Here is a 48,407-nt window from a genome sequence, read left to right as displayed (position 1 = left end):
ACTCGCTCGAACACCTTCGCTTCGTCACCACCGAACTCAACGAACGCCCCAGGGCGGCGCTAGGCTACCGCCCACCAGTCGAAAAGTTCGCTGAGCTCATCGGTGCATCCACCACTTGAAACCGCCTGGATCGAACGTGTGTGACATTGGTCGTTTCAGGCGGTTCAGTCCAGCGTCACCTTCACGTGGACGTTGTCGCCGTCGCGATGCGCCACGGCGGTGCCGGTGCGCTCGACTCCGTCGAGCCGGACGAGGATCGGCCCGCCGTCGGGATGGAAATTTCGCCACCAGCCCTTCTTGTCCGGCATCGCGACACCGATGGTGAGCTCGTTCCCGCGCCTCTTGTATGCCACGACCAGCGTGAAGCGTCGGCCGGACTTGCGGCCGATGTACGAAACCTCGGCCATCGAACGGGACAGAAATCTGCCGACTACCGGCGCGTCGATGATGCGTCGCATCACCACGTTGAACGCGGCCGCGCCCTGCTGAAATCGGTTCACAGTGAGACCTTCCGAGCGTATGGACGACGATGGCGACCTCGCCCACTGTAGCTGCAGTTCGCCCCCTCGCCTCCGACGAATGTCACACCGGTTCTACTCATGTGAACCGGTGTGACATTGGTCAGGGCAGGTCAGGTGCCCTGAGAGGCCAGCCACTCGTTGATACGGCGTTCCGCCTCTTCCGGGGCTACGTCCTCGACCCGCGTCATGATCGCCCAGCGGTGACCGAAGGGATCGAGGATCGAGCAGAAGCGATCGCCCGTGAAGAACGTCGCGGGTTCCTCGTAGGCATGCGCGCCGCCGACAGTCGCCCGCTCGAACGTCGAGTCGACGTCATCGCAATACAGGACATACGAATGGTTGACGTTGTTCGTCCCGTCCGGCGCTAGGAGGCCTTTGTCCGGCATCGGGTCGCTCAGTTGGATGCGGCCGTTTCCGAGATCCAACTCGGCGTGCGCCACGCGGCCGTCCGGCGCGTTGTTTCGTCCGGCAATGGTGGCGCCGAAAACGGTGCCGTACCACTCGATCGCCTTGGCCGCCCCCTCTACGACGAGATATGGGGTGACGCTCGTATAGCCGTCCGGGATGGGATTGGTATCGGTCATGCATCCAGTGTGGAGAGCGCAGCGGCGCGATTCTTGTACGTTTCCGACACTGCCGACCCTGACCGATGTCACACCGGTTCGCGTGAGCTGAACGTGTGTGACATTCGTCGGGGGAGGGGGAAGGTCACCGTTCGATGACCTTTTCGGCCGGATAGTCCCATCTGTCACATCCGTCACTTAAGATTTTCTCAGAAACATGCATCACTCGTCGTCGGGGATCCTCGAAAGGCACAAAAGTATGCGGACATTGACACGCGGCATGGCAGGCGCGGCAGTTGCTGCCCTCGCAACGACAGGTATTGCGATGGCCGCTCCGGCCACGGCGTCGGCGGCAGAAGGAACTCAGGCCCCGGGCGTGGTCGTCAAAGCTGACGAGAACGTTCTGAACCTGACGGTCGCGAACCCGAATACCGGCATCCTCGACCCGTCGTGTGGCGCTTACGTATTCGATGCGCTCAAGATTCCAGCCGTTCTTCAGGATCCGCTGGCTATTCTGGCGCCGGGCTTCGCGGCGTGGGGCACGATCAATCCGCTCGACCGCGTCCCGGCCAACCTCGAAGGCACCTCCAGCCGGGAATACACGACCCCTGAACTGGCAGACGGCGTCTACGCCGTGGTCGGCGAATGCACCAGCCTGCTTGCGCCCACCGAACCGGCCACTACCTTCCCCCCGCAGATCATCTTCGTGGGCGGACCGCTCGGTGGCATCGGTACCGGCAGCGCCGGCTGACCGAAATCACCCGCCCCACCTAAACGAATGTCACACACGTTCGCGTGAGCTGAACGTGTGTGACATTCGTCGGTAAGGGGGGTGGGGTTATCCGGTGTATCCGGGCGGCATCAGGACCGACTTGGTCTCGCAGAACGCCTCGAGACCCTCGGGCCCGTTCTCCCGTCCGATACCGGAGTTCTTGTAGCCACCGAACGGTGATCCCGGATCGAATGCGTACCAGTTGATCGCGTATGTGCCGGTCCGAATCTTCTTCGCGACCTCGAGGCCGCGTTCGGCGTCCGTCGTGTACACCGATCCTGCGAGTCCGTATTCGGAATCGTTGGCGATCTTGATCGCCTCGTCCTCGGAGTCGTACGGAATGACGGAGAGCACTGGCCCGAAGATCTCTTCTCGGGCGATCGTCATCGAATTGTCGACGTCGGCGAAGATCGTGGGCTCGACGTACCAGCCCTTGTCGAAGCCCGAGGGTCGTCCGCCGCCGAGTACGACACGGGCGCCCTCTTCCTTGCCCTTGGCGATGTATCCCTCGACGCGCTCGCGCTGACGCTCGGAGATGAGCGGGCCGAGCTGAGCGGCGGGATCGCTGGGGTCACCGACAGCCATCATGCCCGCACCGGCGACCATCGCTTCGATGACCTCGTCGTAACGCGCACGGGGAGCGAGGATTCGAGTCTGCGCGACGCATGCCTGGCCGGTGTTCATCAGGCCGGACATGACGAGCATCGGCATGGTCGACGCCAAGTCCGCGTCGTCCAGAATGATGGCTGCAGACTTTCCGCCCAGCTCGAGCGAGCATCGCTTGAGGTTCTGAGCGGCAATCGCACCGATCTTGCGGCCCACGGGGCTCGATCCGGTGAAGGTGATCTTGTCGATGTCGCTGTGCGACACCAGGTACTCGCCGGTCTCGGCGCCACCGGGCAGTACGGAGATGACACCCTCGGGAACGCCGGCTTCCGTGAAGATCTCGGCGATCATGTTGGTGGCGAGAGGAGATTCGGGTGCGGGCTTGAGCAAGACCGTACATCCGGCCAAGAGGGCCGGTGCGAGCTTGTTGATCGCGAGGAACAGAGGGACGTTCCACGCGAGCACGGCAGCGACGACGCCGACGGGCTCACGTAGTACGCGGCTCTGTCCGAAGATTCCGGTGCGCACCTGCTCCCACTCGAACTCGTTCGCGAGTCCTGCGTAGAAATTGAGAGTGGCGAGCGCCGGCGTCTGCTGCATCATGCCGACGGTGGCCGGAGGCTGACCCATCTCGGAGGAGATCACCGAGGTGAGCTCTGCGCTGCGTTCCTCGATCAGCTTCGCTGCCTTGGCGAGGATCTCACCGCGCTCTGCGGGAGTGGTTCGGGGCCAAGGGCCTTCGTCGAAAGCCTGGCGAGCCACTGCCACCGCGTTGTCGATATCGGCCGGTGCCGCGACGGGGACGACGCCCACCCTCTCCTCGGATGCCGGCGAGAACACCTCGAGTACCTGGTCCGTTTTCGGCGCGACCCATTGCCCGCCGATGTAGAGCTTGTCGTAGTCGGTCATTGCTGTTTTCATTCCTCCCGGTTGCCCTCCCTGTTCAGGAGGCGGTGTCCGTGAACTCGGTGAATCCGTACTTTTCGTGTGGTCCTATAGCGGCGACTTCGAACAGGCCGGTGCCTGTCGGATGGTTCGGGTCGGTGCTGTGGAATCGCGCCAGATTGTCGACGGGGCAGAACATCAGGAGCCCGGGGTCGATCTCCGAGGCTCGCCTGCGCAGCCCCTGCACGACGAGGTCGCCCTGCCACATCCCGTGCCGCCAGTCCTGTTCGAGGCCGTAGCCCGTCCCGATCCCGATGTAGTTGGGGACCAGAAACTCGCATTCGATGGTGAGCGTCTCCGAGGAAGGTCTGTGGAAGGTGAGTGTCGCGCCGGTGACGGTGCGCGTGCCCGGCTCGAATCGGAGTTCGTGTTCGGGCCTTCCGAGCCATTCGGGTTCGCGATCGTTGTCGGGCCAGATCCGTACCGCTTCTTCGACGATTCGCTTGCCTTGTTCGTCTTCCTGGACGACGACGGAGATCGTGTAGGCGTCGAACTGCATCACCGAATAGATCCAGAAGAAGTTCTGGATGCCGTCGACGGCCCGGCGTCCCTGCGGTTCGCCCTCGCCCACCGGCCGGATTCCCCACGACCGGTCGCGATTACCCTTCCAGCCTTCGGGCGTCACCGGACGGGAGTCGCCGTCCACGGTGAGTTCACCTGTCCAGCTGCCGGTTTGGACGAATCTGACGGAGTCGAAGGTGGTGCGTTCCAGCTGTCGCCGAAAGTGTCTCGGCTCGAGTGTCGCGGGAATGTCGGCAACGAACTCGAGGTCGAAGGACAGGTCGTACTCGCCTGGCTCGAGGACGACCCGCAGCACGCGGAGTCCTTCGCGAACTTCCACGCGAAACGGTCCGAGGGTGGTGTCGCTGCGGTCGGATCCCAGGGCGCCGGAGGCGCGAGCGACGATGTGGTCGTCAACGCGCCGCAGTACCGCGAAAGCATCCGTGACACCGAGATTCGGGTACTGGCCGAACCCGACGACGAGGAACAGGTCCAGGTCCTCCACTGGGTAGCAGTTGAAGTAGTAGCGGTCGTAGAAGTTTCGGTCGGACGTGGCAACTCTCCGGACGGGCTCCGCGACCTGATGGATGAGGAGGTCGTCCATGGGGGAGAGGGTGGCCCGAGTGTGGTCGAGGGTCATGTCAGGCCCTCCCAGTACGAACCGTTCAGCATCGCCTCGAGCGACGCGCGGTGCATGATCAGGTCGTCGGGGTCGTCAGGACTGGCTACCTGACCGAAATGAATTGCGCGCGTTTGTATACGAAGCATGATGGTTGCCTGGCGCAGCGCGGCATAGGTGATGAAGTACTCGAGGTCGCGCGGGGTGTGGCCCGTCGCAGCCTCGTACTCGGCGGCGACATCGTCGGGACGCAACATGGACGGCAGTCCGTCCAACCCGGCGAGTTGTGCAAGGTCCTCGAAGAATCGGTGTAGGTAGACGATCCAGCCCAAGTCGAGTTCGCGTGGGCCGAGTGTGGCCATCTCCCAATCGAGAACCGCGGAGGGGCGGAAGTCGCGGTACATCACGTTGCCGATTCTCGAGTCGCCCCAGCAGAACACGGCGGGGCCGTCGTCGGCAGGAAGGTTCTCGCCCAGCCAGTCGAATGCACGCTCGATGAGTGGCGAACGTGGCCCGGTGTGGGTGGTCCACTCGTAGTACTCGCGTTCGTGCCGAAGGTGTGCGGTCAGGGACTCCGTGACCGATTCGCCGAAGCCGGGAAGTCGCAGGAAGGGAAATTTGTCTGCAGGACGATCGATCCCGTGCAGTTCGGCGAGAACTCCGATCGTGCTGCGCTGAAGTTCGCGGCGCTCGGCTTCGGCGGCCTGGGTGACCCACGAGTCGAAGTTGTAGGGCATGACGTCCGGCGGCACGAGACCGTCGGCCCGCTGCATGACGAAGAACGGTGCGCCCAGGGGTGTGGGGTCGGGCTCGGACCAATGGACGGCAGGTACGGGAACCGACGTGCACTCGCGCACGGTCTGCATGACACGGAACTGGGCGTCGAAGTCGTAGGTGGGGAAGACGGGCATCGCTGCCTCGGCCGGGGCGACGCGGGCGACCAGCCGGTGTTGCTCCTCGGACCAGGTCGCGTCGAACAGGATGGTGTCGCTGGACATGCCGTTGGTGTCCGGCATCTCGACGTGCGTGATCGTCGGTGCATCGGGGACGCGGGCGGCGAGCCAGGCGCCGAGTCGGGCGCCGGTCTCCTCGAGGTTTCCTCTCGACTCCGCTGGTCGGGCCACCTGGGAGAGGTGATCGGAGTCGTCGGCGGGGATGGTGCTCACGGTCGCCTCCTCTCCTGAACGTGGTGTGACCCTGAACACTAGAACACGTTACAGAAGATTGGAACAGGTGGCAGACGACTACCGGTCTTCGTCGGTGAGGACGGCTGCGCCGGCGAGGGTGCCGGTCGGTCCGAGTTCGGCCGGCACCACTGTCAAACCCGAGAGAAACGACAGTCGGCCGCGGCGGTCCACCTCGCTGTGGAGTGCGTCCCACATCGGTGGCCCGGCCTGAGCGAAACCGCCACCGACCACGATGGTCTCCAGGTCGAGCAGTGCGGCGGCCGAGGCGAACGCTTCACCGAGCGCCGTTCCTGCCCGCTGTAGGGCCGCCACGGCGATCGGATCGCCGGTTTGCGCGGATCTGGCGAGCGCACGGCCGTCGGAGCCCGTCCAGCCCTGGTCGCGAGCCCACCGGACAGCTGACGGCCCGCTCGCGACGGTCTCGAGGCAGCCGACGCCGCCGCAGGCGCAGCGCGCGTCCCCTGCGGAGACCGCCATGTGGCCGACGTGCCCGGCGTTGCCGGTTCGACCGGTCACGAGACGCCCGCCCAGCACCAGGCCGCCCCCGATCCCGGTGGACACGACGAGACCCAGCATGTTGTCGGAGCCGCGACCGGCCCCGAGTCGATGCTCGGCAAGCGCGGCCGCCGCGCCGTCCATCACGAGTCCGACGTCGGCCTTCGGCCAGATCTCTCGTGCCGCGGCCACGAGGGCGAAGCCGCCCGCCCATTCGGGAATGTTGATGGGTGCGACGACGCCCGCGTTCAGGTCGACGGGGCCCGCGCACGCGATACCGAGGGCCGTCACCTCGCCGCCGCCGGCCACGGAGCGCAGAAGGGCCTCGCATGCAGCCCACACCCCGGATTCGGGTGTCGCGATCGTCATCGGGTGCGGCACGGACAGCTGAGCATCGACGGATCCGGCCACCATCTTGGTGCCGCCGACGTCCAGTGCGATCCGCATGAGCCGTCCCTACTTCTTTCGCATCACGAGGACCAGGTTGCTCACCAGGAACTCACGGATTCCAGGTATGCGCACCATCCACCAGGCCCACCTCGGGTGATAGCGCGGGAAAGCGGCCAGCAGCTCGGCGCCCTCTGCGGCTCGGCCCCAGCGCAATCCGTCGGTGGCGCCCACCTTGAACAACGAGACGCCGTAACGATTCTTCGGCTCGCGGCCGTTCTTGCGCGCGTATCTCCGGGCCGCGTATTCGCCGCCCAATGCGTGCCACGGCCCCGTTTCGTGTCCGCCGAACGGGCCCCACCACAGGGTGTAGGACAGCACCATCAGCCCGCCCGGCTTCACGACCCGGAGCATCTCGTCCGCCATCGTCCAGGGCTCGGGCACGTGTTCGGCGACGTTCGACGAGAAGCAGATGTCCACGGAGGAGTCGAGGAAGGGAAGCGCCAAGCCGGAGCCACGCACCGCGCCACCGGCGACGGTCAATCCGGCGGCGTGCATCTCCGAAGGGTCGGGCTCGACCGGCACGTACCGTGCGCCGGCTTTCGTGAACACCTCGGCGAAGTAGCCGGGGCCACCGCCCACGTCCAGGACCGTCGTTCCCGTCAGGTCGGACTCGGTGAGTCCGTAGTGCAGGTCGGAGATCAATTCGAGGGAGTCCCGGGCCAGGGCGCCGTAGAACAACTCCGGCGCGCTCTGTTCGTGCCGGAAGTCGCTGAGCAGGCCGAACGAGCGTTTCAGGGTCGCTCGTCGACCGAATCGACGTGTCACGGAGCCGGATGTCACGAGAGGGAACCTTACTGAGTCTCTTCACGGGACCGACGAGCCGTTAGGGTGTTCGGGAGGATTACTGCCTGGTAAGGGTGTGTGGTCCGACCGAAGATTCGGTCCAGGCAGGTTCACGGCGACTACAGGAGTTCACGACAGTGCGAGAGGTATTGCTGCTGTGCTGGCGCGACACGGGTCACCCTCAGGGTGGCGGCAGCGAGCGGTACCTGGAACAGGTCGGTGCACAACTGGCCGCCCGCGGAATCAAGGTCACGTTTCGGACGGCCAAGTACGCCGGTGCGCCGCGCAGCGAGACGATCGACGGCATCGAGATCAGCCGAGCGGGCGGACGGTACAGCGTCTATCCGCGCGCGCTCGCCGCGATTGCGGCAGGTCGGCTCGGTTTCGGTCCGCTCAAGGGCATTCGCCCGGACGCCGTGATCGACACTCAGAACGGCATCCCCTTCTTCTCTCGTGCAGTCTCGGGCGCCCCGGTGACGCTGCTGGTGCACCACTGCCACCGCGAGCAGTGGCCGGTCGCGGGCAAGCTCGTCGGCAAGATCGGTTGGTGGGTCGAGTCGTGGTTGTCCCCTCGGGCGCACCGAGCCAACCAGTATCTGACGGTGTCGCTGCCCTCTGCCGACGAACTCGTGGACCTGGGCGTCGACCGTGAGCGGATCGCCGTGGTCCGTAACGGCGCCGACGAACTTCCCGTAGGCATCGACGCCGGCGGGTCGCACAGCCGTACCGATCATCCGAGCGTGTGCGTGCTTTCCCGCCTGGTTCCGCACAAGCAGATCGAGGACGCGCTCGAGTCCGTCGCTGCACTGCGTCCCACCGTGCCCGATCTGCACCTGGATGTGGTCGGTGGCGGTTGGTGGGAGCAGAACCTTCGCGAACGAGCCCACGAACTCGGTATCGGTGATGCCGTGACCTTCCACGGACACGTCGACGAGAAGCGCAAGCACGAGCTGCTCGGCCGGTCGTGGGTGCACGTGATGCCGTCACGCAAGGAAGGCTGGGGTCTCGCCGTCATCGAGGCCGCTCAGCACGGTGTCCCCACCGTCGGCTACCGGAGTTCCAAGGGGCTCACCGATTCGATCGTCGACGGCGTGACGGGCATTCTCGTCGGTGGCGGCGACGCCGGCCCCGGTGACGTCGCCGAACTGACCGAGGCGATCAGTGGCCTGCTGACGGACGAGGAGGCCCGCACCCTGCTCGGCGCCAAAGCGCGTGTCCGTGCCGGCGAATTCTCGTGGAAGCACACAGGGAAGGGCGTCCACGACGTGCTGCTGGAGACTGCAGCGGGACGGCACACCTCAGGCCTGGTTGCGCCGATCTTTCCGAAGCGGGATCTGGCGTTCGTCCACGCGGACAGTTAGAACCGCGCCGCCGAGGCCACCTGTCAGGAGTACCAGCCAAAGGCCGTGCGCCAGCAGGACTGCCACTCTCGCCGACGTGGCTGCGGAGTCGGCGGGTACCTCGCCGGTAACCCGATAGAGCGCGAGTTCTCCATCGTCGTAGGTGTTTTCGAGCTGTGCGAGTGTCTTCTGGGAGTCGCCCGTCTCGCCGAGAGTGCGTTGTTCCACCAACACCCAGCGAACCCCGAGCGCGGCGAGATCCTCGGCGGATCCGCCTGCCAGCAACAGGCTCTCGACGTGTTCCGCGCGGGTTCCCTCGCCCGCAACCTTGCCGCCTGCGACAGGCAGTTCACCGGTCTGCAGTACATCCTCGGGCAGCATGCGCGGCGCCGGATCGAGGACGGGCGCACCGCCGCTGTAGTCGAACTTGCGGAACATTCCGGCAGGCACGACGGCGACGTCCCCGGTGCCCTCGTCCGTGGAAAGCTCAGCCGCGACGTGCTTCCACGAGTCCGGATACTGGACCGGCTTCAGGCCGCCTCCGACTCCCCATGCGAGGTCGGGAAGGGCAAGCAGAACCGCGAGTACCGCAGCGGCGGACCAGGCCGGTGTGAACTGCTTCCGCATCACCGCTGCCGCGCCTGCCAACGCGTAGAGCGGAGCGGCGAGGGCAACCCACTTCTGTGCGTCACGCAGCAGTCCTGCTCCGGGGACGGCCTGCACCGCCCACTCGCCCAGACTCAGTCCCCACGCAGTGGCGCCGAAGGCAGGGCCGAGCACTGCCAGGGTGGCAAGGACCGCGAGTGCGCCGATCACCGGATTGCGGCGCCGCCGCCACAACGCCGGAAGGCCGGCTACGACGACAGCGATCAGGAGAACCGTTCCGGCCACGGCGAATACGCTCGTACGGGTGTTGGGGACTGCGGCCGAGTTCCAGACTCCGCCCAACCCGAGCAGACTCCCGACGGTGGCGAGGCCCGGCTCCGCGCGTGCGGCGAAAGCCGCGACCCCGGCGGGATCGGATCCCTCGCCCGCAGCCCCGGCGGACAGCGCCGTTGCCATCAGCCACGGCGCACTCGCCGCCAGGAACAGCGCAATCGACCCTGCGACCCGCGTCGCGGTCCGCGAGGCGCCTCCCGGGGCAGCCAGGAGGGTCAAAGCCGTCACGACCGTCAGCAACGCGCCGGTCGGGGTGAGACCCGCGGCGGCGGCACACGCTGCGAGCGCGAACCACCCCCACCGTCGGCCCCGCCGTATCGCGACGGCGGCGCATACGGTCCAGGGGAGGGCCGCGTAGCCGGCGAGGAGACTCCAGTGCCCCTGCAGGAGACGCTCGGCGACGTAGGGATTCCAGAGTGCGATGGTGATCGCGACCAGTTGTGGTCCGAGGGTCGCCGTCGGCAACAGTGTGCGCACCATGCGGGCGGTGCCCGTCCCGGTGAGCCACAGGCAGGCGAGCAGGATGGCCTTGACCAGAAGGCCCCCGTCCACGACGGTGCTCGCGGCAGCGAGAACCGCGTCCTGCGGGACGGCGCGTGCCGCCGCGTCGGACAGGCCGAGCGCGGCATCGGTGAGATACGACCGGGGTGTACTCACCGCATCGCGCAGTAGCAGGTAGCCGGGGCCCAGAAGTGGCCCGAGTATCAACAGAGTCAGGGCCAGGCTGTAGCCGGAGACCGCGATCGCAACCCTCCGAGGCGCGGCTCCGTTTCGAGGCGCGGTACCGAGGAGTGCTGGGGGCCGCGACTTCATGTGCGGCACGATACGTGGTGCATCATTGGGCTCATGCCTCAGCGATCGTCCACCACCTCCGCAGTCGCGGGAATGACCATGGTGACGGTGGGCTCGATGATCGCGAACATTGCGTCCTACCTGCTTCATCTCCCGGCCAGTAGGTGGTTGGGCCCAGCCGGCTACGGGGAGTTCGCGAGCCTCCTGGCGGCCCAACTGGTGCTGGCGGTGCCGGCGCTCGCCCTGCAGACCGTCGCCGCGCGTGAGGTGGTCCACGGCCGCAGCATCCGGGCCGTGCGGGTGCTCGGAACCAGGTGCACCGCAATCGTTGCGGCACTGGCATTCGCCCTCTCTCCATTTGTCTCCTGGGCGTTGGACACGGGTATGTGGTCGACCTTCGCCGCCCTCGTGACCGCCCCGATGCTGGTCCTCCTCGCTACCGAGCAGGGGCTTCTGCAGGGTGCCGGACGGTTCGGCGAACTGAGCCTCGTACTGGCGGGGGCCGGAATCGGGAAGGTACTTCCCGCCGTCGTAGTTCTCTATCTCGGTGGTGGCCCCGGCTTCGCGCTGGCCGCCAGTGCGGTCGGCACCGCCGTCGTAGCCCTGGCAGCACGCATTCTCGCGGGCCGAAGTGACGGACAGAGTGCTCCGAGCAAGATCGGCGTGGGGGCCGTCCTGGCTGCGTCGCAAGTTCAGCTCGCTCTCATCGCCTTGTCCTCGATGGACCTCGTGATCGCGCGCATGGTTCTCACCAACGACGACGCGGGGTTGTACGCACTCGGAGCCGTCGCGACGAAGGTGGCCTTCTGGCTGCCGCAAGCCGTGGGTGTCGTCCTGTACCCGAGGATGGCGAACCCGGATCACTCTGCGGGGGCGGTACGTTCGGCGCTCGCCGTTCTGGTCGGTCTCGGCGCAGTGCTCGTGCTCGGCGTCGCGATCGCGTCGCCGCTCGCCCCCATGCTCGTGGGGTCCGATTACGCACCCGTGCAGTCGTTGCTCTGGGTGTTCGCGTTGCACGGTGCCTGCCTCGCCGTGCTGCAGGGTGCGCTGCTTTCCGTCATCGCGGGCGATCGGACGCACCTCGCCGGTGTCGCCTGGATCGGACTTCTCGTGGAAATGGTGGTCATGGTGACGGTGGCGTCCACCCTGACTCAGCTGGTCGGCATCGCCGTCGGCGTGGCCTCGGTGACGGCACTGGCCGTCAGCATTCTGGCCGTCCGGACCGCGTCGCGATCAACGGTGGAAGTCTGACCGTCGCATTCTTGCCCGACCAATGTCACACCGGTTCAACTCGCGGCAACCGGTGTGACATTGGACGACGCCGATGAAACGAGTGAGGCCCCCGGATCGAAATCCGGGGGCCTCACTCGTGTGTGGTTCTACTGCTGCTGGTCGTAACCGCGGCGGGGATCCTGAATCGGAATCTCCTCCGTCTGGTCGCTGTTCCAGTCTCGAATCTGTTCGGTCTGGTCGTTGTCCCAGTCCCGAATCTCTTCGGTCTGGTCCGTGGTCCAGTCGCGCTCCGATGCCGGGGTGGCTGCATAGCCGCTACCCGAACCATCGGGGTAGTCGCCGTCTGCCGGTGCCGGCTCGTTCCCGTTTCCACGGCCGCGGAGTCCCAGCACGAGGCCGGCGATCAATGCGATGACGCCCAGGATTCCGGCGACGATCGGCAGGGTGCGCGCGTAGGTGGACAGCTTGTCCATGTTGTCGCGAGCCTGCTGAGTCTGGAACTCGATGGTCTCCTGGTCGAACGGAAGCTCGACCTTCAGGACATCGACCTCGGGCTTCGCCTTGTTGCGGGCGTAGTACTGGTGAATCTGCTCCTGGCCCTTGACGATCACGCCGGTCTCGGGCTCGACCCACAGGTCGCGCTCGTTGGTGTACCAGCGGGTCATCGTGATGGGCAGGGTGCCGCCCGGAACGCCCCAGGTCTCAGCGGGAAGCTGAAGCTTGTTGCTCGGCGACTTGGTCACCTTGGACAGGTCGACGGGCTCGACGGTCTGATTGAAGTGGTACACCTTCAGCCCGTTGATCTCCGTCTCTTCGACGAAGTTGATGTCCTGGGTGGCTCGCGCGCTCAGATCGAAGTAGGGGTAGTTCTCCTGCTTCGTATCGATCGGGAACTTGTACTGCAAGCCGTCGCGAGAAACCTCCTCGGCAGGCTTGTTCGGCTCGGTCTGGACCGTTCCGACCGGGTCGTTGGTGGGCATTGCGTCCTTGCGGTCGAGCGTGACCTTGTCGACCGTTGCGGACAGGAGCCCGGTGTCACCCTGCTTGTCGGTGCGACGAACCGTCTGGCCGGCCTGAACAGTGACATCGTCATTGTTCGACGGCTCTTCGGTGGTCACGTACCGCTGTGCGACGATCGGCACATTCGTGTCGACCTCGGCGCGACCGGCGAGAAGAGCCTGAGAGTTGAGCACGCTGCCCTTACCCTCGGCGACCGTCGTGACTTCGAGGTCCAACGGTGTCTTCGCCAGCTTCCCCACCGTGAAGGTGGGAACGAGGATGGCGACGGCCAAGAGGAAGGCACCTAGGCCCACCAGAATGCAAGCAAGAATCCGGCTCGGCCCTGAGCGCTCCGCCATGCTGTCTCTCCTAACTCAGTTCGTCGATATCGGGGTATCCCACCGGCAGTAGGGCTGCGCCGATCGCATGGAGCCCACATCGACACCACGTGAGGCAGAACACTAACAGTCTCGGACCGACATTTTCCCCATCCCCCGTCGCTTCCGCCCACATAGCGACGCAAGGCACACTGTCGAGAATGACCAGGATCGCCGCCCCGTCGACCGAATCGACGCCAGTCGTTCGAGGGTTCATCCCCGCTCTCGAAGGGCTGCGCGGCTTGGCGGCGCTGGGTGTTCTGGTTACACACGTCGCCTTTCAGACAGGCGCGACGAACATCACGGTCCTCGGGAGGGTCGTCGGCCGGTTCGATCTCGCGGTGGCGCTCTTCTTCGCGCTTTCCGGGTTTCTGTTGTGGCGATCACATGCGGCGGCGGCGCGGGGATTGGGCACACCTCAGCCGATTCTGCGGTATTGGCTTTCGCGAGCCACTCGAATACTTCCTGCGTATTGGGTGGCCGTGGCGATCGTGCTCACTTTCCTGCCGGAGGCGAATGCCAGCTTCCGGAGTTGGTGGGCGAACCTCGCGCTGGTGCAGGTATTCGTGCCACTCACGCTCACCTCCGGATTGACCCAGATGTGGAGCCTGTCGGTGGAAGTGGCCTTCTATCTGGTGCTCCCGCTGCTGGCCTTGGCGTTGGTGCGCTTGCGTGGGGAGCGCGCCAGACTGCGAATCCCGGTGATTCTTGGAACGGCGATAGTGTGCCTGGCCTGGGCTTTCATCCCGGTCCCCGCATTGGAGGGAACACACCACGACAACTGGTTGCCCGGATATCTGCCGTGGTTCGCGGCGGGAATGCTCCTGGCCGAGTTGGCGGTGAGCGCACCCGGGACCGTGCATCGGCTGGCCGCACACCGGTGGTGGATGCTGGCCGGAGCGTTGTTCGTATTTGCACTGACGGCGACCGACCTTGCCGGACCCGAGGGGCTCGTTCGCCCCGAACCCTGGCAGTTCGGCATCAAGATCGCGCTGGGTGCCGTCATGAGCTTTCTGCTGATGGCTCCGCTGGTTCTCGCCGACTCGGGAACGTCCGTACGCCACCGGCTGCTGGCCAGCCCGCTCGCGCTCGCGATCGGCCGATGGTCCTACGGAATCTTCATCTGGCACCTGCCGATACTGGCGATCATCTTCCCCGTATTCGGTGTCTCTCCGTTCTCCGGCAACTTCCGCTACGTACTTCTGTTGACCGTCGTGCTCAGCATCGCGGTGGCGTCGGCGAGCTACGCCTTGGTGGAGGAACCAGCGCGGCGGGCCGTGAAGCGTCGGCAGAATCGTCCGAGCCTGCCCGAGCGGGCGAGCGGTATCACGGCGAGGCCGACCGATACCAAGGCGACGAGCATCGGGAACTGAACCAGGAACGAATGGCCGACGTACCCACTTCTCGAGCGCCACGGCCCGGTGGACAGCATCGCGATTCCTGCCACCGACGCGGAACCGGCGAGCACCACCAGCATCCGCGCAGCGAACGCGGATCCCTTGATTCGTCCCACTGTCGCGGTGACCGCTGAGAGAAGGACGGTGGTGGCTCCGCCGACCGGACCGGCGACGACGATCGACATCGCGAAAACACCGAGCCAGGCGGCGACTGCACCGTGCCACGCGCGGGCAGGTGCGCCGTGATCGCGGGTACGTCGTCCAGGAATCAGGGCTGCGAGCAGCAGCGGCAGAAGTAATGCGAGGCCACCGAAGATGCCGAGTCGGTACCACCGGTCGGTCGGGTAGTCGAGCGTCACAGTCCCCTCGGTCCCGGCCGGTACCACCCACGCCTGCTGCCATCCGTCCACGACGACGGGCGTCAGTTCTTCTCCGTCGGGGGCGGTAGCCACCCACCCCACATTGGTGCTCTCGGGCACGACCAGCAACTGGTCCTCGTCGCGTGCCTCGACGGTGGCTTCGCGATGATTCTCCGTCCACGCGGTCGTCGATACCTCGGTGTTCACTCCGCCGCCGGGTTCGAGCATCGAGGCGGGGGTGTTCAGTCGCAAGTGGTCGACGAAGAAGGCAGAGGATGGGGACACCACGACGTCCTGACGTCCGTCCGCGAGTGCGACGGGTTCGTCGGTGCCACACGGGGTTGCCGGTACGGGCTTGCCGGACAGTATGTCTCCGACGGTGGCGGTGATGCTGGTGCGTACCTGCTGCCCGGACACCGAAACGACCGGGCCCTCTGCGCACGGAACGTTGACCGTTCGGCCACTCGCCTCCGATTCGGGGAGTACGCCGGAACCGGGAAGCGGTGTGCCGTTCGGGCCGAGCACGCCGACTTCGGCAAGCCCGGTGGGTTGGAGCTGCGGGAGACCGAGCGCGGTGAGATCGAGCTGGTCCTCCGCCGATGTCACGCTCAGGACGACCTTGTCGGTGACGGCAGGCTCGAGCTCGATCGGACCGCTGCCGTCCACCTTGCGAACCTGGGGGCCGTTCCCGAGATCGACGGCGACGCCGGTCGGTGCCGCGGGAAGCTGGCCCTTGCCGAGTGTCAGATCCAGGCCGGTGACCCGCGTCGGCTCCGGCAGGTCGATGGTGAGTGTGGGTTTCGCCCCGGCGCCTCGGGTGGTCGGCTGCGGGGCGGTCCAGGTGGTGCGGGGATCGCCGTCGGTCGCGGCGAACGCGGAGCCGCGAAGGTCGCCGACGTCGCTGCGGCCGTGAGCGGATGGACGATCGGCCGGTGTCAGCAGTTCCTCGAGCGCCTCGCCGTAGCGTGCGCGGACCCACAGTTCCGGTGTGACCGTTGTCGGTTCGGGTACCGACAGGGTGCGGTCGAAGAGCCCGGCCTCTTCCGGCGCGAGAGTGAAGGCATTCGAGCAGCGCACCCGGTTGGGAGAATCGACGCAGCTGGGTCGCCCTGGCAACTCCTGGGCGAGGTCCCAGCCGGTGACCGTGGCATCAGGGGGAGTTTCGGGCAGAACCGTTCGGAACCTGATGGGCACGGGCTGTGGATCGTCTCGGTCGGAGAAGTCCTCGACGGACACTTCGCTGATTCCGAACTGTGTTCCGCCCGAGCCGTCTTCCGTGTGAGTCGCGGTGACGCGCACCCACGGCGTCTCGCCTCCGGGAATGGAGACGACCGTCGGTTCGCCCGGCCGATCGACCTTCACCGAGGTGCTGCCGTTCGGGGTCGTGATCTCCAGCCAGCGCACGGGTGCGCCGATCGCGGCGGGGCTGGTGGTGACGCGCAGCAAGCCGCTGGTGATCGGTTTGTCGAGATCGATCTGCAGCCACTGCCCGAGCGCACGTTCGATGCCGTTGCTGAACCAACCGGTCGCGGGATCTTCGTCGACCGTTGCGGCGGGACGGCTCGCGGGGGAGGTGCCACCGAGTTGGGTCGCGTCGGAAGCGGAACTCGAGACGGTGATCTCGCCGCCTTCCCACTCACCCTGCACGAGCGGCGCGTCCTCGACGGGATAGTCGGGGACGAGGTTGTGGGTACTGCGAGACTGGTCGGGAGTGCGCAGAGCCGAACTGTGGTTGTCCACCTGGCCGAAGTCGGTCTCGCGGTTTCGGGGTGTGTCGGTGACCCGCACCGCGTCCACGGGGAGACCGGCGCGCTCGGCGTCGGAGGCGAGGAGGACGGGGCCCGCGCCGGGCCTCGAGCCACGCTCGTTCAGACGTTGAATCGTCTCGGGCCCACCTTGAATTCGGGGAGTGTCGGCGAGGTTCACGGTGTAGGGGCCGCTCGGTGCGGCCGGCCCCTCGGGCATCGACACTCGGTAGATCTGGATCGCGGGATACTGCGGGCGAAGGTCACCGTCCGAGACGAGGCCCTTCACTTTCCGCGGGCCGATGTCCTCCCCGAACTCGGCGACCTCTTCGATGCCGGGTGAGCCCTCTATTGCCTGGTGCGCCACCATCGGTCGGGTGGATCGCGAAGTCTCGGGATCGAGATCGTTGCGCATCACCAGGTAGTGGATGCCCTGCCCGAGGAGTGTCTGGGCAAGACCGTCGGAGGGCCGGCCGTCCGTGATGAGACGTTGAACCGAATCCATCGCGCGGATGGTTCCCGGCGGCGTCAACGGCACCGCATCACGAACCGCCCACGGGGTACTCGCCAACGCCTGGAGAGGTTCGTCGCGGGTGAGCCCCCAGACCTGACTGCCGAACGGTGCACCCGGAACCACGAGGGCGCGCTCCATATCCGAGCCGTCCGGGCTGTCGCCCGAGGCGTTCTCGTCGAGCCATTGCGCAGCCTGATGCCAGTATTCCGGGACCTCCGGGTACGTCCCGCGTGGCGCGAGCTTCCCGGTCCACGCGAGCGAGGTCGCCAGCGTCAGGGCGACCATCAGGAGACTGGTGACCGCCACCATCGGTTCCCGTTCGGGATGGGCGAGCGCGCTACGCCACCGCGCGAACGGAACGGAGCCGGGCAGCGGAACCTTGGCCAGCATGTGCGCGAGACCGAGGACGAGTGGGATCCGCACGAGCGGTTCGAGCTTGTGCACGTTGCGCAGCGCTGCGCCGCCGGAGTCCAGAAAATGCCGAACCTGCTCCGCGAACGGCGATCCGAGCTCGCCCACGTAGCCGGCCGACAGACCGACGACGCCGACGAACAGGATCAGGGCCAGGCGGCCCCGCGCCGGCATCGCACGCATGCAGAGCCCGGCGATACCGACTGCGGCGATGAGTCCGGTGGCGACGACTGCTGCAGGTTGCGTGACGAGTACGGCGCCCGCGATGCGTTCGGGTGAGACGAACGGGGTCCAGCTGTCGGTTCCACGAAGGATCTCGGCCAGCGAAGTCCACTGCGTAGTGACACCGGCAGATTCGATGTAGTCGAGGAACGGCGGGCTCACCCGTCCCAGCAGCAGCAACGGGATGATCCACCACAGTGTGGCGAGACCGATGAACGGAAACCACCACGCGCTGAACACGAGCCACCGACGATTCGGTCGGTGCGCCACCCACCACAGACCGGCGACGAGGCAGGCGGCACCGGTTGCGACGGCATTGACCGAGCCCATCAGGGCCACTGCCATGGCGGACTGTGCTGCGAGCCGGCGCAGTGATTTCGGACTGTCGTGATCGAGGGCGATGACGACCGGGAGCAGAACCCACGGCGCCAGCATCATCGGCAAGGTTTCCGACGAGATCGAGCCGAGGGTGGTCAGAACTCGCGGAGACAGCGCGAATGCGGCAGCCGCAATGACCCGAGAACTACGGCTACCCACCCCCAAGGCCTCGGCCAGTCGCACCACGCCCCAGAATCCGACGACCAGGAGTAGCGCCCACCACACGCGCTGGGTGATCCAGGCAGGCAGGCCGAGGACATCACCCAGTGCGAAGAACGGACCGTGCGGAAAGAAGTAGCCGTACGCCTGGTTCTGTACCTGCCCCATGGGGGCCTGCGTGCTCCACTGATGTGATGCGCGCGCGAGAAACCCCAGGGGATTTTCGGAGAGGTCGTACTTGGTATCCGCGGCCAGGCGGCCGGGCGACTGGAGAAAAGCTAGAAGAACCGCAACGACGGAAGCGCCGAACAGCCACCGCCGTGACAGTGAACGGGAACTCGGGGAGCCGGCGTCCTCAGCGGGTGCCGTACTCAACCTGGTTCAGGACCGACGAGTCAGCGTTGCCGCTGCGGTCGATCTCGGGGCGAGTGTTGTCCTGTGCTGCGAAGGTGACACCGAGGACGGCCACTACACCGACAACGGCACCGATCGCGGCGCTCGCTGCACCGGGGACAAGGAACTTCGCCATCTGTGATCTCCCACCGTCATGCCGTTGACATGCGCGACCTACGCGCATGGTCCTCGAGTCGAGTTGCTCGGGTCAAGGTATCACTTGTTCGGCTCCGAGCGGTTGTCAGCACCGGGTCCGCCGGGCGCCTATCTGCCGGGCGGCACGATCAATACGGGTCGGTGGCTGTGCCTCAGGACGTGGTCGGCGACGCTGCTCTGTAGTAGAGAGCGCAGTCCGGTGGTGCCGCGAGTGCCCGTCACGATGATGTCCACATCGAGCTCGTCGGCGGTTTCGACGAGTGCCGTCCAGATCGTGGTGGTGCACTCCGCGCAGCGGCCCTCCGCATCGATTCCCGACTGCCGGGCCAGTTCGAGGCCTTCGTCGTTGGTGACCTTGGCATCGGTGAAGGCGACGTCCTCGCCCTCGTCCTCCGGGGCCCACTCGGGTTGCATGACACCGGAGAGTCCGGACATGCGAGCCGCCTGCCGCACCATCGGTTCCCACGCCGTTACGACGACGGCTCGGGTGGACGCGAGGAAGCGTCCTGCGTACTCGACCGCGCGCTTGGAATTGTCGGAACCGTCGTACGCGATGAGCATGAGACCTGCGGACACCACTACCTCCTCGTCAGGGGCTTCGGTTCACCACCAGATTACCAAGCGAAGGTGCGATCGAGAGTGGATCGGCGCCCCGCGCGGGTGACTGGACTACCGTCGTCTCCATGCGATTCAAGTTTGCGTTCGCTCTGGCGGCCTGTGCCGGACTCGTGGCCGGCTGCTCTTCGGACAGCGGGAACACGGCGTCTCCGTCGAGTTCGCCGTCACCGGCGTCTTCGTCGGACACCGTGGCGGGAAGCCCGTCGTCCACAGCGGCGCCCGCACCCGCGTGCGGGCAGGAAGTCCTCGACTCGCTGCCGCTTCGGCGCAAGCTGGCGCAGTTGCTCGACGTCGGCGTGACCGGAACGTCCGACGCACTGCAGGTCGTGCAGAACGAACAGGTCGGCGGAATCTTCGTCGGCAGTTGGACGGAAGACTCGATGCTCGCCAACCGCGAGGTGCAGCAGGTGTCAGCTGCCTCCGAGCTTCCGCTCACCGTCAGTATCGACGAAGAGGGCGGACGCGTGTCGCGCGTGGAGGACCTGCTCGGTGCGGACCCGTCCGCCCGTGAGACGGCACAGACGATGACGGAGGAGCAGACCTATCAGATGGCGCTCGAGCGGGGCCGTGGTCTGAAGGATCTGGGGATCACCGTCAACTTCGCACCGGATGTGGACGTCAGTAGCCAGCCCGACGACTCGGTCATCGGCGACCGCTCCTACTCCGACGACCCGGAGGTGGTCACCCGTTACGCCGATGCCTACGCGCGCGGCATGCGCGATGCCGGTGTGACGCCGGTCTTCAAGCATTTCCCCGGGCACGGCTCGGGGTCCGGTGATTCGCACACGGGCGCCGTGACGACACCGCCGCTCGACCAGCTCCAGGCGAAGGACCTGATTCCGTATCGCACCCTGCTTCCCACCGGCGGTGCAGTGATGCTCGGTCACCTCGATGTTCCCGGGCTGACGCAGCCGGGAATTCCTGCTTCCATCAGTCCGGAAGCCGTGGAACTGCTGCGCAGCGGTGGTTACGGCGGCCCGCCTTACACCGGCCCGATCTACACGGACGACCTCAGTGGCATGAAGGCGATCACCGATCGTTACGACATTCCGCAGGCGGTCGAGACGGCGCTCGCGGCGGGTGTGGACGTCGCGTTGTGGCTGACGGCGGAGGACGTTCCCCGCGTGCTCGATCACCTCGAAAGCGCCGTTGCTTCAGGCAGTTTGCCCCAGGAGCGGGTCGACGAGGCGGTCGTGGCCGTCGCCCGGGCCAAGGGCATCGTCACCTGTTAGTGTGTACCCGCCGACACAGATAAGTCGGCCATGCCGAGATTCGGGGGAAATTCACGATGAATGCGCGTCGATCGATGCTGGCTGTCTGCCTCTTGGGGGCTTCGACCGCGGGGAGTATGGCTTTCGCTGCTCCGGCTTCCGCGGTGACTGCGGCCTGCCCGGAGGGGCATTCGTGCCCGGTCGAGCCCATCGAGTGTCCTGCCGGCTGGGAATTGAACTGGGGCACTCTTGCGGTCGAATGGAAGCAGGAGGCCTACTGCCTGGACCCGAGGGCCGTTGTGACCCCGGAGCGGCAGGCTCAGCGGGAACGCGGCCACGCCGACGTCTAGCGCGACCCCTCGGACATTTCTTCCGGTCTGAACTCCCCAGTACTTACCGTAGAGTAAGATAACGAGTTCTATCAGGTCTGGAGGGCATATGGCTGGCGGCACCAAGAGATTGCCGCGCGCGGTACGTGAGCAGCAGATGCTCGACGCTGCCGTCGACGTGTTCTCCGACCGGGGTTTCCACGAGACATCCATGGACGCGATCGCGGCGAAGGCCGAGATCTCCAAGCCGATGCTCTACCTGTACTACGGATCGAAAGACGAACTGTTCGCCGCCTGCATTCAGCGTGAGGCGCGCCGTTTCGTCGAAGCCCTCGGCCCCGCCGGTGACCCCACGTTGTCGCCGAGGGAGCAGCTCAGGGTCGCCTTGAGCAGTTTCCTGGGCTTCGTGGGTGCGAACCGGAAGTCGTGGATGGTGCTGTACCGCCAGGCGGTCGGGCAGCAGGCCTTCCTTGGACAGGTGCAGTCCAGTCGCGATCGATTTGTCGAGTTGACCGCTCAACTGCTGTCGTCGAGCACCAAGGATCCGGACCAGAAGGAATTCGGTCTCATGGCAACGGCGCTCGTCGGCGCCGGTGAAGCGGTTGCGGACCGGGTGGCCGGTGGTGATGTCGAGGTGGACACCGCCGTCGATCTCCTCGAGTCCCTGGCATGGCGCGGTCTGGCCGGCAAGAAGAAGCCCGAGGTTGCGTGAGGCGTACGCGCCGACCGACCGAAAAGGGGCCTGCTCTTCGAGAAATCGAAGAGCAGGCCCCTTTTTCGTGTTCGGGAGCTACTTCAGCGTCGCCGTGAGGTGCGGGTAGCCCTTCTTCGGGTGCTTGATCGCGAGATCCCACCCTTCGTCGGTGCGATCCGCGTACACGTTCAGCGTTGCAGGCAACAGAATCGGCTTGCCGAAGCGCACGCTGTACGTGACAGCCTCCGGGATGCGCCCCTCCACTGCGCCGAGCACGGTTGCAGCACTCCACATGCCGTGCGCGATGGTGCGCGGGAACCCGAAGGCCTTGGCGCCCAACGTGGACACGTGGATGGGGTTGCGGTCACCCGAGACCGCGGCGTACTTGCCGATGATCGACTGATCGACGCGCTGAGTACGCAGCGGAGGCGGCGGGACCTCTTCCGGCTTGGGCGCCGGGCCGGGCTCGCCGGACAGTGACGTCTTCTGCTGGTTGAGGAACGTGGACGTCTGCCGCCACACGAGCTCCCGTCCGACCCGAATCTCGCTGATCAGATCGACCAGCAGACCCTTGCGGTGTTCACGCAGGTTCTCCGCGTGCACGGCGATGTCGAGCGGCTCGCTGACCGAGACCGGTCGGAACTGCTCGATCACGTTCTCTGCGTGAACGGAACCGATTGCGGCGAAGGGGAAGTCCTTCGCCACCATCAGCTTCATCACGATCGGGAACGTCAACGTGAACGCGTACGTGAGCGGCAGGGTGTCGCCGAACCGCAGTCCGGTTGCCCGAGCGTACGCAGCCAGATTGTCGGGATCGACCCGAAACCCTTCGAGTACCAGGGTTTCCGAAGGCAGGTTGCGGCCACCGCCGGCACCGACGACGGGCAGCGCACTGCGCACTGCGCCCGTGTAGACGTCGAGCGTGCTCGGCTTCTCGGTGAGTTTGACGACCTTACCCACGATCATGCACCCAGCAGGCTCTGGCCGCAGACGCGGACGACCTGGCCGGTGACGGCGTTCGAGGCCGGGCTCGCGAAGTACGAGACGGTCTCGGCGACGTCCACGGTCTCGCCGCCCTGCAGGAGCGAGCTCATGCGGCGTCCGGCCTCACGGGTTGCGAACGGGATCGCAGCGGTCATGGCCGTCTCGATGAAGCCCGGTGCCACGGCGTTGATAGTAATGCTCTTGCCGGCCAGGACGGGTGCCTCGGCGTGTACGACGCCGATGACGCCGGCCTTGGAGGTGCCGTAGTTGGTCTGGCCGCGGTTGCCCGCGATGCCGGCGATGGAGGACACGTCGACGACGCGGCCGCCTTCCTTGAGAGCGCCGGTCGCAACGAGGTGCTCCGTGATCTTCTGCGGTGCGAGGAGATTCACGCCGATGACCATGTCCCAACGCGACTCGTCCATGTTGGCGAGAGTCTTGTCGCGGGTGATGCCGGCGTTGTGGACGATGATGTCCGCGCCGCCGTGACGCTCGAGCACGTGTGCCGACAGAACCTCGGCAGCGTCGGGCGCCGTGACGTCGAGGGCGAGCGACGTGCCGCCGACCTTGTTGGCGGTCTCGGACAGTGCCTCGCCTGCCTGGGGGATGTCTGCGCAGATGACGTGCGCGCCGTCACGCGAGAGAACCTCGGCGATGGTGGCACCGATGCCGCGGGCCGCGCCCGTGACGATGGCGACCTTGCCGTCGAGCGGCTTGTCCCAGCTCGCGGGAGCGGTGGAATCCTCGGCGCCGACGGCGATGACCTGGCCGCTCACGAAGGCGGACTTGGCCGACAGCAGGAATCGCAGCGTCGATTCGAGGCCGGAGACGCCGGCCGAAGCCTTCGGTGAGACGTATACGAGCTGAGCTGTGGCGCCGCGCTTGACCTCTTTGCCGACACTGCGGGTGAAGCCTTCGAGTGCGCGCTGCGCGATGTGCTCGTCGACGCTGGATGTCTCTTCCGGGGTGGTGCCGATGACCACGACGCGGGCGCTGGGCGCCAGGTTGCGGATGACCGGCTGGAAGAACCGGTAGAGCTGGTCGAGTTCTTCGACCTTGCTGATGCCCGTCGCGTCGAAGACCAGGGCGCCGAACTTGTCGTCGTGCGCCTGTGCGGCGGGGTAGTCGGAGAGCATCGCCCGAAGCGGCTCGACGAGACGGCCTTCGCCACCGATCAGCACGGGGCCGGCGAGAGCGGGTTCACCTGCCTTGTAGCGACGCAGCGTCTCCGGTCGGGGAAGGCCGGCCTTGGAAGCGATGAACGCGCCCGGGCCGGATGAGAGGAACTGGGAATAGAGGTCGGGAGCTCCCTTGCTGGATGCCACGGTCCTACCTTCTGTCGTCGTTTGGCGGTCAATCACCGAGCGCTGTTTCCACTGCGGTGTCGACAAGTAACTTACTCCTGAGTAAGAATAGTAGCCAACAGGTAATCGCACCAGACCTTGGAGACGTCAGTGACCAGCAAAGCTCGTACCAACTCGAACTCCGCTCCGGCACCGAAGGCCGGCGGAAAGCAGCAGCGTCCCGTCGCTATCGTCGGCGGCAATCGCATCCCGTTCTCCCGCTCGGACAAGGCGTACGCGCAGGCCTCCAACCAGGACATGCTGACGGCCACCGTCGACGGTCTGGTCAGCCGGTTCAACCTGCAGGGTGAGCAGCTCGGCATGGTGGCGGCCGGTGCAGTCCTCAAGCACAGCCGCGACTTCAACCTCGTTCGCGAGACCGTCCTCGGCAGCGCGCTCAGCCCGTACACCCCCGCTTTCGACATCCAGCAGGCGTGTGGAACGGGCCTGCAGGCGATCACCGCCGTCAGTGACGGCATCGCTGCAGGGCGTTACGACGCTGCCATCGGCGGCGGCGTGGACACCACGTCCGATGCCCCGATCGGTGTCAACGACGATCTCCGCGAATTCCTGCTGTCCCTGAACCGAGCCAAGACCACCGGTGACCGCATCAAGCTGCTCGGTAACGTTCGCGCGTCGATGCTCGGCCTCGAGATCCCGCGTAACGGCGAGCCGCGCACCGGTAAGTCGATGGGCGATCACGCTGCGATCACGGCCAAGGAGTTCGGTGTCGCACGCGAAGCGCAGGACGAGCTGGCAGCGGCGAGCCACAAGAACATGGCAGCCGCTTACGACCGTGGCTTCTTCGACGACCTGATCACCCCGTTCCTGGGCCTCACCCGTGACGACAACCTGCGTCCCGGCTCCACGGTCGAGAAGCTGTCGACCCTGAAGCCGGTGTTCGGCACCAAGCTGGGCGACGCCACGATGACCGCCGGCAACTCCACCCCGCTCACCGACGGCGCTTCGGCCGTCCTGCTGTCGAGCGACGAGTGGGCCGCCGAGCGCAACCTTCCAGTTCTCGCGCACTTCGTGGACTCCGAGACCGCTGCCGTCGACTACGTGCACGGCAAGGACGGTCTGTTGATGGCGCCGACCTACGCGATCCCGCGTCTGCTGAAGCGCAACGGCCTCACCCTGCAGGATTTCGACTACTACGAGATCCACGAAGCCTTCGCGTCTGTGGTTCTCGCCACACTTGCGGCGTTCGAATCGGACGAGTATTGCAAGGAGCGTCTGGGCTTGGACGGCGCGCTCGGCTCCATCGACCGCAGCAAGCTCAACGTCAACGGCTCCTCTCTCGCGGCGGGGCACCCGTTCGCCGCGACGGGTGGCCGTATCGTCGCCTCGCTCGCCAAGATGCTGGCAGAGAAGGGTTCGGGCCGTGGCCTGATCTCCATCTGCGCCGCAGGTGGGCAGGGCGTCACCGCCATCATCGAGCGGTAACAATCTCGCCTTTCCGGCGTTTGCTCGGTCGTCACCGTCACCGAAGTGAACGCCGGAAAGCGACGTGATCGGGGATCCGGCGACGAGGGGTGGTCGGATCCCCGAATCTTTTTCGAAATCTTTTCTCGGGTGATGTAACGCTGAGGGTTTGCTGACGATATCCATGTCAGCCCCGTGTTGCTGCCTGACCCCCGACCTGGCAGCAGCGCGGGGCTCCTTCGTCTCTAAGTAGAATGGCTCGCGACGCGGCCGGGTGTGCGCAATTTTGTGCAACCGACGGACGGCATGGGGGGATGTCGGTCCGAAGGCCCAGCATGACGACACATCAGCGAGAGGCCAACGGTGAACGACCACGAAGGCGACAGCAACGATCGGGAAACCGAGCGGCTGTCACCGAACCCCGACCATCTCATCGGTGCCGATGCGCCGACGGAGGCGGTTCCGCGCAGCACGCCGAATCCTCCGGCCGGCCGTCACAGCGTGCCCGACGAGTCGCCTACCGAGTTCATTCCCGTGGTGCCCCAGGACACGGGCCACATGGCGCCGTACGCGGCGGCCGACGACCACCCGAACAATGCTTCGAACGAGCCCACGGCCGTGTTCGGGCAGAACCAGGCCACGGCCGCTGTGCCGGGTCAGGGAAACTCCGGTGACGAACCGCCCGTTCCGCCCACACAAGGCGGGTCCGGCTCGTCATCTGCATCCGGTGGTCCGTGGAAGAAGGTCGGTCTGGTCGCCGGCGGCGTGTTCGCCGTACTTGCCATCGGATACGTCGCGGATCTCGCCGTGTCCTCGGGAAACATGGCGCGTGGGGCAACCGTGGCGGGCGTGGACATCGGTGGAGAGTCCCGTGCGGATGCCGAAGCCGCGTTGAATTCGGCACTCGACCCGCGACAAGATCAGCCCGTATCGGTGCAGGCCGGAGATGTTTCGGCGCAGATCGTGCCCGCAGACGCCGGTCTTGCCGTCGATTGGGATGCGACGCTCGACCGCGCGGAGAATCAGACGTTGAACCCCTTTGCGCGGGTGGCGTCGTTCTTCACCACCAACGAAGTGGGTGTGGCGTCGACTCGCGACGATCAGGCTCTGAATGCGGCCATCGACGAGTTGCGTCCCCAGACCGACCGGGCAACCCGTGAGGGAAATATCGTCTTCGAGGGCGTCGACCCCGTCGCTGTTTCGCCGAGCCCCGGCCAGAACCTCGACGGCGAGGGCGCCGCCGATGCGCTTGCCGAGGAGTGGTTGCTTGCCGAGACGGTGAACCTGCCCGTCGAAGAAGCACCGGTGAGCGTCACGCAGGAAGCAGTCGACAAGGCCATGGCCGAGGTGGCGATGCCCGCAGCGTCCGCGGATCTCGTCGTGAACGGCCGAGACAACAGCAAGGCGATTCTCCAGCGCGATCAGGTGGGCGCAGTGCTCAGCTTCGCTCCCGACGGCGAGGGTGGCCTCGAGCCCCGATTCGCGAACGATGCGGCCATCGGCATTCTCGCGCCGCAGTTGGTGGGCACCGAGATCCAGCCCAAGGACGCCTCCGTGGAACTCGCGGGTGGAGCGCCTTCCGTGGTGCCTGCGGTTGTCGGTGACCTGGTCGACTGGCCCAAGACCCTCGAGAATCTGCCGGATCTGCTGACTCGTACACATCACACCGATGCGGCATACGGGCCGGTTCCGCCGGCTCTGACGACCGAGGCCGCGCACGGCCTCGGAATCGACGAGGTGATCGGCGAGTTCTCGACCGGGGATTTCTCGGACGCGTCGGGACAGAACATCCGGCTTGCCGCGAGCGAGATCAACGGCGCGCTCATCAAGCCCGGCGACACCTTCTCGCTGAACGGCTACACCGGAACTCGCGGCACCGCCGAGGGATACGTCGAGTCGGGCATCATCAACAACGGACGCCCGGACAAGGCCGTCGGTGGCGGCGTGAGCCAGGTGGCGACAACTCTGTACAACGCCGCGTACTTCGCGGGCATGGAAGACGTCGACCACACCGAGCACAGCTACTACATCTCCAGGTACCCCGAGGCGCGTGAAGCGACGGTGTTCGAGGGCGCCATCGATCTGCAGTTCAAGAACCCGACCAAGACGGGCGTGATGATCCAGGCGATCGGTGGCAGCTCCGAGCTGACGATCCGGATCTGGGGCACCAAGACGGTCGACGTCGACTCGATCACGGGTTCGCGCAGCAACCCGACCCAGCCGGATACGGTCACCCTCCCGGCGGGTGACCACTGCGTGGCGTCGACCGGTGCGCCCGGATTCACCGCGAACGACACCCGGGTGATCACCGACCACAACTCCGGTTCGGAGATCTCTCGCAACACCCGCACGGTCAAGTACGACCCGGTCCCGACCGTGAAGTGCATCGGTGGGGACGAGACCCCGACTGCGGCCCCGAAACCCGAGGCCGACGAGCCCGGTGCTGCCGACGCACCGAAGGACGACAAGCCGACCACATCTGCTCCCGCCCCCAAGGACGACGAGGACGAAGGCGAGTAGGCCGGGGGATGTGGCCGATCAGCGGGTGACGAAGGCCCGGATCAGTTCGGCGACCCGGGCAGGCGCCTCGACATTGGGGCTGTGCCCTACGCCGTTCACGATCACGGTCTCCGCGCCGGCCGCCCGATAGCGCCGCGCGCTCTCGACGGTGTCGTACATCAGGTCGCCGGTGCCGTGGATGGACAGCGCAGGTAGGCCCAGGTCGGCGATGTGTCGATCGAGGGGCCGTTGCGTGAAGCGTGCCGTGCGTACTTTGGTAACGATGCGGTACATCTCGGGCACCATCGCTGCATAGTCGATACCGGTGCGGTCGAGCTGCGTTTCGCTGGGCCGGAAACAAGGAGCGAAGGCCAAGCGCTGGTGTCGCGCCAGCGTAGGGGTGGACAAGACCCGTTTGTGCAGCACACTTGCGACCACGGGCGGGCCGGCGACCAGCAGCCGGAGCGTCTTCGACGCACAGCGGTAGTCGGGAGCCTGCCCGATGGTGACCACACGATCCGCACGCTCGCGCTCCGCAAGCTCCAACGCGATGTCGGCGCCGAAGGAGTGCCCGACCGCTGCGGCAACACGCGGGATTTCCAGGGTGCCGAGGACTTCCGCGATCGTGTCGGCCTGATCAGGGGCATCGAGTCCGGAGTGACCGCCTGTGCGGCCGTGGCCGCGCAGATCGACGCGGACCACCCGTAATTCATCGGAGAGCTCAGCGGTCACGTCGTCGAACCAGTGGGCAGAACCGGCGAAACCGTGCAGCAGCAATACCGCAGGTGCGTCGGCAGGGCCGTCCTGGCGAACGTGGACGGCGATGTCGGACGTCTGAACCATGGTCGCGTTGCTGCCCATTCGAAGTCTCCTCGATGTCGTGTCGCAATAGGGAAAACGCTGCCCCTCCTCGAAACCGAGGAGGGGCAGCGTCGTTCGAAGCAGAGGCCGGATCAGAATGCGGCTTCGTCGAGCTCCATGATGTCGTTCTCGAGGTTCGCCAGGACACCGCGGGTTGCGGTCAGCTCGGGCAGAACGTTCTTCGCGAAGAAGGACGCGACGGCGACCTTGCCCTCGTAGAACGCCTTGTCCTTGTCCGCACCCTTGTCGAGCGCCTCGAGGGCGATCTCCGAGTGGCGCAGCAGCTGCCAACCGATGAGCAGGTCACCGACGGCGAGCAGGAAGCGGACGGAGCCGAGGCCGACCTTGTACAGCTCGGTCGGCTGCTCCTGGGCACCCATGAGGTGTCCGGTGAGGGTTGCGGCCATGGCCTGGACGTCCTCGAGAGCCGTGGCGAGCAATGCGCGCTCGGCCTTGAGGCGACCGTTACCGGCCTCGCTGTCGATGAACTTCTGGACCTGGCCGGCGACGTGAGCGAGCGCGACGCCACGGTCACGGGCGATCTTCCGGAAGAAGAAGTCCTGCGCCTGGATGGCGGTGGTGCCCTCGTACAGCGAGTCGATCTTCGCGTCGCGGATGTACTGCTCGATCGGGTAGTCCTGCAGGAAGCCGGAGCCACCGAAGGTCTGCAGCGAATCGGTCAGGTACTGGTATGCGCGCTCGGAGCCGACACCCTTGACGATCGGGAGCAGGAGATCGTTGACGCGGAACGCCAGGTCCTTGTCGGCGCCGGAGACGTGCTCGGCGATGTCCAGATCCTGGTGCGCGGCCGTGTAGAGGTAGATCGCGCGCAGGCCCTCCGAGTACGCCTTCTGCGTCATGAGGCTGCGGCGCACGTCGGGGTGGTGCGTGATGGTGACGCGCGGTGCGGCCTTGTCGGTCATCTGGGTGAGATCGGCACCCTGCACGCGCTCCTTGGCGTACTCGAGTGCGTTGAGGTAGCCGGTCGACAGGGTGGCGATGGCCTTGGTGCCGACCATCATGCGAGCGTTCTCGATGACGTCGAACATCTGCGCGATGCCGTTGTGGACCTCGCCGACGAGCCAGCCCTGGGCCGGAACACCGTGGCCACCGAAGGTGACCTCGGTCGTGGCCGAAACCTTGATGCCCATCTTGTGCTCGAGGCCGGTGACGAAGACGCCGTTGCGGTCGCCGAGGGTGTTGGTCTCGAAGTCGAAGTGGAACTTCGGAACGTAGAACAGCGAGAGACCCTTGGTGCCCGGGCCTGCGCCTTCGGGGCGAGCCAGCACCAGATGCATGATGTTCTCGAACAGGTCGTCGGAGTCGCCTGAGGTGATGAAGCGCTTGACGCCCTCGATGTGCCAGGAGCCGTCGCCCTGCTTGATGGCTTTGGTGCGGCCTGCGCCGACGTCGGAGCCTGCGTCGGGCTCGGTGAGGACCATGGTGGCGCCCCAGTTGCGCTCCGAGATCGTCTGCGCCCACTTCTTCTGCTCGTCGGTTCCGTTGTTGTACAGAACCTGCGCGAAGGGTGCGCACGCGGCGTACATCTGGGCCGCAGGGTTGGCGCCGAGGATCAGCTCGCTCAGGGCCCAGGTGACGCTGCTGGGTGCGCCGAGGCCGCCGAGTTCTTCGCGGACGCCGACCTTGGACCACTCGCCGTCTTCGAGTGCCTTGTAGGACTTCTTGAACGACTCGGGCAGCGTGACGACGTGGGTCTCGGGGTCGAACGTCGGCGGGTTGCGGTCGGCATCGGCAAACGACTCGGCCAACGGACCCTCGGCGAGGCGGCGAACTTCGCTCAGCATCTCGCGGACGGTGTCGGAGTCAAGGTCGCCGTACGCGCCGGTCTTCAGAACTTCGTCGAGTCCGAGTGCCTCGAAGAGGTTGAACTCCAGGTCGCGGAGGTTGCTCTTGTAATGGCCCATGTCTTCTGTCTCTCCCAGTGAGATGGTGCGGTCTGTCGTCGAGTACCGCCCAAGTTGTTATTACTCGTCGGTAACATTGCAGATATTACGCCCGATTCATCTGTGTGCCAAGACTCGACCGGCGTCCGACGACAAGTGCGTCGACCGCAATTCCTGCGTCTGTTTCGCGAAGTCGTCGTTCGGCGAGGTCCACTGAAATGTCGACTGGTAGATCGCTTCTCAATTCGTCTGGGGTGTAAAGGATTTCAGGCACCTGTGGGCCACCGACTCCGTGCTCGATATTGCTCGAGTCGTGTCCCAGAATCATGAGGATTCCATCAGGTTTCAGCGAATTTATGGCGCGCTTCACAACGCGGCGTCGTTGAGATCGTGGTAAATGGAGATAAATCAGGAGAGTCAGGTCATAGCCCTCTCCGAACTCGGAATCGGTGATGTCGGCCGTTCGGTAGTCGAGGCGTTCGCGCACCGAACGGGGCGACCGCGACGCTATGGAGCGCGCCTTGTCGATGGCGACGCCGGAGTAGTCGATGCCGGTCACCTGCCATCCGCGGGTCGCCAGCCACAGCGAGTTTCTGCCCTCTCCGCAGGCCAGGTCCAGGGCGCGGCCGTGCGGTAGTGCCGTCAGCTGCTCGACGACGACGTCATTGGGTGGTGCACCCCAGACGAAGTCTTCTCGCGAATAGCGTTCGTCCCACGCGTGCGCATCCATGCCACGAGGTTAGCGCTGCGTGGATTGCCGAGAAGGCGTCAGATCTTTGCCCGCATGAGCAGCACGTTGTAGTTCGAGTGCACGGTGGTGAGGAAGTACAGGTCCGGGCCGGACGACCACGGGTGGATGTACGCGCCGTAGGCGGACGGAAGCTCGCGAGTGTCGACGAGAACCTCGGGCGGGCTCCACGGTCCGGTGATCGAGGGAGACTTGCGCATGACCACCGAATTGAACTCGTCGGTGGTGAGCATGACGTATTGGCCCAGGTAGTCGTTGTACGCAACCGAGATTTCTCCGACGCCGCCCGCGACGATCGGCTTGGCTGCCTCGGGCTTGCCCTTGACCCACTTGCCGCCGTCGAAGTACTCGTACGCGCCGAGATCCATGATCTGCGCATCCGGAACTCGCGCCACGTGGACGAGTCCGCCACGGCCGGGGGGCGTGCCGTACTGGTAGACGAACCCGCCCGACTTCACGAACGAACTCATCTGGAAGTTCTTGTTGCCGCCTTCGTTGGGGCGGTTGGTCTCGGGGGCTTCCGTCCAGTTCTCGCCGTTGTCGTGGGAGTAGACGAGACCGGAGTAGTTGGTCTCCCAGGTCCCGGCCGGACCCCAGTTCTTGACCGACATCATGCTCATGACCTGTGTGTCACCGACCGCGACGCCGGCGGTGGGGATGCGGCTGATCTCGACGAACGGAACCTTGGGGCTGGGAATCAGCTCCTTGGACTGTCCGAGCAGGTCGCGCGGGGTGTTGTCGAAGTTCATGCCGTCGGCGAGGTCGCCGTCGCGGCTGCGGAAGAGCACGCTGCTGTGCCACTGCCACAGGCTGCCCGACAGCAGGTTGGGGACACCGAGGCCGGCCGAGTCGCCGAATGCGGTGAGGATCTCACCCTTGCCGTTGTCCCACATCACGCCCAGGTCGGTGCCGAGGACGTTGGTGTTCTGGGTGTTGTTGGCGCTGAGCATGCCGGTCTGCTGCGCGACCACCTGGGTGCGCCCGTGGAGCTGGGGCAGGCCGGTGGTGCCGTTGAGTCCCGGGATGGGATTGATCGCGTTGGGATTCGCCGATACCGGCGCTGCCAGTACGAGGAGCGCTGCTCCTGCGAAAGACGCGACGGCGAGAGATCTGGTCCGCTTCACGATATGTCTACCCCCGTGCTGTGGGCCGTGGGCGCACAGTTACTCCCGAGACGCGCATCCACTGCTGGTGTGCTTGTTGGTGGTGGTTCTCCGGTTACCCAGCGTGCTCAATGGTCATCCGGCGTATCGACGGTATCAGGGTTTCGTTATCGTTTTGATATTACCCACCAGTAGCGGTAACTGAAATGTCGCGGTAGTGGGCGGTCGGTCCCCCGGAGGTGTGCGGCGTAACGCGTCGGTAGATTCACCGATTGTGCAATAGGGGCTGGCCACTGAACTAGGAGAGTCGAAAACTTATGGGAAAGCCGATCGCAACCCTGGCAGGCGGGCGCCACGCCGCACTTCTCGGATTGGGGGTTCACCGGCCTGAGCGCATTGTCGGCAACGACGAGATCTGCGAACTCATCGACTCGTCGGACGAGTGGATCCAGTCGCGGTCCGGTATTCGCAACCGCCGATTCGCCGGGGAAGACGAGAGTGTCCTCGACATGACCGTCAGTGCCGGCCGTAAAGCCTTGGAAGCGAGTGGGATCGATCCCCAGCAGATCGGCGCCGTCATCGTGGCGACGGGGACCTATCCGCTCCAAACTCCCCAATGTGCCTCGGTTGCCGCCGACCAGCTCGGGATGAAGGGCCCGGCCGCATTCGATCTGGCCGGTGGTTGTGCCGGATTCTGCTACGCACTCGGTGTGGCTTCCGATCTGATCCGGGGCGGAACTGCCGAGTACATCCTCGTCGTCGGCGTGGAACGTATGACCGACTCGACCGAACCGACGGATCGCAGCGTTCGATTCATCTTCGGTGACGGTGCGGGAGCCGTGGTGGTCGGCCGTAGCGAGACGGTGGGCATCGGCCCCGTCGAATGGGGTTCGGACGGTTCGCAATCCGACGCGATCCGACAGGAACCGGACTGGATGTCCTTCGTGCACAACCCTTCGGGTCCGCGACCGTGGATCAAGATGGCCGGGACGGCCGTCTTCCGTTGGGCCGCATTCGAGATGGGCAAGGTGGCAGTGGCCGCCGTCGAGAAGGCAGGTCTCGAACTGGAGGACCTGGATGCCTTCGTCCCACACCAGGCCAATCAGCGCATCACAGAGGTGATCGCACGCAGTATCAAGCTGCCGGAGAACATCCCCGTGTCCGAGGACATCGCGGAATCCGGGAACACGTCCGCTGCGTCCATTCCGCTGGCGATGGAATCGATGTTGCGCACCGGGCAGGCGAAGGCCGGCGACACTGCACTTCTGCTCGCATTCGGTGCGGGACTGTCGTACGCAGCGCAGGTCGTGCACATGCCGCCGCTCGCGAAGAACTGACAACACGCCGCTCGGTGTGCCCCCGTCGATTTCGGCGGGGGCACTGCTAGCTTGCTCTCCGGGTAATCGGCTCCCGGTGGGGAGCAGAAGGAGGCGAATCCATGCGGTGTGCTCCACCGATGGTCGGAGTGCTGGCCGCTGTGCTTGCGGCAGTCCTGGCAGGTTGCGCGGGAGTGGGAAACGGCGAGGCGAGCGATTCGGATACGTCGGGAGAGTCGGTCGAGCTCAACGAGGGTGGCGACTGCGCGGGCCGCGACGTGTTGATCAACAGGGACGGCGTCGGGGTGGTGCTGGCCGGTGACTGCGGAACGGTGACGATCGAGGCCAACGGTGCACGCGTGGACGTGGAGCGTTCGGAATCGGTCGTCGTGGCCGGTCAGGACAACAGCGTGACGGGTCGTGAGACCGGCGCACTCACCGTCTCCGGTCGAAGCAACTCGACCACAGTCGATTCCGCCGGTTCTGTCGAGATCCGCGGCAACGTCGTCTCGGTCACGGGCAGGCATGCCGAACAGGTGAAGGTGACCGGAAGTGGAAACTTCGTTGCAGTCGACGATGTCGCATCGGTCGGATTGCAGGGCAACGACAACCATGTGATCGGCGCGGCAATCGGCGCGCTCGAGCTGTCGGGGTCGAACAATTCGGTCGACTGGAGTTCCGGCATCGAACGCCCGGGCCGCAACACTGGCTCGGACAACAAGATCACGGGGCCGGTGGCCGGCGCCTAGGAATGGAGTACGGGGATCAGGAGTTCGTCGTCGGTGAGTCCGCCGTGATGCCCTGGCAGCGCCGACAATCGTGATTCTGCTTTGCGCCGGACCGCGGCGGTGGGGCCGCACGAGACCGCGAGGACGTCACCGATTCTGGCCGACGCCTCGGGCGTGACTCTTGGCCCGAACAAGCCCGCGGTCACGGCTTCGGCCCGGGTGCCGATCCACATCTCTTCACCGAGGACGGCGCGCCACCTTTCTGCTACGGCATCCGTATCGCCGGGCCGCGTGTGCACGTGGCGGCATCGGGGTTCGCCCGCAAGTGTGCGGACACCTTTCGTCAGTTCAGGGACGGTGTCGGCATCGATCTTGTGTTCGTCGTCCACGGTCACCATGCCGTGATCCGCCGTCACGTAGAGCGTCACCGTCGGTCCCAGTGCGGAGACCAATTCGCGGACCAGCAGATCGACGAGGCGCAATTGCGCGCGCCAGGGCGCCGTGCCGGGACCGTAGACATGTCCGATCGTGTCGAGTTCGCTGACGTAGCAATAGGTGAGCGTGCGGTCGGCGGACAGGGCTGCGTGCGCAGTGTGTGCGATCAGATCTCCGTGGGTGACGGCACCGGTGAAGGTGCCGCCCCGCAGGACTGCCCTGGTGAGGCCGGTTCCCTCGAATTTCTCCGGCACGACGAGCGTCGTGGTCACCTCGGCGCCGGCAGCACGTTCGAAGACCGTGGCGTGGGGCTGCACCTGCTCCGGGACAAGGTGCTCGAGTTCGTCACGTCGATCGCCCACGCGTCGCCACGACAACCAGTTCACGACGCCACGAATCTCGCGCACGTAGGACTGATAGCCCGTGATCCCGTGGGCACCGGAGGGCAAGCCGGTTGCCAGAGACGCGATGCTCGTCGCAGTGGTGGTGGGGAACCCGGCCCGGATCGGCCGCCCGCCGAGCCCGGTCAGGAAGGGCGCGTCCGCGCTGTGTTCCCTCAGTAAGTTCCAGCCGAGCCCGTCGACGAGGAGGACGACTGCACGATTCGTCGAGGGCAGGTCCAGCCGGTTCGACTCGCCGCCGACTCCCAGAGCGGCGAGTACCGACGGCATGACCGTCGACAGGGTTGCCTGCGAGTAGACGTCGTGGGCCTGTGACGTGACGGACATGCCTCCATGATGCGGCACGAATCCCGACGCTGTGGTCGTACCGACAACCTGTCGAAGTGGTGACTGTGGTCACGTGTAATGCTGTTCGCATGGTTGATATCGCACGTCCTCAACTGGAAGGCACTGTTGCGGTCGGGGAGGGTCGACGGCTCGGGTTCGCGGAGTTCGGATCGGCGCAGGGCAGAGCTGTTTTCTGGCTGCACGGCACGCCCGGTGCCCGGCGTCAGATACCGATGGAGGCGCGTGCCTTCGCCGAACGCGAGAACATTCGGTTGATCGGGATCGACCGCCCGGGGGTCGGGTCGTCGACGTCCCACCGGTACGGCTCCGTCCTGGACTTCGCAGCCGATATGGAGACAGTGGCGGACACGCTGGGGGTCGACAAGATGGCCATCGTCGGCTTGTCCGGTGGTGGCCCGTACGCGCTGGCATCCGCTTATGCGATGCCGGGCCGGGTCGTCGCATTGGGTGTTCTCGGCGGCGTCGCTCCGTCACAAGGGCCCGAGGCGATCAAGGGCGGCCTCGTGGATCTGGGTGTCATGGTCGCGCCCCTCCTTGCGGTGGGCGGCGCGCCGGTGGGTGCCTTGGCCAGTTCGGTGATCCGCTTGGCCCGTCCGTTCGCCTCACCGATCATCGACCTCTACGGACTGGCCTCGCCTGCCGGGGACCGAAGGCTTCTGGCGCGCCCGGAATTCAAGGCCATGTTCCTCGACGACCTCCTCAACGGTGGTCGTAAACAGATGGGGGCGCCGTTCGCCGACATCGTGCTGTTCGCGCAGGACTGGGGTTTTCGGGCCGCTGACGTGAAGACCCCCGTGCGTTGGTGGCACGGGGACTGCGACCACATCATTCCGTACCGGCACGGCGAGCACATGGTGTCGCTGCTGCCGGATGCCAAGTTCTTCCCCATGCCAGGGGAGAGTCACCTGGGTGGGCTCGGCAAGGCGGAAGAGATTCTGACGGGCATGCAGGAGATCTGGGACGCGGCGGAGTGAGATTTCGATGACCGCGGAGGAGTCTGCCGGGCGGGAACGTCAGAACGTCATCTACCGCGACGGGGTATTCGGTCGTAGGCCGAAGGTGCCCACCGACTTCGAGAGCCTCGAGCGGGCCGCGAAGAAGAAGATGAGTGCTGAGGCATGGGCCTACGTCCACGGTGGTGCCGGGTCGGGACGCACCGTGCAGGCCAATCGGGATGCCTTCGATCGTTGGCAGATCGTGCCACGGGTCCTGCGGGACGTGTCGCGGCGTGACATCGGGGTCGAGCTGTTCGGGCGGCGCCTCCCGTCGCCGGTCTTGTTGGCGCCGGTCGGTGCGGCCGAACTGGCCGGGCCGGGCGCAGACGTGGCAATCGCCTCGGCAGCTTCGGAACTCGGTGTGCCGTACATCTTCTCGAACCAAGGCAGTGCTCCGATGGAGAAGAGTGCCGCGGCGATGGGCGATTCGCCGCGGTGGTTCCAGCTGTACTGGAGTACCGAAGACGATCTCGTGGACAGCCTGCTCGAACGGGCCGAGAATGTGGGCGCCGATGCCGTGGTGGTCACCCTCGACACGACGATGCTCGGCTGGCGTCCCGAGGACCTGAACCTGGGCTCCCTTCCTTTCGCTCGAGGCAAAGGGATAGCGCAGTACACCTCCGACCCGGTCTTCATGCGCATCGTGCGCGAGAGAATCGCTGCGGCACTGCCCGAACCGAACGCCGAGGTGACGATCGGTGCAGTTCGGTCGTTGCTGTCGATGACCAGTCGCTTTCCTGGAAAGTTTCTCGACAACCTGCGGTCGCCGGAACCTCGGGCAGCGGTCGAGACGTTTCTGGACATCTACTCGCGTCCGTCGTTGGGGTGGACGGAACTCGAGTCGGTGCGCGAGCGCACGTCGTTGCCGGTACTGCTGAAGGGTGTCCTGCACCCCGACGACGCCCGTCGTGCAGTGGACATCGGAATGGACGGAATCGTGGTGTCCAACCACGGCGGTCGGCAAGTCGACGGTGGGGTGTCCTCCCTCGACGCGCTCACAGACATCGCGCCCGCGGTGGACAGTGCGGTGCCGATCGTCCTGGACAGTGGAATTCGAAGTGGCGCCGACGTGTTCAAGGCTTTGGCCCTGGGTGCGGATGCCGTCACTCTCGGTCGCCCCCACCTGTACGGCCTCGCGCTCGCCGGTCAGGACGGCGTTCGCGATGTCACGGCGAACATCATCGCGGAGTTCGATCTGACGATGGGCCTCAGTGGGCTGACGTCCGTCGCCGACATCACGAAGGATGCACTGCGGCACGTGTAGCCGGCGTTCGCGCGCTCGGAGGTCAGGTCCGGCAGAATGCCCGGCGCGTCGTGGCTGCGAGGGCGTCCCGGCGACGGTCGTGGACGTGCACCTCTTCTTCCGGGGTGGCCGTGTACACGATCGCGGATTGTGCCCACGTGGCGGCAAGGGCAATGAGCATGGGCCAGAGGTCTTCTGCGGCAATGTCGTCGACCAACACGCCCCGTCGCACGGCGTCGTCGAGGTTCGCGTACACGTCGGCATCGTGGTCGGGTATGTGGGCGAACAGTGCGCCGGCAGGTGTACGTTCCAGTCGCGCCCAGGTCAGGAGCCGCACGAGATCGGGATCGCCGAGATAGCCGTCGTAGAGCCGCACCGCGTACCCCGGCAGGTCGTCGGCATTCAGCTGGACGTCCCGCACATTCGCGTCGACGCGTGCGGCGAACACGGCATCGAAGAGCTTGTCCTTGCTTCCGAAGTAGCTGTAGATCTGTGATTTGTTGATTGCTGCGGCGGCCGCGATCCGGTCCACTCGAGACCCTGCGATGCCGTGCTCGGCGAACTCGTCGGTCGCCGCGGCGAGGATTCTCCCCTTGGTCGCCACTGCATCACCCATGCCGTCATTCAATCATGACCAACCGGTTGGTTGCGGCCTGGTACGTGCGGCGATACCGTAGAACCAACTAGTTGGTTACTTCTGGAGGATGCATGCGAACAACCGTTGGATACCGAGCCGTCGAGGCGAAAGCCCCAATGGCACGGTGGAGCTTCGAGCGTCGAGACCTACGAACCGACGATGTCGCCGTAAAGGTCACACACACCGGTGTGTGTCATACCGACCTTCATGCGGTGCGTACTCCGGCGAACGCCGGCGGTGTCTTTCCGGTGGTACCGGGCCACGAGTTCGTCGGAATCGTCACGGAGGTCGGCTCTGCGGTGTCGGATTTCGCCGTCGGTGACGCGGTGGCGGTCGGAAACATCGTCGACTCCTGCAGCGAATGCGATATGTGCCTGACAGGCCAGGAGAACTTCTGCCGAGCCTTTCCCACGCTCACCTACGGCGGCACCGATCGTCACGACGGTTCGACCACGTTCGGCGCCTTCTCGAGCGAATACGTGGTGCGTGATCGATTCGTCTATCAGCGGCCGGTGACGTTGGACCCCGCGGCGGTCGCACCGCTGATGTGCGCGGGTATCACCGTGTGGGAGCCGCTGCGACGGTGGAACGTGGGCCCGGGAACAGCAGTCGGCGTCGTCGGACTCGGCGGCCTCGGGCACTTGGCCGTGAAGTTCGCGCGAGCACTCGGTGCAGAAGTCACCGTATTCACGACCTCTGCTGCCAAAGCGGCGGACGCCCGGGCGCTCGGAGCGGCACGGGTGGTCGTCTCGACAGACGAGAAAGCGATGGCGGAGCAGGTCGGGGCTCTCGACCTCGTCGTGGATTGCATTCCGATCGAACATGACCTTGCCCCGTACTTGAAGTGCCTCGCCCTCGACGGAACGCTCTGTGTACTCGGCTACTTGGGTCCGGTGAGCGTGGAGATCCTCGACTTGCTGATCGGCAGGAAGAGTCTCACATCCGGCGGGAGCGGCGGGTCGTCGTCGACGCAGGAGATGCTCGATTTCTGCGGAGCGAACGGGATCGTGGCCGACGTGGAAGTGTTGCCTTCCGCGCTGGTCGACAGCGCACTCGATCGACTGTCGCGCAACGATGTCCGTCACCGTTTCGTGCTGGACATGGCCGATCTCGATCAGTCGCGGGATGCCAGTTCGCGCTCGAGCTTCTCGCCCTCGATGTCGAAATCGGGTACCGCACGTCCGAACCACTTGGGGTGATACCAGATTCGCCCCTTCACGATGGCCATCACTGCGGGAACCAGAGTCAGCCGCACGAGGAAGGCGTCGACGAACACCCCGACCGCGAGACTGAAGCCGAGTGCTTTCACGATGGGGTCCGAAGTGAAGACGAACGAGGAGAACACTCCGACCATGATGAGCGCGGCAGCGGACACCACTCTGGCGCTCGCTCCGAGTCCGTGTTCCACGGCCAGTACCCCGCGGCCGGTCTTCTCGTAGTGCGCCTTGATGCGAGAGACCAGGAAGAGTTCGTAGTCGTTGGAGAGCCCGAAGATTATGGCCAGCAATATGATCGGCAAGAAGCTCAGCGTGTCTGCGGGTGTCACGCCGAGAAGATCGTGTAGCCAACCCCATTGGAACACGGCGACTTGAGCGCCGAACGCGGCGGCAATGGACAGTAGGAACCCCAGCACGGACTTGATCGGTACGAGAACTGTGCGGAATGCGATGGTCAACAGCAGTATCGCCAGTCCCACGACGACCAAGAGGAATATCGGCAGCGCGGTCGCGAGGGTGTCCGTGGCGTCGATGTTGGTGGCGGTGGGTCCGGCGACGTAGATGGTCGAGCCGTTCTGCTGGCCGAGATTCTCGGCTTGATCCCTGATGGTCTTCACGAGATCGGTGGTCTGCGGGTCGTTCGGAGCGGTCCGCGGGATCGCCGAGATGATGGCGGTGTCGTTCTGCGGCGGAACAGCGATGTTGGCGGTCGCCACGTCCGGCTGCTGTTGCAGCATGGTGAGCGCTTCCGGGACTGCCTGCGCATCGGTTGCGGACGCGGTGTCCACGATGATGGTCAGCGGTCCGTTGGCGCCGGGTCCGAAGCTGTCCCCGATGAGTTGGTATGCCTTGTACGACGTGTCGGACGTGGGTTTGCTGTCTCCGGTGGGGAGTCCGAGTTGCATGCTGAGTGCCGGGATCGCCATGACGAGCAGTCCAGCGACTCCGACCACGAGAAGTGGATACCGGAATCGCACCACGAATCGCGCCCAGCGGGCGCCGAGGGTACGCTGCGGGTGTTCGACTGCGCCTCGTGCGATCGCTTCGGGCTTACGGCCGGGGATCGGCGAACGAACGAACTTGGTGACCTTGTTTCCCGCGAACCCGAGCAATGCGGGCAGGAGCGTCAAGGTCAGGAGCGCGGCGATCAGCACGGCGCCTGCGGCGGTGACTCCCATGATCGTCAGGAACGGGATGCCGACCACGCTCAGTCCGCACAGCGCGACGATGACGGTCAGGGCAGCGAACACGACGGCGCCGCCAGCGGTTCCCACCGCGTGCGCCGCAGAGTCGGCCACCGACTTACCTTCGAGCACGTTCGCCCGGTGGCGGGTGAGAACGAACAGGGCGTAGTCGATTCCGCACGCGAGACTCAGCATGATCGCCAGCGATGTGGTCGCGGACTGCACGTTGATGACAGATGCCAGCGCCATCACACCCATGAGCGAGATGACGACTCCGACGACGGCGGTGAGGATAGGCAGCCCGGCGGCGATCAGGGCACCGAACATCACCACGAGAATGACGAAGGCTATGGCCATCCCGACCAGTTCGGGGATCTCCGAGATCTCGGTTTCGTACCCCGGATAGACCTGGCCGCCGAACTCCACCTCGAGACCTGCCGCACGAGCAGGATCCGTGGCGGAATCGAGGGCGTCCAGCGACGAACCCTCGAGGCCGGTCATGTCGGTGTCGAACTGGACCGGCGAGTACGCCACCTGTCCGTCCGGGGCGATCGTCTGTGCCTGGTAAGGATCGACGGCGGAAGCGACCTGAGGGCCGGCCTCAATACCCTGCACCGTCTGCTCGATGGCGGCACGGACGTTCGGGTCGGACAGCTGGGCACCGCCGTTCGCCGCGAACACCACCTGTGTCTGCGCGCCGGCGGCCGCCGGAATCCGTTCCTCGAGCAGGTCGGTGCCCTGTGCGGACGGCGTTCCCGGAATGCTGAAGTCGTTCACGGTCTTTCCGCCGGAGAGAATCCCGAGCGCGACCATGCCGATCAGCGCGAGAGTCCAGAAGGTGACGACGTACCTACGTCGATGAAACGACCATCGAGCAAGGCGGTACAAGTAGCGCGACATGACCGTCCCTCGTTCCGCCGGAGATTCTCATCCGAGATACCCCGGAACGGGCGGCCTCAATCCTCAATCCTCACCCCTCGCAGCCGACTCCGTCGCTGTCGCCGTCGAGCTTGGGCGAGTAGCCCGGAGACCCGGCGTAGACCGGTGCGGCGCCCGCTGCCCGGGCCGCCGCGCAATTCGCGAAGGGCCCCACCGGCGCGACCGGGGCAGGCGCTTGCTCGACGACCGGTGCTTGCTCGACCACGGGTGCCTGCTCGACCACGGGTGCCTGCTCGATCACGGGAGCCGGTGCAGGCGCGGGCTCCGGTGCGGGCGCGCTGTCGCAGTTGGTGAGCACGCGTTCGATGGCGTCACGCTCGGCCTGGGTGACCCAGAGGTCGTAGGCGGCCTTCACCTCGACCTGTGCCGACACGTAGTCGCAGCGGAACGTCTTGTTCGGCGGAAGCCATGTCGCCGCGTCGCCGTCGGACTTCTGCTGGTTGGCGCGGCCCTCGACTGCCCGGAGATTGCGTGGGTCGTTGGCGAAGTTCGCGCGAGTGCGGCTGTCGAGCTGTTGGGCGCCCTTCTGCCAGGCATCGGAGAGGGCGACGACGTGGTCGATCTGAACGGCGTTCGACGTGTTCGCTCCGCGTACGAAGGCGATGCTCGTGGCGGTGTACGGATCGTGGAGCGTTCCGGACTTCACAGCGCAGCCGTTCGATCCCGGCTTGAACGCGATGTCGACCAGATCGCGCTGCAGGATGTCGTTGCGGGTGTCACAGCCGTTGTGTCCGCCGTCCACATCGACGTCGTCCGTCCACGACTGTCCGAACAGATCCCGGTCGTAGCCGGTCTTGGGGGCTCGCCCTTTGATTTCGATGGAGTTCAGTTGGGCCAGTGCGGCTTCCACCCGCGACCCGCCGTCGGCTTCCGGGGCCACGACAAGTTGCAGCGGGGGTGCGGGCGCGTCGATCGTGGTGGTCGGCGTAGCGGTCGTTGCCGGAGCCGTGACTGCTGCCGGGGTGCTCGTGTTCTCGCCCACGACCGAGGTGTCCTCGTCCGGTTCCGCGCACGATGCGCAGGCGATCGCGACGACGATCCCACCGGCCACCCACGGCCACTTCTTGCGGGTCATGCTTGTTTTCCTGTCGATCGAGATCTCTGTACCGAATCGGACGAATCGGGTTACTGACTGATCGACTCGAACCCGCGCAACGTTACCGCCGTGAGTGGCCTTCGAGGCCCTGGACTCGCTAACCGCTCACAGGGGGTGCGGGGATGCCGGATGCGTCGTCGCGGTCGGCCCATTCGAGCAGAGGGCTCAGATCGAAGACGGCGTCGTCGATCCCGGCGTGTAGGTCGCCCAGCCGCGCATACCTCTCGGGAACGGTGTCGATCGTGAAGTCCCGTGGGTTCAGGTCGTCGATCTCGGCCCACGTCACGGGTGTGGACACGGTGGCCTCCGGTACTCCGCGCACCGAGTAGGCCGCCGCCAGCGTGTGGTCTCGGGCGTTCTGATTGAAATCGACGAAGACCGCGCGCGGGTCTCGATCCTTTCGCCACCACGTGGTCGTCGCGTCCCGGGGGATACGACGCTCGACCTCTCGGGCGAACGCGAGAGCCGCCCGGCGGACGTCGGCGAACCCGTGGTCCGGTGCAATACGTACGTATATGTGGAGGCCTTGCCCGCCGGAGGTCTTCGGCCAGCCGGTCGCGCCGATCTCGTCGAGGACCTCGTGTGCCACGCCGGCGACGCGGGTGACGCCATCGAAACCTGCCTCCGGCATCGGGTCGAGATCGATGCGCCATTCGTCGGGGCGTTCGACATCGGCTCGACGGGAGTTCCAGGGATGGAACTCGACCGTGGACATCTGCACTGCCCAGATGACGTCCGCGAGTGCGGTGACACAGAGCTCGTCTGCGTGGCGCCCATAGCGCGGAAACTCGACGTGTGCGGTTTGCACCCATTCGGGAGCGCCACGGGGAAGACGCTTCTGGTGCACCTTTTCACCATCCAGACCGCTGGGAAATCTGTGCAGCATGCACGGTCTTTCGCGAAGAGCGTTCACGATCCCTTCGCCGACGGCGAGGTAATAGTGGACGAGGTCGAGTTTGGTGGTGCCGAGGGCAGGAAAATAGACGCGGTCGGGATGAGAGATTCGCACTGTCCGATCACCGACCTGCACGTCGGTTGCGGGGGAAGCGCTTTTACCTGCCATCGTTTCGACGATACGGCCGGAAGCTTCGCCCGGAGGCGGTACGCGCGTACTTTGTACGGGTAGGCAGACGGTGTGCAGACGGGGAGAACATAGTGCTGATCGGACGTAGACGGTGGCTTGCAGTGGTGGCTGCGGGAGCAACTCTGACCTTGACGCTTGCGGGTTGCTCGTCGCCGGAGCAGGCGCCGGCTTTCGACACGGACGAGCTGGACACCAGCATCTCTGCGTGCGACAACCTCGACCAGTTCGTGAACGGGAAGTGGGACGCCGAGACCACGATCCCCGACGACGAGTCCAGTTACGGAATCTTCAACGAGTTGCGTGACAAGAGTCTGGATACGCAGCGCGGCATCGCGAAGAGCGCCGCCGACGACCTCGACAGCTCGGAGGAGGTCTCGGATCGGTCGAAGATCGGTGGCCTCTACCAGTCGGCGATGGACGAGGACGCGATCGAGGAAGCCGGGTACGCGCCGCTGAACCCCCAGCTCGAGCGGGTCGATGCCATCGCATCACCCGAGGAGGTGGCAACCTTCCTGCGTGACGATGCGGTGGAGGGCGGCGCCATATTGTTCGGTCTGGGCGCCGGCGCAGACTTTCAAGATGCCACCAAGCAGATCGGCTTCGTCAGTCCCACCGGAATTTCGTTGCCTTCCAAGGACTATTACACCGATCCTCAGTACGCCGAGATACTGAATGCGTATCAGAACTACCTCCGCTCCTCTCTCGAGTTGATCGGAATCGAGCCCGACCAGGCGGCCGATCAGGCCGCGCAGGCTCTCGACTTCGAGAAGGCCCTGGCTGCGGCGTCGCTTTCCCCGGAGGAAGCGCGGGATCCGGCGACGCAATACAAGTTGGTGACAGTCGACGAGGCCAATTCCACAACTCCGACGTTCGACTGGCGCGAGTACTTCGCCGCACAGGGTGTGTCGGCCGACGAAGGATTCTCTCTGGCGGACACCACCTACTTCACGGCTGTGAGTGATCTGCTGCGCACGGCCCCGGTCGAACAGTGGAAGGCGTACCTGCGCGCGCAGGTGATCAGTCGCTCCAGCGACAGACTGTCGAAGGCATTTCGTGACAACCAGTTCGAGTTCACCAAGCAGATTTCGGGGAGTACAGCTCAGAAGCCGCGGTGGAAGACGGCGATCGGCGACGTGAACTCCGCCATGGGTGAGGCGATGGGTGAACTGTACGTGGACGAGGCCTTCGATCCGAGGTCCAAGGAACGCGCCCAAGAGTTGGTGGACCACGTACTCGACGCCCTGAAGGTGCGGATCGAGAACGTCGACTGGATGAGCGAGGAGACCAAGGACAAGGCACTCGACAAGTGGTCACAGCTCGTCCCCAAGATCGGGTATCCCGACAAATGGCGAGACTGGTCAGGTCTCGAGATGAACAGTGGCGACTACTTCGGAAACCTCTCTGCTGCAGACAGGTTCAATCACGAATACGATCTGGCCAAGATCGGCAAGCCGTCCGACCGCACCGAGTGGGCGATGACACCGCAAACCGTCAATGCCTACTACAACCCCAGTGACAACACGATCAACTTCCCCGCCGCGATCCTGCAGGCACCGTTCTTCGACGCGAATGCGGACGACGCACTGAACTACGGCGGTATCGGCGCCGTGATCGGCCACGAGGCGACCCACGGGTTCGACGATCAGGGCAGTCAGTTCGACGGCAAGGGAAACAATGTCGACTGGTGGACGCCCACGGACAGCGAGCAGTTCGAGGAGAGAACTCACAAGCTCGTCGAGCAATTCGATGCATACACCCCGATTCCAGACAAGCCCGATGTTCACGTCAACGGCGAGCTGACCCTCGGCGAGAACATTGCGGATCTCGGCGGCGTCAATGCCTCGTTCGACGCGCTGCGGGCACTGCAGGAATCCGATCCGGCAGCAGCCGAGGAGCGCATCGGCGGATACACGCCTGACGAAAGGTTCTTTCTCAACTATGCGCGGGTGTGGCGCAACAAGACTCGTGACGAAGCCATGGTCACGCAACTCAGCAGCGACCCACACTCGCCGTCGAGTCTGCGGGTCAACGGGGTGGTGCCGAATGTTCCAGGGTTCGGTGAGGTTTTCGGATGCGAGCCGGGATCACCTGGAGCGCACACAGAAGAAGATCGGGTTGTCATCTGGTGACGTGAGGCCTGTCAGGGTGTGCGGAAACCTCGAAATGTCACGTACTTGCGGGTGCTGAAGCCCAGTCGCTCGTACAGAGCGATCGCGTGAGTGTTGCTCTCTGCCGAATGCAGGAAGGGCGAGTCTCCGCGAGCGGTGATCCCGGCGACCAGCGTCATGATCAACCGAGCGGCGTGGCCGCGTCCGCGAGCCTCCGGTGCGGTACAGACGGCGCTGACTTCGGTCCATCCAGGCGGGCGGAGTCGTTCTCCGGCCATCGCGACCAGCCTGCCGTTGTCTCGAATGCCGAGGTAGCTGCCGAGTTCGTGTGTGCGGGGCCAGAAGGGGCCCGGGCGGGTTCTCTCGACGAGGTCGAGCATCTCTGGAACGTTGCTCGGTCCCAGTTCGATCACGCCGGCTCCTGGTGGTTTCGGAGCGGAGTCGCCGCTTCCGGTCCAGATCATCTGGCGTCCCGCCAATGTGAACACCGGATCCCACTCGGGCGGCGGCGCTGCCGGGCAGCTGAACATGTCCGCGAATTCACCAGGCCCGAGTAGCTGGGCCAGTTCGTTCCAGGCATCTGCATCGGCGTCTGCGGGAACCGCGGAGAACGTTGCCACGTCCGGCACATACGTGAAGGAACTGCCGACTCGGCGCGCGAGGTGTGCGTGCCGCGTGCGGAGCGATTCGCCGACAGGGTCGTCGAGTACGTCTGTGTCATGCATGGAGCTTGTCTTTCGTCCGGGCAGGGGCGCTCAGGCCAGGTTGATTGCCGCGAAGGGGTCGCTGGTCGGCTGCGGGGAACCGCCGGGTGGCTCGACGGTGAATCCGAGCGTCGTTGCCTTGTCCAGGTTTTCGACGACCGCCGTTGTGGAGGCGCCCATCGTCTGCTGGTCCATGATGCCGACGGACTCGGGGTTTCCGGTATCGCCGATGAGCCACATCTGGTAGACCGAACCGGACTCGGGCGGGGTGACATCGTTCATCACCAGCATGCCGGCGTTCGTCTCCTTCGAGTAGACGAACGTGGCGTTGCCACCGGATTCGATCGGCGAGACGGCTGTCCGAACGTCGTCGGCTGCCATGATCTGAGCGGTGATCGGCTCGGAAGGCGTTGACCTCGACTGGATCACTGTCACAGTGCCGATGCCGATGACCACTGCGGCTGCAGCTGCGCCGACGACGGCCAGCATCCGATTGCGCTTACGTGACCTCGCGGCATCGAGTGAGGCGGGAGCAGCAGCGACGTCCGGCTTCGATTCTGCAGGAAGCGAATCCATGATTCGTGCAAGCAGGTGTTCGGGTGGGCTGGTGGCAGTCGCGGACGACTGGGCAGCCATGGTCTCTCGGGTCTCCCGAACGGTGGTGGTGAACTCGGCGCGCACGTCGGTGTGCGCCTGTTCGACTGCCAGATCGATCTCACGCCGATGATCGTCGTCCACAGCGTCGAGTCCGTATGCGGGGGCGAGCTCGAGCAGGTCTTCGTTGCGCTCAGCCACGGAATTGCACCCCCAAACATGTCTTCAATCGGATCAGTCCGTCTCGTATCCGAGATTTCACGGTGGGCAGTGCCACGGACAGTCGGTCCGCGACTTCTCGATAGGTGAGGCCGCCGTAGTACGCGAGAACCACTGATCTTTGCTGCACTTCGGAAAGGGTCTCCAGGCAATCGGTGACCTGGCTGCTGTCGCCGCGCCGGCCGACCTCCTCGGACACGGAGTCGAAGGGGCCGGCCCAGTTCGCGGCGCCGTACGCAGCCTCGCGGTCGGTACCCGACTGCTCGGAGCGGACTCGGTCGACGGCGCGACGGTGCGCCAGAGTGATCACCCAGGACAACGGGGAGCCCTGCCGGGGATCGAACTTGGCGGCGGAGTTCCAGACCTGGAGGTAGACCTCCTGGGTGGTCTCTTCGCTGTAGCCGGGGTCGCGAAGAACTCGTAGAACCATGCCGTACACGCGTGAGCTGGTGTGGGCGTAGAAATCGCTGAAGGCGTCACGATCGCCGTCCGCGATGCGGGACAGGAGAGCTGTCAGTGCCGCATTGTCGGTGTCTCTGCCGACACTCGTCATCGACCGTATCCATTCATCGATCCACAGCTTA

At 65.4% G+C, this 48,407-nt stretch carries 40 protein-coding genes and 1 pseudogene; 15 read left to right on the top strand and 26 right to left on the bottom strand.

What is annotated here, in order from left to right:
• Nucleotides 1–164: 164 nt before the first annotated feature.
• Together ACZI8R_RS17785 and ACZI8R_RS17780 are read right to left on the bottom strand one after the other, a co-directional pair.
• Nucleotides 165–500 carry a hypothetical protein gene (locus ACZI8R_RS17785; protein ID WP_463380981.1) on the bottom strand — a complete coding sequence of 112 codons (336 nt, stop codon included), beginning with the start codon at nucleotides 498–500 and terminating at the stop codon, nucleotides 165–167.
• A gap of 131 nt (nucleotides 501–631) precedes the next feature.
• Nucleotides 632–1,105 carry a VOC family protein gene (locus ACZI8R_RS17780; RefSeq protein ID WP_463380980.1) on the bottom strand — a complete coding sequence of 158 codons (474 nt, stop codon included), beginning with the start codon at nucleotides 1,103–1,105 and terminating at the stop codon, nucleotides 632–634.
• Between the two features lie 238 nt (nucleotides 1,106–1,343).
• Here ACZI8R_RS17780 and ACZI8R_RS17775 point away from each other — a divergent pair, with 238 nt between their 5' ends.
• Nucleotides 1,344–1,835: a hypothetical protein gene (locus tag ACZI8R_RS17775; protein ID WP_463380979.1), complete on the top strand. Its 492-nt coding sequence runs from the start codon at nucleotides 1,344–1,346 to the stop codon at nucleotides 1,833–1,835.
• 87 nt (nucleotides 1,836–1,922) lie between these two features.
• Here the strand turns inward: ACZI8R_RS17775 and ACZI8R_RS17770 are convergent, their stop codons facing one another.
• From ACZI8R_RS17770 to ACZI8R_RS17750, 5 genes are all read right to left on the bottom strand, one after another.
• Entirely contained in the window at nucleotides 1,923–3,371 is a 1,449-nt protein-coding gene (locus tag ACZI8R_RS17770) for an aldehyde dehydrogenase (RefSeq protein WP_463380978.1), read from the bottom strand.
• Nucleotides 3,372–3,405: 34 nt separating this feature from the next.
• The gene (locus tag ACZI8R_RS17765; RefSeq protein ID WP_463380977.1) at nucleotides 3,406–4,548 is read right to left on the bottom strand and encodes an Rv3169 family protein; all 1,143 of its coding nucleotides are present in this window, start codon (nucleotides 4,546–4,548) and stop codon (nucleotides 3,406–3,408) included.
• Nucleotides 4,545–5,693: a phosphotransferase family protein gene (locus tag ACZI8R_RS17760; protein ID WP_463380976.1), complete on the bottom strand. Its 1,149-nt coding sequence runs from the start codon at nucleotides 5,691–5,693 to the stop codon at nucleotides 4,545–4,547. The genes ACZI8R_RS17765 and ACZI8R_RS17760 overlap by 4 nt, the downstream gene beginning before the upstream one ends.
• A gap of 78 nt (nucleotides 5,694–5,771) precedes the next feature.
• Complete coding sequence (locus ACZI8R_RS17755; RefSeq protein WP_463380975.1) at nucleotides 5,772–6,656, bottom strand: ROK family protein; 885 nt, start codon at nucleotides 6,654–6,656, stop codon at nucleotides 5,772–5,774.
• Between the two features lie 9 nt (nucleotides 6,657–6,665).
• Complete coding sequence (locus ACZI8R_RS17750; RefSeq protein WP_463380988.1) at nucleotides 6,666–7,424, bottom strand: class I SAM-dependent methyltransferase; 759 nt, start codon at nucleotides 7,422–7,424, stop codon at nucleotides 6,666–6,668.
• 155 nt (nucleotides 7,425–7,579) lie between these two features.
• Here ACZI8R_RS17750 and ACZI8R_RS17745 point away from each other — a divergent pair, with 155 nt between their 5' ends.
• Nucleotides 7,580–8,803: a glycosyltransferase family 4 protein gene (locus tag ACZI8R_RS17745; RefSeq protein WP_463380974.1), complete on the top strand. Its 1,224-nt coding sequence runs from the start codon at nucleotides 7,580–7,582 to the stop codon at nucleotides 8,801–8,803.
• On the opposite strand, the gene ACZI8R_RS17740 is transcribed toward ACZI8R_RS17745, so the two are convergent.
• Complete coding sequence (locus ACZI8R_RS17740; protein ID WP_463380973.1) at nucleotides 8,741–10,534, bottom strand: MmpA family trehalose lipid delivery protein; 1,794 nt, start codon at nucleotides 10,532–10,534, stop codon at nucleotides 8,741–8,743. The two genes, ACZI8R_RS17745 and ACZI8R_RS17740, sit on opposite strands and share 63 nt — an antisense overlap.
• A 33-nt stretch (nucleotides 10,535–10,567) precedes the next feature.
• Between ACZI8R_RS17740 and ACZI8R_RS17735 the strand changes: the two genes are divergently transcribed.
• Nucleotides 10,568–11,764 carry a lipopolysaccharide biosynthesis protein gene (locus ACZI8R_RS17735; RefSeq protein ID WP_463380972.1) on the top strand — a complete coding sequence of 399 codons (1,197 nt, stop codon included), beginning with the start codon at nucleotides 10,568–10,570 and terminating at the stop codon, nucleotides 11,762–11,764.
• A 128-nt stretch (nucleotides 11,765–11,892) separates the two neighbouring features.
• Here the strand turns inward: ACZI8R_RS17735 and ACZI8R_RS17730 are convergent, their stop codons facing one another.
• Nucleotides 11,893–13,104: a cell envelope lipid trafficking protein PgfA gene (locus ACZI8R_RS17730; protein ID WP_463380971.1), complete on the bottom strand. Its 1,212-nt coding sequence runs from the start codon at nucleotides 13,102–13,104 to the stop codon at nucleotides 11,893–11,895.
• Between the two features lie 179 nt (nucleotides 13,105–13,283).
• Between ACZI8R_RS17730 and ACZI8R_RS17725 the strand changes: the two are divergent.
• A pseudogene (locus ACZI8R_RS17725) lies at nucleotides 13,284–14,345 on the top strand (acyltransferase family protein); the annotation flags it as partial.
• Nucleotides 14,346–14,365: 20 nt separating this feature from the next.
• On the opposite strand, the gene ACZI8R_RS17720 reads toward ACZI8R_RS17725, so the two are convergent.
• The 3 genes from ACZI8R_RS17720 to ACZI8R_RS17710 form a co-directional block, all read right to left on the bottom strand.
• Nucleotides 14,366–18,682: an alpha-(1->3)-arabinofuranosyltransferase gene (locus ACZI8R_RS17720; protein ID WP_463380970.1), complete on the bottom strand. Its 4,317-nt coding sequence runs from the start codon at nucleotides 18,680–18,682 to the stop codon at nucleotides 14,366–14,368.
• Entirely contained in the window at nucleotides 18,663–18,836 is a 174-nt protein-coding gene (locus tag ACZI8R_RS17715; RefSeq protein ID WP_463380969.1) for a DUF2613 domain-containing protein, read from the bottom strand. The genes ACZI8R_RS17720 and ACZI8R_RS17715 overlap by 20 nt, the downstream gene beginning before the upstream one ends.
• Before the next feature lie 128 nt (nucleotides 18,837–18,964).
• Nucleotides 18,965–19,432, bottom strand: coding sequence for a universal stress protein (locus ACZI8R_RS17710; protein ID WP_463380968.1), 468 nt, complete (start codon nucleotides 19,430–19,432; stop codon nucleotides 18,965–18,967).
• 107 nt (nucleotides 19,433–19,539) lie between these two features.
• Between ACZI8R_RS17710 and ACZI8R_RS17705 the strand changes: the two genes are divergently transcribed.
• From ACZI8R_RS17705 to ACZI8R_RS17695, 3 genes are all read left to right on the top strand, one after another.
• Nucleotides 19,540–20,706 carry a glycoside hydrolase family 3 N-terminal domain-containing protein gene (locus tag ACZI8R_RS17705; protein ID WP_463380967.1) on the top strand — a complete coding sequence of 389 codons (1,167 nt, stop codon included), beginning with the start codon at nucleotides 19,540–19,542 and terminating at the stop codon, nucleotides 20,704–20,706.
• Between the two features lie 116 nt (nucleotides 20,707–20,822).
• On the top strand, nucleotides 20,823–21,035 hold the full coding sequence (locus tag ACZI8R_RS17700) for a hypothetical protein (RefSeq protein ID WP_463380966.1): 213 nt from the start codon (nucleotides 20,823–20,825) through the stop codon (nucleotides 21,033–21,035).
• An 88-nt stretch (nucleotides 21,036–21,123) separates the two neighbouring features.
• Entirely contained in the window at nucleotides 21,124–21,726 is a 603-nt protein-coding gene (locus ACZI8R_RS17695) for a TetR/AcrR family transcriptional regulator (protein WP_463380965.1), read from the top strand.
• 78 nt (nucleotides 21,727–21,804) lie between these two features.
• On the opposite strand, the gene ACZI8R_RS17690 is transcribed toward ACZI8R_RS17695, so the two are convergent.
• Entirely contained in the window at nucleotides 21,805–22,671 is an 867-nt protein-coding gene (locus ACZI8R_RS17690) for a MaoC/PaaZ C-terminal domain-containing protein (protein WP_463380987.1), read from the bottom strand.
• Nucleotides 22,671–24,017, bottom strand: coding sequence for a 3-oxoacyl-ACP reductase (locus ACZI8R_RS17685; protein ID WP_463380964.1), 1,347 nt, complete (start codon nucleotides 24,015–24,017; stop codon nucleotides 22,671–22,673). Before ACZI8R_RS17685 ends, ACZI8R_RS17690 begins: the two co-directional genes overlap by 1 nt.
• Nucleotides 24,018–24,146: 129 nt before the next feature.
• Between ACZI8R_RS17685 and ACZI8R_RS17680 the strand changes: the two genes are divergently transcribed.
• Together ACZI8R_RS17680 and ACZI8R_RS17675 are read left to right on the top strand one after the other, a co-directional pair.
• Entirely contained in the window at nucleotides 24,147–25,481 is a 1,335-nt protein-coding gene (locus ACZI8R_RS17680; protein WP_463380963.1) for an acetyl-CoA C-acetyltransferase, read from the top strand.
• A 342-nt stretch (nucleotides 25,482–25,823) separates the two neighbouring features.
• Nucleotides 25,824–27,980 carry a VanW family protein gene (locus ACZI8R_RS17675; RefSeq protein ID WP_463380962.1) on the top strand — a complete coding sequence of 719 codons (2,157 nt, stop codon included), beginning with the start codon at nucleotides 25,824–25,826 and terminating at the stop codon, nucleotides 27,978–27,980.
• A gap of 18 nt (nucleotides 27,981–27,998) precedes the next feature.
• On the opposite strand, the gene ACZI8R_RS17670 is transcribed toward ACZI8R_RS17675, so the two are convergent.
• From ACZI8R_RS17670 to ACZI8R_RS17655, 4 genes are all read right to left on the bottom strand, one after another.
• On the bottom strand, nucleotides 27,999–28,820 hold the full coding sequence (locus tag ACZI8R_RS17670) for an alpha/beta fold hydrolase (protein ID WP_463380961.1): 822 nt from the start codon (nucleotides 28,818–28,820) through the stop codon (nucleotides 27,999–28,001).
• Between the two features lie 92 nt (nucleotides 28,821–28,912).
• Complete coding sequence (locus tag ACZI8R_RS17665) at nucleotides 28,913–30,745, bottom strand: acyl-CoA dehydrogenase (protein WP_463380960.1); 1,833 nt, start codon at nucleotides 30,743–30,745, stop codon at nucleotides 28,913–28,915.
• Between the two features lie 85 nt (nucleotides 30,746–30,830).
• A complete protein-coding gene (locus tag ACZI8R_RS17660; RefSeq protein WP_463380959.1) occupies nucleotides 30,831–31,454 on the bottom strand; it encodes a class I SAM-dependent methyltransferase in 624 nt (207 codons plus the stop codon).
• A 38-nt stretch (nucleotides 31,455–31,492) separates the two neighbouring features.
• On the bottom strand, nucleotides 31,493–32,596 hold the full coding sequence (locus tag ACZI8R_RS17655) for a glycoside hydrolase family 183 protein (protein ID WP_463380958.1): 1,104 nt from the start codon (nucleotides 32,594–32,596) through the stop codon (nucleotides 31,493–31,495).
• A gap of 296 nt (nucleotides 32,597–32,892) precedes the next feature.
• On the opposite strand from ACZI8R_RS17655, the gene ACZI8R_RS17650 reads away from it, so the two are divergent.
• Both ACZI8R_RS17650 and ACZI8R_RS17645 read left to right on the top strand, forming a co-directional pair.
• The gene (locus ACZI8R_RS17650) at nucleotides 32,893–33,912 is read left to right on the top strand and encodes a beta-ketoacyl-ACP synthase III (protein ID WP_463380957.1); all 1,020 of its coding nucleotides are present in this window, start codon (nucleotides 32,893–32,895) and stop codon (nucleotides 33,910–33,912) included.
• A 101-nt stretch (nucleotides 33,913–34,013) separates the two neighbouring features.
• The gene (locus ACZI8R_RS17645; protein ID WP_463380956.1) at nucleotides 34,014–34,640 is read left to right on the top strand and encodes a DUF3060 domain-containing protein; all 627 of its coding nucleotides are present in this window, start codon (nucleotides 34,014–34,016) and stop codon (nucleotides 34,638–34,640) included.
• On the opposite strand, the gene ACZI8R_RS17640 is transcribed toward ACZI8R_RS17645, so the two are convergent.
• Nucleotides 34,637–35,782: an alkaline phosphatase family protein gene (locus ACZI8R_RS17640; protein ID WP_463380955.1), complete on the bottom strand. Its 1,146-nt coding sequence runs from the start codon at nucleotides 35,780–35,782 to the stop codon at nucleotides 34,637–34,639. The genes ACZI8R_RS17645 and ACZI8R_RS17640 overlap by 4 nt on opposite strands.
• 89 nt (nucleotides 35,783–35,871) lie before the next feature.
• Between ACZI8R_RS17640 and ACZI8R_RS17635 the strand changes: the two genes are divergently transcribed.
• Nucleotides 35,872–36,777 (top strand): alpha/beta fold hydrolase, encoded by a 906-nt coding sequence (locus ACZI8R_RS17635; RefSeq protein WP_463380954.1) that lies wholly within the window; start codon nucleotides 35,872–35,874, stop codon nucleotides 36,775–36,777.
• Between the two features lie 7 nt (nucleotides 36,778–36,784).
• On the top strand, nucleotides 36,785–38,062 hold the full coding sequence (locus ACZI8R_RS17630) for a lactate 2-monooxygenase (protein WP_463380953.1): 1,278 nt from the start codon (nucleotides 36,785–36,787) through the stop codon (nucleotides 38,060–38,062).
• A gap of 22 nt (nucleotides 38,063–38,084) precedes the next feature.
• On the opposite strand, the gene ACZI8R_RS17625 is transcribed toward ACZI8R_RS17630, so the two are convergent.
• Nucleotides 38,085–38,657, bottom strand: a complete 573-nt coding sequence (locus ACZI8R_RS17625; RefSeq protein WP_463380952.1) for a TetR/AcrR family transcriptional regulator — start codon at nucleotides 38,655–38,657, stop codon at nucleotides 38,085–38,087.
• A gap of 92 nt (nucleotides 38,658–38,749) precedes the next feature.
• Here ACZI8R_RS17625 and ACZI8R_RS17620 point away from each other — a divergent pair, with 92 nt between their 5' ends.
• On the top strand, nucleotides 38,750–39,877 hold the full coding sequence (locus tag ACZI8R_RS17620; protein ID WP_463380951.1) for an NAD(P)-dependent alcohol dehydrogenase: 1,128 nt from the start codon (nucleotides 38,750–38,752) through the stop codon (nucleotides 39,875–39,877).
• On the opposite strand, the gene ACZI8R_RS17615 is transcribed toward ACZI8R_RS17620, so the two are convergent.
• The 3 genes from ACZI8R_RS17615 to ligD all read right to left on the bottom strand — a co-directional run bounded on the left by ACZI8R_RS17615 (nucleotide 39,793) and on the right by ligD (nucleotide 44,177).
• Nucleotides 39,793–41,979, bottom strand: coding sequence for an MMPL family transporter (locus tag ACZI8R_RS17615; RefSeq protein ID WP_463380950.1), 2,187 nt, complete (start codon nucleotides 41,977–41,979; stop codon nucleotides 39,793–39,795). The two genes, ACZI8R_RS17620 and ACZI8R_RS17615, sit on opposite strands and share 85 nt — an antisense overlap.
• 70 nt (nucleotides 41,980–42,049) lie before the next feature.
• Nucleotides 42,050–43,093 (bottom strand): GmrSD restriction endonuclease domain-containing protein, encoded by a 1,044-nt coding sequence (locus tag ACZI8R_RS17610; protein WP_463380949.1) that lies wholly within the window; start codon nucleotides 43,091–43,093, stop codon nucleotides 42,050–42,052.
• A gap of 118 nt (nucleotides 43,094–43,211) precedes the next feature.
• A complete protein-coding gene (ligD, locus tag ACZI8R_RS17605) occupies nucleotides 43,212–44,177 on the bottom strand; it encodes a non-homologous end-joining DNA ligase (protein WP_463380948.1) in 966 nt (321 codons plus the stop codon).
• A 92-nt stretch (nucleotides 44,178–44,269) separates the two neighbouring features.
• Here ligD and ACZI8R_RS17600 point away from each other — a divergent pair, with 92 nt between their 5' ends.
• On the top strand, nucleotides 44,270–46,327 hold the full coding sequence (locus ACZI8R_RS17600; protein ID WP_463380947.1) for a M13 family metallopeptidase: 2,058 nt from the start codon (nucleotides 44,270–44,272) through the stop codon (nucleotides 46,325–46,327).
• Nucleotides 46,328–46,338: 11 nt separating this feature from the next.
• Here the strand turns inward: ACZI8R_RS17600 and ACZI8R_RS17595 are convergent, their stop codons facing one another.
• The 3 genes from ACZI8R_RS17595 to ACZI8R_RS17585 are packed head-to-tail and all read right to left on the bottom strand — an operon-like array spanning nucleotide 46,339 to nucleotide 48,376.
• Entirely contained in the window at nucleotides 46,339–47,031 is a 693-nt protein-coding gene (locus tag ACZI8R_RS17595; protein WP_463380946.1) for a GNAT family N-acetyltransferase, read from the bottom strand.
• Nucleotides 47,032–47,061: 30 nt separating this feature from the next.
• Nucleotides 47,062–47,805: an anti-sigma factor gene (locus ACZI8R_RS17590; protein ID WP_463380945.1), complete on the bottom strand. Its 744-nt coding sequence runs from the start codon at nucleotides 47,803–47,805 to the stop codon at nucleotides 47,062–47,064.
• Nucleotides 47,798–48,376, bottom strand: coding sequence for a sigma-70 family RNA polymerase sigma factor (locus ACZI8R_RS17585; RefSeq protein ID WP_463380944.1), 579 nt, complete (start codon nucleotides 48,374–48,376; stop codon nucleotides 47,798–47,800). Before ACZI8R_RS17585 ends, ACZI8R_RS17590 begins: the two co-directional genes overlap by 8 nt.
• Nucleotides 48,377–48,407 lie beyond the last annotated feature (31 nt).

This window comes from Rhodococcus huquni (assembly GCF_055231055.1).
This window is presented reverse-complemented; position numbering and strand designations above follow the sequence as displayed.

What these genes read in the sequence shown, in the direction of transcription:
- ACZI8R_RS17740 (WP_463380973.1), bottom strand. Translation starts at nt 10,534, where the DNA reads ATGAAGTCGCGGCCCCCAGCACTCCTCGGTACCGCGCCTCGAAACGGA.
- ACZI8R_RS17700 (WP_463380966.1), top strand. Translation starts at nt 20,823, where the DNA reads ATGGCTTTCGCTGCTCCGGCTTCCGCGGTGACTGCGGCCTGCCCGGAG.
- ACZI8R_RS17755 (WP_463380975.1), bottom strand. Translation starts at nt 6,656, where the DNA reads ATGCGGATCGCACTGGACGTCGGCGGCACCAAGATGGTGGCCGGATCC.
- ACZI8R_RS17635 (WP_463380954.1), top strand. Translation starts at nt 35,872, where the DNA reads ATGGTTGATATCGCACGTCCTCAACTGGAAGGCACTGTTGCGGTCGGG.
- ACZI8R_RS17765 (WP_463380977.1), bottom strand. Translation starts at nt 4,548, where the DNA reads ATGACCCTCGACCACACTCGGGCCACCCTCTCCCCCATGGACGACCTC.
- ACZI8R_RS17665 (WP_463380960.1), bottom strand. Translation starts at nt 30,745, where the DNA reads ATGGGCCATTACAAGAGCAACCTCCGCGACCTGGAGTTCAACCTCTTC.
- ACZI8R_RS17775 (WP_463380979.1), top strand. Translation starts at nt 1,344, where the DNA reads ATGCGGACATTGACACGCGGCATGGCAGGCGCGGCAGTTGCTGCCCTC.
- ACZI8R_RS17780 (WP_463380980.1), bottom strand. Translation starts at nt 1,105, where the DNA reads ATGACCGATACCAATCCCATCCCGGACGGCTATACGAGCGTCACCCCA.
- ACZI8R_RS17660 (WP_463380959.1), bottom strand. Translation starts at nt 31,454, where the DNA reads ATGGATGCGCACGCGTGGGACGAACGCTATTCGCGAGAAGACTTCGTC.
- ACZI8R_RS17645 (WP_463380956.1), top strand. Translation starts at nt 34,014, where the DNA reads ATGCGGTGTGCTCCACCGATGGTCGGAGTGCTGGCCGCTGTGCTTGCG.
- ACZI8R_RS17620 (WP_463380951.1), top strand. Translation starts at nt 38,750, where the DNA reads ATGCGAACAACCGTTGGATACCGAGCCGTCGAGGCGAAAGCCCCAATG.
- ACZI8R_RS17650 (WP_463380957.1), top strand. Translation starts at nt 32,893, where the DNA reads ATGGGAAAGCCGATCGCAACCCTGGCAGGCGGGCGCCACGCCGCACTT.
- ACZI8R_RS17640 (WP_463380955.1), bottom strand. Translation starts at nt 35,782, where the DNA reads ATGTCCGTCACGTCACAGGCCCACGACGTCTACTCGCAGGCAACCCTG.
- ACZI8R_RS17770 (WP_463380978.1), bottom strand. Translation starts at nt 3,371, where the DNA reads ATGACCGACTACGACAAGCTCTACATCGGCGGGCAATGGGTCGCGCCG.
- ACZI8R_RS17625 (WP_463380952.1), bottom strand. Translation starts at nt 38,657, where the DNA reads ATGGGTGATGCAGTGGCGACCAAGGGGAGAATCCTCGCCGCGGCGACC.
- ACZI8R_RS17610 (WP_463380949.1), bottom strand. Translation starts at nt 43,093, where the DNA reads ATGACCCGCAAGAAGTGGCCGTGGGTGGCCGGTGGGATCGTCGTCGCG.
- ACZI8R_RS17670 (WP_463380961.1), bottom strand. Translation starts at nt 28,820, where the DNA reads ATGGGCAGCAACGCGACCATGGTTCAGACGTCCGACATCGCCGTCCAC.
- ACZI8R_RS17705 (WP_463380967.1), top strand. Translation starts at nt 19,540, where the DNA reads ATGCGATTCAAGTTTGCGTTCGCTCTGGCGGCCTGTGCCGGACTCGTG.
- ligD (WP_463380948.1), bottom strand. Translation starts at nt 44,177, where the DNA reads ATGGCAGGTAAAAGCGCTTCCCCCGCAACCGACGTGCAGGTCGGTGAT.
- ACZI8R_RS17585 (WP_463380944.1), bottom strand. Translation starts at nt 48,376, where the DNA reads ATGACGAGTGTCGGCAGAGACACCGACAATGCGGCACTGACAGCTCTC.
- ACZI8R_RS17630 (WP_463380953.1), top strand. Translation starts at nt 36,785, where the DNA reads ATGACCGCGGAGGAGTCTGCCGGGCGGGAACGTCAGAACGTCATCTAC.
- ACZI8R_RS17615 (WP_463380950.1), bottom strand. Translation starts at nt 41,979, where the DNA reads ATGTCGCGCTACTTGTACCGCCTTGCTCGATGGTCGTTTCATCGACGT.
- ACZI8R_RS17695 (WP_463380965.1), top strand. Translation starts at nt 21,124, where the DNA reads ATGGCTGGCGGCACCAAGAGATTGCCGCGCGCGGTACGTGAGCAGCAG.
- ACZI8R_RS17595 (WP_463380946.1), bottom strand. Translation starts at nt 47,031, where the DNA reads ATGCATGACACAGACGTACTCGACGACCCTGTCGGCGAATCGCTCCGC.
- ACZI8R_RS17730 (WP_463380971.1), bottom strand. Translation starts at nt 13,104, where the DNA reads ATGGCGGAGCGCTCAGGGCCGAGCCGGATTCTTGCTTGCATTCTGGTG.
- ACZI8R_RS17735 (WP_463380972.1), top strand. Translation starts at nt 10,568, where the DNA reads ATGCCTCAGCGATCGTCCACCACCTCCGCAGTCGCGGGAATGACCATG.
- ACZI8R_RS17715 (WP_463380969.1), bottom strand. Translation starts at nt 18,836, where the DNA reads ATGGCGAAGTTCCTTGTCCCCGGTGCAGCGAGCGCCGCGATCGGTGCC.